Annotated in this window: 51 protein-coding genes, 1 tRNA gene and 1 pseudogene (1 of these 53 running past the window's edge); 27 read left to right on the top strand and 26 right to left on the bottom strand. The window is 63.1% G+C overall.

Translation table 11 applies throughout. The features are described from left to right. Positions 1-38: 38 nt before the first annotated feature. Positions 39-398 carry a hypothetical protein gene (locus NJ69_RS09665; RefSeq protein WP_029612323.1) on the bottom strand — a complete coding sequence of 120 codons (360 nt, stop codon included), beginning with the start codon at positions 396-398 and terminating at the stop codon, positions 39-41. Between the two features lie 162 nt (positions 399-560). Between NJ69_RS09665 and NJ69_RS09670 the strand changes: the two genes are divergently transcribed. The 8 genes from NJ69_RS09670 (at position 561) to csrA (ending at position 6,312) form a co-directional block, all read left to right on the top strand. Then, the gene (locus NJ69_RS09670; RefSeq protein WP_029612324.1) at positions 561-863 is read left to right on the top strand and encodes a DUF1883 domain-containing protein; all 303 of its coding nucleotides are present in this window, start codon (positions 561-563) and stop codon (positions 861-863) included. Between the two features lie 6 nt (positions 864-869). Beyond that, entirely contained in the window at positions 870-1,040 is a 171-nt protein-coding gene (locus NJ69_RS22760) for a hypothetical protein (protein WP_162889541.1), read from the top strand. Positions 1,041-1,064: 24 nt separating this feature from the next. Further along, entirely contained in the window at positions 1,065-2,135 is a 1,071-nt protein-coding gene (locus tag NJ69_RS09675; protein WP_039578491.1) for an NAD(P)H-dependent flavin oxidoreductase, read from the top strand. Positions 2,136-2,250: 115 nt separating this feature from the next. Further along, entirely contained in the window at positions 2,251-3,009 is a 759-nt protein-coding gene (gene modA / locus NJ69_RS09680) for a molybdate ABC transporter substrate-binding protein (RefSeq protein WP_039578494.1), read from the top strand. Further along, positions 3,009-3,689, top strand: coding sequence for a molybdate ABC transporter permease subunit (modB, locus tag NJ69_RS09685; protein WP_039578497.1), 681 nt, complete (start codon positions 3,009-3,011; stop codon positions 3,687-3,689). The genes modA and modB overlap by 1 nt, the downstream gene beginning before the upstream one ends. A 1-nt stretch (position 3,690) precedes the next feature. Next, positions 3,691-4,782 carry a molybdenum ABC transporter ATP-binding protein gene (gene modC / locus NJ69_RS09690; protein ID WP_039578500.1) on the top strand — a complete coding sequence of 364 codons (1,092 nt, stop codon included), beginning with the start codon at positions 3,691-3,693 and terminating at the stop codon, positions 4,780-4,782. A gap of 56 nt (positions 4,783-4,838) precedes the next feature. Continuing rightward, the gene (locus NJ69_RS09695; protein ID WP_039583221.1) at positions 4,839-5,852 is read left to right on the top strand and encodes a DNA topoisomerase IB; all 1,014 of its coding nucleotides are present in this window, start codon (positions 4,839-4,841) and stop codon (positions 5,850-5,852) included. Between the two features lie 262 nt (positions 5,853-6,114). Next, entirely contained in the window at positions 6,115-6,312 is a 198-nt protein-coding gene (gene csrA / locus NJ69_RS09700; RefSeq protein ID WP_029612328.1) for a carbon storage regulator CsrA, read from the top strand. Positions 6,313-6,389: 77 nt separating this feature from the next. Here the strand turns inward: csrA and NJ69_RS09705 are convergent, their stop codons facing one another. Genes NJ69_RS09705 through NJ69_RS09715 form a run of 3 tightly spaced genes read right to left on the bottom strand, consistent with a single transcriptional unit; the run spans position 6,390 to position 9,388 of the window. Next, positions 6,390-6,749, bottom strand: a complete 360-nt coding sequence (locus NJ69_RS09705; protein ID WP_029612329.1) for a response regulator — start codon at positions 6,747-6,749, stop codon at positions 6,390-6,392. Positions 6,750-6,757: 8 nt separating this feature from the next. Further along, positions 6,758-8,203, bottom strand: coding sequence for an ATPase domain-containing protein (locus NJ69_RS09710; RefSeq protein ID WP_039578503.1), 1,446 nt, complete (start codon positions 8,201-8,203; stop codon positions 6,758-6,760). 6 nt (positions 8,204-8,209) lie between these two features. After that, positions 8,210-9,388 (bottom strand): two-component system sensor histidine kinase NtrB, encoded by a 1,179-nt coding sequence (locus tag NJ69_RS09715; RefSeq protein ID WP_430736652.1) that lies wholly within the window; start codon positions 9,386-9,388, stop codon positions 8,210-8,212. 136 nt (positions 9,389-9,524) lie between these two features. On the opposite strand from NJ69_RS09715, the gene NJ69_RS09720 reads away from it, so the two are divergent. Both NJ69_RS09720 and NJ69_RS09725 read left to right on the top strand, forming a co-directional pair. Continuing rightward, entirely contained in the window at positions 9,525-9,737 is a 213-nt protein-coding gene (locus NJ69_RS09720) for a hypothetical protein (RefSeq protein WP_029612330.1), read from the top strand. Positions 9,738-9,841: 104 nt separating this feature from the next. Then, positions 9,842-9,926 (top strand) — tRNA-Leu (locus NJ69_RS09725). A 54-nt stretch (positions 9,927-9,980) separates the two neighbouring features. Here the strand turns inward: NJ69_RS09725 and NJ69_RS09730 are convergent. Further along, positions 9,981-10,172: a hypothetical protein gene (locus tag NJ69_RS09730; RefSeq protein ID WP_039578509.1), complete on the bottom strand. Its 192-nt coding sequence runs from the start codon at positions 10,170-10,172 to the stop codon at positions 9,981-9,983. A gap of 403 nt (positions 10,173-10,575) precedes the next feature. Here NJ69_RS09730 and NJ69_RS22630 point away from each other — a divergent pair, with 403 nt between their 5' ends. The 3 genes from NJ69_RS22630 (at position 10,576) to NJ69_RS09740 (ending at position 13,024) form a co-directional block, all read left to right on the top strand. Further along, positions 10,576-10,740 carry a hypothetical protein gene (locus tag NJ69_RS22630; protein ID WP_155290531.1) on the top strand — a complete coding sequence of 55 codons (165 nt, stop codon included), beginning with the start codon at positions 10,576-10,578 and terminating at the stop codon, positions 10,738-10,740. Positions 10,741-10,837: 97 nt separating this feature from the next. After that, positions 10,838-11,854, top strand: a complete 1,017-nt coding sequence (locus tag NJ69_RS09735; RefSeq protein WP_039578511.1) for an ABC transporter substrate-binding protein — start codon at positions 10,838-10,840, stop codon at positions 11,852-11,854. Between the two features lie 159 nt (positions 11,855-12,013). Continuing rightward, positions 12,014-13,024 carry a TerC family protein gene (locus NJ69_RS09740; RefSeq protein WP_039578513.1) on the top strand — a complete coding sequence of 337 codons (1,011 nt, stop codon included), beginning with the start codon at positions 12,014-12,016 and terminating at the stop codon, positions 13,022-13,024. 35 nt (positions 13,025-13,059) lie between these two features. Here NJ69_RS09740 and NJ69_RS09745 read toward each other — a convergent pair whose 3' ends face one another. Continuing rightward, complete coding sequence (locus NJ69_RS09745) at positions 13,060-14,289, bottom strand: acyl-CoA dehydrogenase (protein ID WP_039578515.1); 1,230 nt, start codon at positions 14,287-14,289, stop codon at positions 13,060-13,062. A 142-nt stretch (positions 14,290-14,431) separates the two neighbouring features. Between NJ69_RS09745 and NJ69_RS09750 the strand changes: the two genes are divergently transcribed. Beyond that, complete coding sequence (locus tag NJ69_RS09750) at positions 14,432-15,376, top strand: LysR family transcriptional regulator (RefSeq protein WP_039578518.1); 945 nt, start codon at positions 14,432-14,434, stop codon at positions 15,374-15,376. Between the two features lie 132 nt (positions 15,377-15,508). After that, positions 15,509-16,663: a cysteine desulfurase family protein gene (locus NJ69_RS09755; RefSeq protein ID WP_039578520.1), complete on the top strand. Its 1,155-nt coding sequence runs from the start codon at positions 15,509-15,511 to the stop codon at positions 16,661-16,663. Here the strand turns inward: NJ69_RS09755 and NJ69_RS22920 are convergent. From NJ69_RS22920 to NJ69_RS09820, 14 genes are all read right to left on the bottom strand, one after another. Continuing rightward, a complete protein-coding gene (locus NJ69_RS22920; RefSeq protein ID WP_052192082.1) occupies positions 16,635-16,889 on the bottom strand; it encodes a hypothetical protein in 255 nt (84 codons plus the stop codon). The genes NJ69_RS09755 and NJ69_RS22920 overlap by 29 nt on opposite strands. Further along, complete coding sequence (locus NJ69_RS09765; RefSeq protein ID WP_039578521.1) at positions 16,886-17,356, bottom strand: hypothetical protein; 471 nt, start codon at positions 17,354-17,356, stop codon at positions 16,886-16,888. Before NJ69_RS09765 ends, NJ69_RS22920 begins: the two co-directional genes overlap by 4 nt. A 607-nt stretch (positions 17,357-17,963) precedes the next feature. Next, positions 17,964-18,368, bottom strand: coding sequence for a TraR/DksA family transcriptional regulator (locus NJ69_RS09770; protein WP_029612337.1), 405 nt, complete (start codon positions 18,366-18,368; stop codon positions 17,964-17,966). 326 nt (positions 18,369-18,694) lie between these two features. Continuing rightward, positions 18,695-19,468: an enoyl-CoA hydratase gene (locus tag NJ69_RS09775; protein WP_039578524.1), complete on the bottom strand. Its 774-nt coding sequence runs from the start codon at positions 19,466-19,468 to the stop codon at positions 18,695-18,697. Positions 19,469-19,481: 13 nt separating this feature from the next. After that, positions 19,482-20,609, bottom strand: coding sequence for an acyl-CoA dehydrogenase (locus tag NJ69_RS09780; protein WP_039578526.1), 1,128 nt, complete (start codon positions 20,607-20,609; stop codon positions 19,482-19,484). An 8-nt stretch (positions 20,610-20,617) separates the two neighbouring features. Then, a complete protein-coding gene (locus tag NJ69_RS09785) occupies positions 20,618-21,811 on the bottom strand; it encodes an acetyl-CoA C-acyltransferase (protein ID WP_039578528.1) in 1,194 nt (397 codons plus the stop codon). Between the two features lie 12 nt (positions 21,812-21,823). Then, the gene (locus NJ69_RS09790; protein WP_039578530.1) at positions 21,824-22,591 is read right to left on the bottom strand and encodes an SDR family NAD(P)-dependent oxidoreductase; all 768 of its coding nucleotides are present in this window, start codon (positions 22,589-22,591) and stop codon (positions 21,824-21,826) included. Between the two features lie 12 nt (positions 22,592-22,603). Continuing rightward, positions 22,604-24,250, bottom strand: coding sequence for an AMP-binding protein (locus tag NJ69_RS09795; RefSeq protein ID WP_039578532.1), 1,647 nt, complete (start codon positions 24,248-24,250; stop codon positions 22,604-22,606). A 124-nt stretch (positions 24,251-24,374) separates the two neighbouring features. Next, positions 24,375-25,601 carry an NEL-type E3 ubiquitin ligase domain-containing protein gene (locus NJ69_RS22195; protein ID WP_052192084.1) on the bottom strand — a complete coding sequence of 409 codons (1,227 nt, stop codon included), beginning with the start codon at positions 25,599-25,601 and terminating at the stop codon, positions 24,375-24,377. Between the two features lie 9 nt (positions 25,602-25,610). Next, a complete protein-coding gene (locus NJ69_RS09800) occupies positions 25,611-28,886 on the bottom strand; it encodes a leucine-rich repeat domain-containing protein (protein WP_052192086.1) in 3,276 nt (1,091 codons plus the stop codon). Between the two features lie 93 nt (positions 28,887-28,979). After that, positions 28,980-33,491: an NEL-type E3 ubiquitin ligase domain-containing protein gene (locus NJ69_RS09805; RefSeq protein ID WP_039578534.1), complete on the bottom strand. Its 4,512-nt coding sequence runs from the start codon at positions 33,489-33,491 to the stop codon at positions 28,980-28,982. A gap of 56 nt (positions 33,492-33,547) precedes the next feature. Then, entirely contained in the window at positions 33,548-34,576 is a 1,029-nt protein-coding gene (locus NJ69_RS09810; protein ID WP_039578535.1) for an AraC family transcriptional regulator, read from the bottom strand. Positions 34,577-34,644: 68 nt separating this feature from the next. Beyond that, positions 34,645-39,117 carry an NEL-type E3 ubiquitin ligase domain-containing protein gene (locus tag NJ69_RS09815; protein WP_039578537.1) on the bottom strand — a complete coding sequence of 1,491 codons (4,473 nt, stop codon included), beginning with the start codon at positions 39,115-39,117 and terminating at the stop codon, positions 34,645-34,647. 84 nt (positions 39,118-39,201) lie between these two features. Beyond that, complete coding sequence (locus NJ69_RS09820; RefSeq protein ID WP_039578540.1) at positions 39,202-40,062, bottom strand: LysR substrate-binding domain-containing protein; 861 nt, start codon at positions 40,060-40,062, stop codon at positions 39,202-39,204. 111 nt (positions 40,063-40,173) lie between these two features. On the opposite strand from NJ69_RS09820, the gene NJ69_RS09825 reads away from it, so the two are divergent. Next, positions 40,174-41,280 carry a 2-aminoethylphosphonate--pyruvate transaminase gene (locus NJ69_RS09825; protein ID WP_039578543.1) on the top strand — a complete coding sequence of 369 codons (1,107 nt, stop codon included), beginning with the start codon at positions 40,174-40,176 and terminating at the stop codon, positions 41,278-41,280. Positions 41,281-41,312: 32 nt separating this feature from the next. Next, positions 41,313-42,140 (top strand): phosphonoacetaldehyde hydrolase, encoded by an 828-nt coding sequence (gene phnX, locus NJ69_RS09830; RefSeq protein WP_039578544.1) that lies wholly within the window; start codon positions 41,313-41,315, stop codon positions 42,138-42,140. A 67-nt stretch (positions 42,141-42,207) separates the two neighbouring features. Here the strand turns inward: phnX and NJ69_RS09835 are convergent, their stop codons facing one another. Continuing rightward, positions 42,208-42,768, bottom strand: coding sequence for an NADPH-dependent FMN reductase (locus tag NJ69_RS09835; RefSeq protein ID WP_039578546.1), 561 nt, complete (start codon positions 42,766-42,768; stop codon positions 42,208-42,210). 154 nt (positions 42,769-42,922) lie between these two features. Between NJ69_RS09835 and NJ69_RS09840 the strand changes: the two genes are divergently transcribed. After that, positions 42,923-43,141 (top strand): hypothetical protein, encoded by a 219-nt coding sequence (locus NJ69_RS09840; RefSeq protein ID WP_029614166.1) that lies wholly within the window; start codon positions 42,923-42,925, stop codon positions 43,139-43,141. Positions 43,142-43,173: 32 nt separating this feature from the next. Here NJ69_RS09840 and dnaQ read toward each other — a convergent pair whose 3' ends face one another. The 5 genes from dnaQ to NJ69_RS09865 all read right to left on the bottom strand — a co-directional run bounded on the left by dnaQ (position 43,174) and on the right by NJ69_RS09865 (position 46,938). Further along, entirely contained in the window at positions 43,174-43,866 is a 693-nt protein-coding gene (gene dnaQ, locus NJ69_RS09845) for a DNA polymerase III subunit epsilon (protein WP_052192219.1), read from the bottom strand. A 147-nt stretch (positions 43,867-44,013) separates the two neighbouring features. After that, a complete protein-coding gene (locus tag NJ69_RS09850) occupies positions 44,014-44,799 on the bottom strand; it encodes an SDR family NAD(P)-dependent oxidoreductase (RefSeq protein WP_240326850.1) in 786 nt (261 codons plus the stop codon). Positions 44,800-44,810: 11 nt separating this feature from the next. Continuing rightward, positions 44,811-45,587, bottom strand: a complete 777-nt coding sequence (locus tag NJ69_RS09855; protein WP_039578552.1) for an alpha/beta fold hydrolase — start codon at positions 45,585-45,587, stop codon at positions 44,811-44,813. A gap of 99 nt (positions 45,588-45,686) precedes the next feature. Then, entirely contained in the window at positions 45,687-46,133 is a 447-nt protein-coding gene (rnhA, locus tag NJ69_RS09860; RefSeq protein ID WP_039578555.1) for a ribonuclease HI, read from the bottom strand. Between the two features lie 46 nt (positions 46,134-46,179). Further along, positions 46,180-46,938, bottom strand: a complete 759-nt coding sequence (locus NJ69_RS09865; RefSeq protein WP_039578558.1) for a methyltransferase domain-containing protein — start codon at positions 46,936-46,938, stop codon at positions 46,180-46,182. 86 nt (positions 46,939-47,024) lie between these two features. Between NJ69_RS09865 and gloB the strand changes: the two genes are divergently transcribed. The 9 genes and pseudogenes from gloB to NJ69_RS09910 form a co-directional block, all read left to right on the top strand. Next, a complete protein-coding gene (gene gloB, locus NJ69_RS09870) occupies positions 47,025-47,804 on the top strand; it encodes a hydroxyacylglutathione hydrolase (RefSeq protein WP_039578561.1) in 780 nt (259 codons plus the stop codon). Between the two features lie 100 nt (positions 47,805-47,904). Further along, a pseudogene (locus NJ69_RS09875) lies at positions 47,905-49,337 on the top strand (transglycosylase SLT domain-containing protein). 133 nt (positions 49,338-49,470) lie between these two features. Then, on the top strand, positions 49,471-51,300 hold the full coding sequence (locus NJ69_RS09880) for an extracellular solute-binding protein (protein WP_052192088.1): 1,830 nt from the start codon (positions 49,471-49,473) through the stop codon (positions 51,298-51,300). Continuing rightward, positions 51,297-53,138: an extracellular solute-binding protein gene (locus tag NJ69_RS09885; RefSeq protein WP_039578564.1), complete on the top strand. Its 1,842-nt coding sequence runs from the start codon at positions 51,297-51,299 to the stop codon at positions 53,136-53,138. Before NJ69_RS09880 ends, NJ69_RS09885 begins: the two co-directional genes overlap by 4 nt. 1 nt (position 53,139) lies before the next feature. Further along, positions 53,140-54,213: a microcin C ABC transporter permease YejB gene (locus NJ69_RS09890; protein ID WP_039578567.1), complete on the top strand. Its 1,074-nt coding sequence runs from the start codon at positions 53,140-53,142 to the stop codon at positions 54,211-54,213. Position 54,214: 1 nt separating this feature from the next. Next, a complete protein-coding gene (locus tag NJ69_RS09895) occupies positions 54,215-55,234 on the top strand; it encodes an ABC transporter permease (protein WP_039578570.1) in 1,020 nt (339 codons plus the stop codon). A 1-nt stretch (position 55,235) separates the two neighbouring features. Beyond that, a complete protein-coding gene (locus NJ69_RS09900; protein WP_039578573.1) occupies positions 55,236-56,843 on the top strand; it encodes an ABC transporter ATP-binding protein in 1,608 nt (535 codons plus the stop codon). Between the two features lie 43 nt (positions 56,844-56,886). Then, the gene (locus tag NJ69_RS09905; protein ID WP_039583224.1) at positions 56,887-57,360 is read left to right on the top strand and encodes a GNAT family N-acetyltransferase; all 474 of its coding nucleotides are present in this window, start codon (positions 56,887-56,889) and stop codon (positions 57,358-57,360) included. A gap of 167 nt (positions 57,361-57,527) precedes the next feature. After that, positions 57,528-57,671 carry the 5' portion of a hybrid sensor histidine kinase/response regulator gene (locus NJ69_RS09910; RefSeq protein WP_039578576.1) on the top strand. 1,902 nt of this gene lie beyond the right edge of the window, so the window shows 144 of its 2,046 coding nt (coding positions 1-144); the start codon lies at positions 57,528-57,530; its stop codon lies off the right edge, out of view.

Raw genomic sequence — 57,671 nt, forward strand, 5'->3', positions numbered from 1 at the left:
TTTTTGCTGCAGGTTATGCGCGAAATTGTTGAGCTGGATCAAGAACCCGAGATGCAAGCCGTCGCTGCAGTGCGCACATCGCCCAGGCGCAGCGGGAAATTGTTCAACCGTTCATGCACCTTGATCGAGCTGCCACTGCCTCGTTTGTCGATATCGAACAGTGCCGCCGGACCGACACCGGCCGTGAGTTTCTGCGGCACGATCAGACGCAAGCCATCGCCGCGCACTTCCTCGACCAGTGGATCACGCGTCTCGCTCAACTTGTCCTTGATGCAGTCAGCGTACTCGCGCGGTGTCTTCCCAGAGATCACGTCCATCGTCTCGCGCGACTCCTCCAGTTCCGACACGCTCACGCAACCGCCCAGCACCAGTGCCGCAGCCAGCATCGTCCACTTCATCGACCACCTCTGTGCCATTCAAAGAACAGCTTCGACCGTATTGCGGCGGTTTTGCTCCCCGACCTGTCACTTTTATCCTGCAGGCGCATGTCGAGCCCGGCAGCCGGGTGGGACATCGTGGTATCTTGGCGGTTTTGCAGAAACGACCTTGCGGGGCCCTCCATGAAATTCATACACCAGCGCGAGCACCTGAATGAAGACGATATCGTCGTCATCGAATGCTCCCAGCGTTGCAACATTCGTCTGATGAACGACGCCAACTTCCGCAGCTTCAAGAACGGCGGTCGTCACACCTATCATGGCGGGCTGTTCGATCGTTTCCCGGCGAAGATCTCGGTGCCCAGCACCGGATTCTGGAACATCACGCTCGATGCGGTGACTACCCGGCCGATCTCGGTGACGCGCAAGCCGGCCTTTACCCACAAGATCAAGATCATCCGTCGTTCCTCGTCGAAACTTGGATAAGCCCTCATGACCCAGAACATCAAGTACGTCATCAAATACAAGCTCGACGGTGAGCGGCGCTGGGACTTCGCGGTGATGCCCGATGCCTCCGAAGAACAGGCGTTGCAAGCGCTGCGCAAGATTCACGGCGACGATACGCAGAAAATCAGCGATATCCAGGTCAGCAAAGCCCTGTAGAACCCTCGCAAGGAGCGCCGCCGCATGAGCACTTGGTCAGACCGCCGCATCCTCGACCTGCTGAACATCGAGCAGCCCATCCTTCAGGCACCCATGGCGGGGGCAGGCGGATCGGCGCTGGCCATTGCAGTGGGGAATGCCGGCGGCCTGGGCGCCCTGCCCTGCGCCATGCTCGGCGTCGAACAGATCCGTGACGAGGTGGCGGCTTTTCGAGCGTCCTGCCATGGACCACTGAACCTCAACTTCTTCTGCCATCGGCCGCCTGAGCCGGATACCGCTCGCCAAGCGCGCTGGAAGCAAGCCCTCAGGCCCTACTACGATGAAGTCGGCGCCGACTTCGAGGCACCCACGCCGGTGTCCAGCCGCGCACCCTTCGACGAGCAGGGATGCCAACTCATCGAGCAATTGCGTCCGCAGGTGGTGAGCTTTCATTTCGGTCTGCCCGAGCCTGCCTTGCTGCAGCGGATAAAGGCCAGCGGCGCGCGCGTGCTGTCCAGCGCGACCACGGTCGAGGAAGCGATCTGGCTAGAGCAGCGCGGCTGCGATGCGATCATTGCAATGGGCTATGAAGCCGGCGGTCATCGCGCGATGTTCCTGAGCGAGGACATCAGCAGTCAGATTGGCACACTCGCCCTGGTACCGCAGGTGGCCGACGCGGTGCAGGTGCCGGTGATCGCAGCCGGCGGCATCGCCGATGCGCGGGGTCTGGTCGCCGCACTGGCCTTGGGGGCTTCGGCCGTGCAGATCGGCACGGCCTATCTCTTCACGCCACAAGCCAAGGTCTCGCCCGCCCACCGCCAGGCGTTGAGCAGTGCCCAGGCCAGTGAAACCGCGCTGACCAACCTGTTCACCGGACGCCCAGCCCGTGGTATCGGCACGCGCCTGATGCGCGAACTGGGGCCGATGAGCGATCTGGCGCCGCGCTTCCCCCTCGCCGGCGGTGCCTTGATGCCGCTGCGCGCCATCACCGAGGCCCAAGGCCGCAGCGACTTCAGCAACTTGTGGGCTGGCCAGGCGTTGCGTCTGGGTAACCCCATGGATGCGGGCGACCTCACCCGTACGATTGCCCAAGGCGCACTCGCTCGCTTGCGCTGAGCGCATCGCCGCTTCCCATCGACACTGCGTAAAGGGCCCAACGGGGCCCTCTATCCGCCCGAGGCTAATTCGCTATATATTCCGCTATATAACGATAACCCAAGGAGCTTCACCCATGCGTAGACCTTTTTTCCCTCTGGCTGCCAGCGCACTGGCCAGCCTGTTGTGCCTGAACAGTGCCTGGGCCGACGAGGTCCAGGTCGCGGTGGCCGCCAACTTCACCGCGCCGATCCAAGCGATCGCCAAGGACTTCGAGAAGGATACCGGGCACACGCTCGTTGCAGCCTTTGGCGCCACCGGACAGTTCTACGCGCAGATCAAGAACGGCGCACCGTTCGAGGTATTCCTGGCCGCCGATGACAGCACTCCAGCCAAGCTCGAGCAGGAAAAAGCGATCGTCGAAGGCTCGCGCTTCACCTATGCCATCGGCACACTGGCGCTGTGGTCTGCCAAGCCCGGCTATGTGGACGGCAAGGGCGAGGTGCTGAAGCAGAATGCGTTCAAGCATCTGTCCATCGCCAACCCGAAAACCGCTCCCTACGGCCTGGCGGCGACCCAGGTGCTGGATAAGCTCGGTCTCACCGCGGCCACCAAAGACAAGCTGGTCGAGGGGCAGAACATCACCCAGGCCTTCCAGTTCGTCTCCACCGGCAACGCCGAACTGGGCTTCGTCGCGTTGTCGCAGATCTACAAGGATGGCAAGGTCGACAGCGGCTCGGCCTGGATCGTGCCGGCCACTCTGCACGACCCGATTCGCCAGGACGCCGTCATTCTGGAAAAAGGCAAAGACAATCCGGCAGCCAAAGCGCTGGTCGAGTACCTGAAAGGACCTAAGGCCGCTGCGGTGATCAAGTCTTACGGTTACGAAATCTGATGCCACTGGACGCCAGCGACCTCGGCGCGATCTGGTTGACGCTCAAGCTGGCCAGCCTCACCACGCTGATCCTGCTGCTGCTGGGTACGCCCATCGCCTGGTGGCTGGCGCGGACTCGATCCTGGTTACGCGGGCCGATTGGCGCGGTGGTGGCTCTGCCACTGGTGCTGCCGCCGACGGTGATCGGCTTCTACCTGCTGATCGCCCTCGGCCCACATGGCTGGCTGGGCCAGGCTACCCAGGCGCTGGGGCTGGGCACCGTGGTGTTCAGCTTCACCGGGCTGGTGATCGGCTCGGTGGTGTACTCCATGCCCTTTGTCGTGCAGCCCTTGCAGAACGCGTTCAGCGCCATCGGCCAGCGTCCATTGGAAGCGGCGGCAACCCTGCGCGCTGGCCCCTGGGACAGCTTCGTGCACGTGGTGCTGCCGCTGGCCAGACCAGGGTTCGTGACCGCCAGCATCCTGGGCTTTGCCCACACCGTGGGCGAGTTCGGCGTGGTGCTGATGATTGGTGGCAACATTCCCGACAAAACCCGCGTGGTCTCGGTGCAGATCTTCGATCACGTCGAGGCCATGGCCTATTCGCAAGCGCACTGGCTGGCCGGCGCCATGCTGGTGTTTTCCTTCCTGGTGTTGCTGATGCTCTACGCCGGCCGCCGTGGCAAAGCGACTTGGAGTTGAGATGAGCTCACGCTTGAAGGCGCGCCTGAAGCTCGCGCGCGACACATTCACGCTGGACGTCGACCTCGATCTGCCCGGCCGCGGCATCAGCGCCTTGTTCGGCCACTCCGGATCCGGGAAAACGTCTTGCCTTCGCTGCCTGGCCGGTCTGGAGCAAGCCGATGAGGCTTTCATCCAAATCAATGGCGAGGTCTGGCACGACACCGAGCGTAACCTGTTCGTCCCACCCCACCGCCGCCCGCTGGGCTATGTATTCCAGGAGCCCAGCCTGTTCCCGCACCTGTCGGTGCGCGGCAACCTGGCCTTCGGCTGGCGCCGAGTGGCGGCGAGTGAACGCAAGGTGGAGTTGGACCAGGCCTGCCAATTACTGGGTATCGGTCACCTGCTGGAGCGAAAACCGAGCACGCTGTCAGGCGGCGAGGCGCAGCGAGTCGGTATCGCCCGCGCACTGCTCAGCAGCCCACGCCTGCTATTGATGGATGAACCACTGGCCGCACTCGACGGGCCCCGCAAGCGGGAAATTCTGCCCTATCTGGAGCGCCTGCATGACGAGCTGGACATCCCTGTGGTGTATGTCAGCCATGCCCAGGACGAAGTGGCGCGCCTGGCCGACCACTTGGTGTTGCTGGAGCAGGGCAAGGTCATGGCCAGCGGCCCGATTGGGCCGACGCTGGCGCGCCTGGATCTGTCGCTGGCTCAGAGTGAAGACGCCGGCGTCGTGCTCGAGGGGGTCGTGGTCGGTCATCAACCGGATTACGGCCTGTTCGACCTGCGCTTGCCCGGCGCGGTGGGCCCTACCTTGCGCATCGCCCACCAGCACCTGCAAGTCGGCAGCACGCTGCGTCTCAAAGTCCAGGCACGCGATGTGAGCCTCACCCTTGCCCAGGACACGACCTCTAGCATTCTCAACCGCTTGTCGGTGACCGTGAGTGAGTGCCGCGCCGCTGACAACCCCGCGCATGTCCTGGTCAGCCTCGATGCCGCTGGTAATCCGCTGCTGGCACGCATCACCCGGTACTCCGCCGACCAACTTCAGGTGCAGCCCGGACAGAGGCTGTGGGCGCAGATCAAGTCGGTGGCGCTATTGACCTGAGCAACTAGGTCACGCCCGTTGTCCACCGATCAGACGATTGGTCGATGGACGACGCCATGCCCGAGATCACCCTGCCCCGCACCCTGCACTACGTCGACGACACTCAGCCCGGCTTGAGCCGCAAGCGTTGGCGCGATCGCTTCATCTACCTGGACCCGGACGGTAACCGAGTCCGCGACAAGGAGGTGCTGGCGCGCATCGCAGCCCTGGTGATTCCCCCGGCTTACACCGATGTGTGGATCTGCCTGGACCCACAGGGCCACCTACAGGCCACCGGCCGCGATGCCCGTGGACGCAAGCAGTACCGCTACCACGTGCAATGGCGAACCTTGCGCGACGAACACAAGTACTCACGCATGCTGGCTTTCGCCCAGGCCTTGCCGAAATTGCGCAGGCAACTGGACGTGCATCTGTCACGCCCTGGCATGGATCGGGAAAAAGTCATGGCGCTGGTGGTCAGTCTGCTCGACAACACACTGATCCGTATCGGCAATCGCCAGTATCTGCGTGACAACAAATCCTACGGACTGACTACCCTGCGCAACCGCCATGTCGAGGTCAAGGGCAGCACCATTCGCTTCCAGTTCCGCGGCAAACGCGGGGTCGAGCACAGCATCACGTTGCGCGACCGTCGCTTGGCTCAACTGGTCAAGCGCTGCATGGAGCTGCCGGGCCAGGAGCTGTTCCAGTACGTGGACGACAGCGGCGAACGCCACCGCATCGGCTCAGCCGATATCAACCTGTTCCTCCAGCAACTGACCGGCGCCGACTTCACGGCCAAGGACTATCGCACCTGGGGCGGCAGCACCCTGGCGCTGAATTTGTTGCAGCCCCTGGCGTGGCAGCCGGAGACCGAGGCCAAGCGCCAGGTCACGACGATAGTGCGGGAAGTCGCCAGCCGATTGGGCAATACGCCAGCGGTCTGCCGCCGCTGCTATATCCACCCTGCGGTGCTGGAGCATTTTCACTTGGGTCGCCTGGCCGACCTGCCGCGCGTGCGGGCACGCAAGGACATGGAGCGCGAGGAGGTCGCCTTGCTCGGTTTTCTTCGGGCACTGGAGGCGCTATGAAGTGCCATTGATTGCGACTATATCCAACATAAATCAGAGAAATTTCCCATAGACGCGCTGGCACCCTATTCTTGCCATCGAGCACCTTCGCCGGACTGATCTCATCAGGTCAAAACGGCACCTGCACCGAAGAACGCCTGGAGATTTCGCCTGAGCAGGAATTTATAGCGTACCAAAGCGTCTTTACTGAGAAGGAAGAGGGACTCGCTCCCACCGCCCTGGCAAATGCCTGGCGGATTTCTACATCACCAAGGAGAAGTACATGCTGATACTCACCCGCAAGGTTGGCGAGAGCATCGTCATCAACGATGACATCAAGGTCACGATTTTGGGCGTCAAGGGCATGCAAGTGAGAATCGGCATCGATGCACCGAAAGATGTCCAGGTGCACCGTGAAGAGATCTTCAAACGCATTCAAGCCGGCAGCCCTGCGCCAGAAAAAAACGACGACTCACACTGATCGCTCACCCAAGTCGCACGGATGCGCTTGCCGCTGCCCATGACCGCAGGACTCGACCTGCGGCTCAGGCAGAGGGATCAAGCCTGCAACAGCGCGCGAACCTTGGCGATCATCTTGTCCATGTCGAAGGGTTTGTCGAACACAGCCTCGAACAGCTCTGGCCGTACGCGTCCCTGGCTGGCCTGAGCACCACTCATCAGAATCACCGGTAGCCCGGTGAGGTGCAGCTCGTCGCGAATCGCTTGGGCCAGCTCCTCGCCATTGAGTACCGGCATCATGTAGTCGGTAATCACCAGGTCCACTGGACAGGCTCTGAGCGCATCGAGTGCCTTGCGTCCGTTGCTGGCCTTTTCCACCACGAACCCTTCGTCCTCCAGGGCAAAGCCTAGGATTTCAGCGATCAGGTATTCGTCATCGACGATCAGAATGGTGTTCATCGCCCGCCTCAGCGGTCCCCCGAGGCTGTTGCGGTACCCGACAGCACGCCCTGAGTGCCAACGAAGGCATTGCGCAAGGTTATGCCCGTGGGCCCGATGGTCAGCTCGTGCAGTGACGGGTCGTAGTGACTGTCACGCACCTTGAGAATCGAAAGCACCCGGCGCAGTTGCGAATCCAGTTCGACGAAACGCATGAGCAGCAGGTTGTCGACGATACTCGACAGATCCGGTGCCGGCGCAGTGATTTCCGAACCGAACAGGTCGCGCATTTCCCAGGTCAGCAGCACACTGACGCCCTGCGCACGCAGCTCTGCGGTCAATGCGCGGAAAAAACCATTGAGACGATTGGGGTCCGAGGCCAAACGACCGAAGGCGCCGAGGCTGTCGATCACCACGCGCCGGGCGCCGGATGCGCGTACCTGAGCCAGCAGGCGTGCGCCGACCTCGTCCAGCAAGCCTTCGGTAGTCGGCTGCCAGCTCAATAGCAGGGCCCCACAACGCTCCATCTCGACGAAGTCGTAGCCCAGCGAGCCCGCTTTCAAGCGCAGGCGGGCAGGCGTTTCGTAGAAGCCAAAGTGCAGCGCAGGCGCCTCTGGCGTGGCGGCGGCGAGAAACGCCAGCCCCAAGGACGACTTGCCCACCCCGGACGGGCCCATGACCAGGCTCACCGACCCTTCGGCCAAGCCGCCGCCGAGCATCTCGTCCAGCGTGCTCACGCCGGTGGTCACGAGCTTGAGCGTGGCCGAGCCCAAGTCGCTCGGATGGCTGTACAGCGCCTCCAGTCGCGGATAGACCTGCAGCCCGGCCTGGCTGATGCGGCATTCGTGGCGGCCGGACAATGCGCCGCTGCCGCGGGTCTTTCGCAGTTGCACATGGCGCACCGCACGGCTGCCGTCGAGTTGTTCGCCCAGTTCGATGACACCATCGACCATGGTGTGTTCTGGGCTGCCTTCCTCCAATCGAGCACTGGTCAGCAGCAGCACCGTGCAGCCGGCGAACGCTGCATGCCCCTGCAACTGCGCGACGAATTTCTTGGTATCCAGGCTGGTCTCGGCGCGCGAGCGCGCATTGAGCAGGCCATCGACAATCAGCAGGCTGGCGCGTTGACGTACGATCTCCTGACGCAGCAGTCGCACCACGGCCTCCAGCCCCTCTTCCTGCAGCGTGTCGAAAGCGCTGAGGAACAGGATCTGATCGCCCACCAACGACGCGTCGAAGAACTCCAGCGTCGACAGGTACTGGAACAGGCGCTCGTGGGACTCGCTCAGCAACGTCGCCACCAGGACGCGGCCGCCCTGCGCCACATGACCGGTGGCGACCTGGTTGGCGAGGATGGTCTTGCCCGCGCCCGGCGGGCCCTGAACGATGTAGGAGGCACCGGCTACCAGGCCGCCCATGAGCAAGGCATCCAACCCGTCGATACCTGTGACCAGCCGCTTGAGTGTTTCTACCATGACTCGCTAGCACCTCTGCTCTGAGGAGGGGATCGGGCTCGATGAAATCGGCAGGTACAGACTCATGCACGTACCCTGACCGACCGTGCTGGTCACGCTCACTGCACCACCGCTCTGCTTGGCAAAGCCATAGACCTGACTCAAGCCAAGTCCGGTGCCCTTGCCGAAGGCCTTGGTGGTGAAAAAAGGTTCGAAGATTCGCGGCAACACCTCAGGATCGATGCCCTGCCCGTCGTCTTCTACGTCGAAGCGCAGAAACGCGCCATGCAGACCTTCCACCTCGCCACCCAGCACGACCTGCGACACGCCGAGCCGGACGCACCCCTGCTCGGCAATCGCATCGCGGGCGTTGAACACTAGGTTGAGCAATACCATTTGCAACTGCCCAACATCCACGTCCATCTGCGGCAGGGCCTCGGCCACGCACGCACGCAGCGCGATACTCTCGGGCAACGCGTGCTCGATCAGGTTGCAGGTGGAGGCGATCAGCTCGGCAGGTGCGATCAAGGCAGTGTTCAACTGGCGATGGCGGGCGAAACCAAGCAGCACCTGGGTCAACTGCGCGCCGCGCTGGCCTGCCTCGACGATATGCCCCAGCAAGCTGTCCACGCGCGCGGGATCCGCGCTGGCGCGTGCCAACCGGGCCGAACCCAGGATGATGGTCAGCAGGTTATTGAAGTCGTGGGCCAGGCCTCCAGTGAGCTGGCCCAGCGCTTCTAGTTTCTGCGCATGGAACAGCTGGGCGCGCATGGCGTCGAGTTGCAGTGAGGATTCGCGCCGGTCGGAAATGTCACGTGTGACCTTTGCCAGGCCGATGACCTGACCCTGATCGTCGCGCACAACGTCCAGCGCCGTCAGCGCCCAGAACGGCGTGCCGTCCTTGCGCAGCCGCCAGCCCTCATCTTGGGCCACCCCATGCTCCAGAGCCTGGTTCAGCAGCATGGCCGGCCGACCTTCGGCGCAGTCCTGGGCTGTGAAGAACAGCGAGAAATGCCGCCCGATCACCTCATCGGCGCGGTAGCCCTTTATGCGCTGCGCCCCCGGATTCCAAGACACCACGTAGCCTTCGGGATCGAGCATGTAGATGGCGTAATCGACCACTGCGTGTACCAGACGCTCGTAGTGCTCGGCGGGCATGGTTGGCGAAGCGGGACGATCATTCGAAACCCTGTCATTGAAAACCATGCGAGCTCCATGAGCACGACCAGCAGCAGTGGAATTGAGCCTAGTTGATTGATCCAGTGTCCAATACATACAGCAATGACAGCAAGTCGGGATTTACCCTATAGTGCCCATGCCCTCATGCGCTTGTGGAGCCTGAATGACAACCAATTATCGGCTACTGAGTCTTCAGCGCGATCTGATGAACACTGCACAGCAGATCGACCAGTTGTGTCGAGGCTTGGAAGGCCATGCGCGCTTTCTGCGTCACTCGGTGCATCCCGAAGACGCCAACACCATGGGTGAACAGGTTCAGGAACTGCGCGACAGCGCGCAAGACATGCGCGGCATCGCTCATACCATCCATCCGTGAAACGGCCTGCGGTTGACTGATCTATAACGATGGGTTATAAAGCGCCCCTGATTGCATGGCCCTTCAGCATTGAAGCGTGCCGGTCGAATGACCCGATCACCTGTGCGAGTGTGGTGGAATTGGTATACACAGCAGACTTAAAATCTGTCGGCGCAAGCCTTGTGGGTTCGAGTCCCACCACTCGCACCATCTCCCTCGTCCAAGGCGCCTGATCAGGCGCCTTTTTCGTGTCAGTGCTTGCCCTCAGTCATTCGGATCATCGTGCCAGGCAGGATGATCCTCTTCGTCGTCCAGGTCTTCGTCCGAGTAGTCGTCGTCCTCAATATCGTCTTCCATGCCTTGGGCGTCGGCCTCCAATGGCTGAGACTCGTAGAGGAATTCGTGATCGAGCAAGTGATCGTGCTCGGGCTCGAGGAGATCGTCTTCGTCGTGCATCGCTGGCTCCAGGTTCGAGGATGCTTGTATAGGCGTCTTGACCCCGCAGGTCAACCGTAGCCAGGGTTAACGTTGCCTTAACCGCCACGGGCTTATGTTGGTGCGGCTCCCTTCAGAACGTCTTGCCCGCCGCCACGGCGGGCTTTTTTGCTGTCTGCGTTCGTTGATTCACACACATGCTGAAACAGTCTATGGACGCGGCTTTCACAAAATGCCGACATTCCCAGAGGCATAGTCACTTGGCTTCGATACGTTCTTCTGACCCGCCCACATGGCGGGTTTTCTTTTGGGCTCGACAGCCCTCACGCCCCGTCTCCATTCATAGCCCTCAGCCATCAGTTCCGGTGCATTTACTCAGCACGTTCGCTACGATCGGCCCTCGCCCGCCCATGATACTGAGTCGATGACCATGAAACTGCTTGCCGTGCTGATCCAGGTGCTACTCGTGCAGACGGATTGGCCGACACTGGAACGTCCCCGCCGCGTCTTCACCCGCGGATTCGTCGCCACCTGCCTGATGGTCGCTGTTATCGAATGGATGGTCTTGAGCGCACTGTTCAAGGGTTGAGCCCTACCTGCCATCACTGAGCAAGCGCGCGTCGCCGGGCTGCCTGGAGGCTCGTCTACACTGAGCCCTGTCATCCACCGCAACCCAAGAGACGCTCATGAAACGACTCCACGCCCTGCTCACCGGGCTGCTGCTCGCGTTGGGCCTGGTCAGCACCGATGCCGTGGCCGCTGGCGAGCCAAACGCACCCATCCAGTTTGGCGCCATTGGCTGGGAAAGTGGCGCATTGACTACCGAGATCCTGCGCCTGATCGTCGAGAAGGGCTATGGCTACCCAACCGACACGCTGCCCGGCAGCACCGTGAGCATGGAAGTGGCGCTGGCGCGCAACGACCTTCAGGTGATTGCCGAAGAGTGGGCTGGGCGCAGTCCGGCCTGGGTCGGGGCCGAGAAAAAAGGCGAAGTGTTCGCGCTGGGTGATACGGTCAAGAATGCCGTCGAAGGCTGGTATGTCCCGGCTTACGTGATCAAGGGCGATCCGGCCCGCTCCATCGAAGCGACGGCGCCGGATTTGAAAACCGTAGCCGACCTGCAGCGCTACGCGCACGTGTTCAAGGACCCGGAAGCGCCCAAGCAAGGGCGTTTTCTCAACAGCCCCAGCGGCTGGACTTCGGAAATCGTCAACAGTCAAAAACTCAAGGCGTACAAGCTCGACGACCTCTACGTCAACTTCCGCACAGGCTCGGGCGCGGCGCTGGACGCAGAAATCAACTCGGCCATTCGTCGCGGGCGCCCCGTGCTGTTCTACTACTGGAGCCCCACCCCGCTGATGGGCCGCTACGATCTGGTGCGCCTCGAAGAGCCTCCCTTTGATCCCAAGGCGTGGGCCACATTGACCGATCCGAGCAACCTACATCCCCAAGGCAGTGCTTCGCTCCCCACCAAACTGTCGATAGGCGTATCGAAAGCCTTCAAGAACCAGTACCCGGATTTGGTCGCGCTGTTCGAGCAGGTAGACTTGCCCATCGACATCCTCAACCAGGCGTTGGCCAAAATGAGCGAGAAGCGCCAGGACCCGCGCAAGGCGGCTGAAGCGTTTTTGAGCCAGCACCCCGAAATATGGCGCGCCTGGATGCCATCGCCAGTAGCGGACAAGGTCGCGGCAGCCCTGTAGCGCCGTGTAGGCAGGCAAAGAAATGTAACACCCTCCTCCTTGGAGCCGGCAGCGCCTGGACTACGCTTGAGCCCATGTGATGCCGGGCCCCTCTGACGGTGCAAACCGCCATGTCGGAATCACTGTTGCCATGCAACGTCGACAATCAAGGAGGGGCTCATGACAGCTCTGCAGACATTCCTCACTTCTCCCCTGCTCGGCACCAGCACCTGGTTGTGGCTGGTGTTCGTCACCATCGTCATTGCCTTGCTGGTGCTGGACCTGGGCGTACTGCATCGGCAGGAACGTGAGATCGAGATGCGCGAAAGCCTGCTGCTGTACTCAGGCTACTTCAGCGTGGGCGTGCTGTTCGGTGTGTGGGTCTGGTTCGAGTTGGGCGCACAGTCGGCGCTGGAGTTCTATACCGGCTTTCTCGTCGAGCAATCGCTGTCGATGGACAATGTGTTCGTTATGGCGATGATCTTCAGCTTTTTCGCCATTCCCCGGCGCTACCAGCACCGAGTGCTGTTTTGGGGCATCATCGGCGTGGTCGTGCTCAGGGCGATCATGATCGGGGTGGGCGCAGCGCTGGTCCAGAACTTTGCCTGGGTGCTCTATCTGTTCGGCGCATTTCTGCTGTTTACAGGGATCAAGATGGCCTTGTCCAAGGAAGACAGCGAGCCTGACCTGGCCAACAATCCCATTCTGCGCTTCGTACGCAAGCATTTGCGGGTGACCGACCAGTTACACGGCAAGCGTTTCTTCGTCCGCCTGACGCCCCCGGGCCAGAGCAAAGCGCTGCGCTATGCGACACCGCTGTTCATGGCCTTGGTCCTGATCGAACTGGCCGACCTGGTGTTCGCGGTAGACAGCGTACCGGCGATTTTCGCCATCACCCAGGACCCATTCATCGTCTACACCTCGAACATCTTCGCCATCCTCGGCCTGCGCTCGTTGTATTTCGCCCTGTCAGCGCTGATGCACCGCTTCATCTACCTCAAATATGCCTTGGCATTGGTGCTGATCTTCATCGGCTGCAAGATTTTCTACCATGGCCTGATCGGTGAAGTGCCCGCGCTGCTCTCGCTGGGGGTCACGCTCGGGCTGCTGCTGGGCGGGGTACTCCTGTCACTGTTCAAGACCCGGCATGATCGAGGCGACAGAGCCGCCGGCAACGGCAAGCCCTCGTGAATCCGGACGGGCCTCAATGCGCACTGGAGACCTGTTCACTGGCTGCTGCGCAGCATCTCTCTGGGCACGTATTTGCCAACCTCGAACTTGCCGATGGCAGCCCGATGCACTTCATCCGGCCCATCGGCCAGGCGCAGGGTACGCTGCATGGCGTACATGTAGGCCAGCGGGAAGTCACCACTGACCCCCGCGCCGCCATGGATCTGTATGGCGCGATCGATCACGCGCAACGCCACGTTCGGCGCCACCACCTTGATCTGGGCGATCTCGCTGCGCGCGACCTTGTTACCCACCGTGTCCATCATGTAGGCAGCCTTGAGGGTCAGCAGCCGCGCCATGTCGATCTCCATGCGTGAATCGGCGATCTTGTCGATATTGCCGCCCAGGCGTGCCAGCGGCTTACCGAACGCCGTACGCGCCACCGCACGTTTGCACATCAGCTCCAACGCTCGCTCGGCCATGCCCAGCGAGCGCATGCAGTGGTGTATGCGCCCCGGCCCCAGACGCCCCTGAGCAATCTCGAAGCCTCGGCCCTCACCGAGGATGACGTTTTCATAAGGCACGCGCACGTTGTCGAACAACACCTCGGCGTGGCCGTGCGGTGCATCGTCATAGCCGAACACCGGCAGCGGCCTGACGATCTTCACGCCTGGCGCATCGGTAGGCACCAGAACCATCGAGTGTTGCTGGTGCCGCGGGCCGTCCGGGTTGGACAGACCCATGAAGATCATCACCTTGCAGCGCGGATCACACGCGCCGGACGTCCACCACTTGCGCCCGTTGATCACCCACTGATCACCCTCGCGCACAACGGTGGCCGCCATGTTGGTGGCGTCCGAGGAGGCCACGTCAGGCTCGGTCATGGCGAAAGCCGAACGGATCTCGCCACGCAGCAACGGCTCCAGCCAGCGCTGCTGCTGGGCCGCAGTGCCATAGCGCACCAGGACTTCCATGTTGCCGGTATCGGGCGCCGAACAGTTGAACGGCTCCGGCCCCAACAGCGAGCGCCCCATGATCTCGGCCAGGGGGGCGTATTCCAGATTGGTCAGGCCTGCGCCGTAATGCGATTCCGGCAGGAACAGGTTCCACAACCCTTGCGCTTTGGCCTCGGCCTTCAGCGTTTCCATGATCGCAGTGGGTTGCCAGCGATCGCCCTCGGCCACCTGACGCTCAAACTCCGCCTCAGCGGGGTAGACATGGGTGTCCATGAACGCGATAACGCGCTCGCGCAGAGCCTGGACCTTGGGCGTGTAGGCGAAATCCATAAAGAGGTTCCTGTGCGCAATGGAGTGACTGGATTGCAGACTAGAGCAGCAGGCATCAATCCATCCAGTCTATTTTCACTGTGTATTAACATTCATAACCGATATATGATCCCGCCATAACATCAATCAAGAGCGGCGCACCATGAACCTCAGCAAGGTCGATCTCAACCTGTTCATCGTCTTCGACGCCATCTACACCGAGACCAACCTGACGCGCGCCGGGCAGATCGTCGGCATTACCCAGCCAGCCGTGTCCAACGCTCTGTCACGCTTGCGTGAAACCTTCAACGATCCACTGTTCGTGCGCACCGCCCAAGGCATGGTGCCCACCCCCATGGCGCAGAACATCATCGGCCCGGTGCGCAATGCCCTGGCGCTGCTGCGCACGTCGGTGCAGGAGAGCCGGATCTTCAACCCGCAGCAAGCGAACAAGACCTTTCGCATCAGCATGACCGACCTCACCGAGGCCGTGATCCTGCCTCTGCTCTTTCAGCGCTTGCGCCGCCTGGCCCCCGCCGTGGTGATCGAAAGTTTCCTGGGTAAACGCCGGGAAACCACCAAGGAACTGGCAGCAGGACGTCTGGATTTCGCCGTGGATGCACCGCTGAATACCGACCCACAAGTGCGTCACGTCAAGTTGATGGAGGACCGTTACGTCTGCGCCATGCGCCAGGGCCATCCCCAGTCGGGTAGCACATTGACCCTTGAGCACTATCTAGGCATGACCCACATCCACATTTCCAGCCGCCGCAATGGCTTGGGTTACGTCGACCTGGCATTGGGCAAGATGGGGGTGCAACGCAAGGTGGCACTGCGCTCGCAGCACTACCTGATGGCGTCCCAAGTACTGCAGCAAACCGATATGGTCATGACCGTACCGGAACGTTTCGCCCGACGGCACCAATTACGCTACCTGTCTTTGCCCGTCGAGATTCCGCCGCTGGAAACGCACCTGTACTGGCACGAGAGCACAGATCAAGATCCCGCCAACCGCTGGATGCGCGAACAAATCATCGAGTTGTGTCAGCACGTGGTGGCGCAGGATGAACGAGCGCTTTCAGCAGGCCAGCCCGGAGATAACGATTAAATTTATTCTATGTAAATCCATATATTTAGGAAATATTTCTATTTGAAAGCGGAAAACATAGAAAATATGAAAGATCGTTTTTAGGTCAGGGCCTAATATGACCGGTATCCCAGTAACCGCCTCGGATTCACTATGCCCGTCAGCCCACTCTATTTCGACTATGCCGCCACTACCCCGATCGATGATCAGGTCCTGGAAAGTATGCTGGCCTGCATGAGCCGTCATACGCACTTCGGCAACCCTGCTTCACGCGGTCACGCCTATGGACAAGCCGCCCGCGAACTGGTCGAGCAGGCGCGAGGACAAGTCGCCGGGCAACTCGGCGCGGTGCCCGAGTCGATCGTATGGACCTCCGGGGCAACCGAGTCCAACAACCTCGCACTCAAGGGCATCTGTCATGGTATGGATAAGCCAGGACACCTCGTCACCAGTCAGTTGGAGCACAAGGCGGTACTCGACACAGCCGCCTACCTTGAGCGCCAAGGTTGGACCGTCACACGCCTGGCACCGGATGACCGTGGGCTGATTCAACCTGAGGCCGTACGCGCGGCGCTGCGCCCCGACACTCGGCTCGTGTCACTGATGGCGGTGAACAACGAACTGGGCACTGTCACCGATTTCGCCCGCACCGGCCACTACGTAAGAGCGCACGGGGCGCTGCTGCATGTCGACGCCGCGCAGGCGGTGGGCAAGGTCGTGCTCGACGTCGAGCGCCAGGCCGTTGATCTGATGTCGGTGTCTGCGCACAAGGTCTACGGCCCCAAAGGTATTGGCGCCCTCTACGTCGGCGAGCGTGCGCGCCCGCTGCTGCACGCGCAGATGCACGGCGGCGGTCACGAAGGTGGAATGCGCTCTGGCACCTTGGCCACTCACCAGATCGTTGGCATGGGCAGCGCATTCGCCTTGGCGGGGCTGCTGGCCGAGGACGAACAACGTCGCATCCAGGCATTGTCACAGCGCTTGCGCAATGGGCTGCTGGGCCTGCCGGGCGTGGGTCTCAACGGCTGTGCCGAGCAGCGCATTGCGCACACACTGAACCTGTGTATTCAGGCCAAGGGTTTCAACGTCGAGGCGCTGGCCTCGGAACTGGCGATCTCATCGACTTCGGCCTGCAACTCGGCCAGCAATGCAGCTTCGCATGTGCTGCTGGCGCTGGGCATGGGCGAGCAGCAGGCGCGCAGCAGCGTACGCATCAGCCTCGGGCGTTACAGCAGCGAGACGGACGTGGACAAAGCGATCGAGGTGTTCCGCCGCGTCATCATGGCTGGAGCGAGCGCACTGTGGTAACCGCCTGATCGTGTGCAGACTGGACCAGACGCTGCAACTCACGCCGAACCATGGCCACGAAAGGCGGCGAGTCCATCTGATAGAGCTGAGCCGCCACCCAGTCGAACCACGCACCCTGCATCGCCGCACGACAGGCCAGCATCCGCTGCGCCTCTCTCACGGCCTCGGCCTGATGCCGCTGATGAAACGCAGCACGATCCAAGGGCCGGGATCGCGCTTCGCTCATTCGCTGGCCTTGAACGTGGTCAGCTCACCCTTGCGCCACTTGGCGACCTTGCCGGTCACGGCCTTGAGCAACTTGCCCAGGCCCTCGGTGATTGGCTGATGCGCGGCGAACACCAGCATCACGCTGTGGCCGTCGCGAAAGACGATCCCTTCGCCTTCGGCAACCGAGACGAAGGCATAGTCGCCTACGCCATAGACATTGAACTTGATTTCGCGAAAGCGCAGTTCGAGCTTACCGCCTTCGCGACTGGGCAACACAGCAGCCCTGAAGTGGTCGCCCACCTTAAGTTCCAAGTGCTGCTTGTCGTCCACCACCAACGCGCTGTCGGTGTCGATCTCAGCCATGTACAGGCCGTCAGGATTCTGCTCGGTGACATAGACGAAACGGTTCTGAAAGAGTTTGACCAGCTTGCCGCGCAAGTCGCCCAAGGCGAACAGGGCGTGGGTATCCAGTGTACTGACTGCCAATGAAGTGATCCTCGAACCTAATGTTACCCGCCGTCATGCACGGCCGTGCAGGCATGACGCGGCGGCCATTTCAACGTGAAGTCTGAAAGGTTAGTGACATGATGTGCCCGACGTCTGTGAAGCTAGGCGATACGAAGAGCAGGATTCTTTACCCTGAATCGCCAGCAGACTCCCCATAAAACGCTTCATGCCGGTCCCACAGCGGAACCAGCACCGTCTGACAACAACGCCGCTGGAAAAGATGCAATAGATAGCGTCAGGCCCTCGGCAGATCGGGCCCTGCAACGTATCCGCGCATTTACAGGGGAAGGAATATGCACGAAAACACCGAAATCCGTCGAGAGGTCTCGAGTATTTCTTACATGCAGCAACTAACGAATACCCTGCGGTTCGTCGTTGTCCCGGCCGGAATACAGTTCTTTCACGTCACAGACCGTACTACCGGCAGGGTCAAAGGTTTCCGCCGCAGCCACCTGGAAGCCTGTGCATTGGCACGTCTGTTGGACGACTGTGCAGCGTGAAGCCTGCACCGCGCGCGACGGCAAACGGCTGAAAATGCAAAAGGCCCTGCGCGTAAGCTGCAGGGCCTTGTTGCCGAACGCCTCGATCAGATCTGCCGCTGGTGGCGATCCAACTGCTCGTGGCGTTCCTGGGCTTCGATGCAGTACTTGGTGGTTGGACTGATCAACAGGCGCTGCAGACCAATCGGCTCGCCACTGTCATCGCACCAACCGAAGCTTTCGTCGGCGATGCGACCCAGGGCCATCTCCAACTGCGGCAGCAGGCGCTGATCGCGCTCGATGGCATTGACCAACCAGTGACGCTCTTCCTCGACCGAGGCCACGTCGGCGGGATCGGATGGCGTATCCAGGCTTTCGATGGTCGCGCGGCTCAGCTCGATACGCTCGTGGGTCTCGACTTTCATCGCTTGCAACATCGCGGTGAAGTACGCGAGCTGATCGGCATTCATGTAGTCATCGGCCGACATGGCCAGCAACTGTTCCTTGGTCATCGAATTCTCTATGAAAAAATGTGCATTTGGGCGATTCGGGTACCACCGGCGATGGCACGCCGATGACGGAATTCTTCAAGCGCCAACCGGCACTCTTTTGCAGGGGGCGGCAGTCTAAGGTGCCAAGCCCCGGGGGGCAACAGCCAACGTTGGGAATTTGCCTGAAACGGCAAGGATTCCGCTGGCCGGGCTGTCGATCGGCCATTGCCGGACAGGGCAAGGCGCGCTGGCCACGGGCGTACTATGCAGCAACTCGAGAGCCCCGACCAGTCGGCGATGCGACGCGGGCGAGCGCACCGCCGTCGCCCGCCACGCGCCCAATGTGTTCAGCGGTCCTTGAACTGCGCCCCGCGCTTGGCGATGAACGCGGCCATGCCCTCCTTCTGATCTTCGGTGGCAAAGGCCGCGTGGAACACCCGACGCTCGAAGCGCACGCCCTCGCTCAAGGTGACCTCGAAGGCGCGGTTGACGCTTTCCTTGACCATCATGCTCATCGGGACCGACTTGCTGGCGATGCTTGCGGCGACCTTGAGCGCTTCTTCCAACAGCTCGGCCTGGGGCACCACACGTGCCACCAGCCCCGCCCGTTCGGCCTCCTCGGCGCCCATCAGGCGACCGGTCAGGCACAGCTCCATGGCCTTGGCCTTGCCCACCGCGCGGGTCAGACGCTGGGTACCGCCCATGCCGGGCAGCACACCCAGGTTGACTTCCGGCTGACCGAACTTGGCATTGTCCGCTGCCAGGATGAAGTCGCACATCATGGCCAACTCGCAACCGCCGCCCAGGGCGAAGCCAGAGACTGCCGCGATGATCGGCTTGCGTCGGTTGGCAATGCGGTCGGCATCGCTGAACAGGTCGTCGACGTAGATCTGCGGGTAGCTCAGCTCGGCCATCTCCTTGATGTCGGCGCCGGCAGCGAACGCCTTGGCCGAGCCGGTGATCACCACACAGCCGATGTTCGGATCGTGCTCGAGCTGGTCCAGGGCCTGGTTGACCTCGGCGACGATCTGCGCGTTCAGGGCATTGAGCGCCTGGGGACGATTGAGCGTGATCAGCCCGACTTTGCCGTGGATGTCCAGCAGGATTGTTTCGAATGCCATGCAAGCTGCTCCTTCAAAGGTTGCGCGCAATGACCATGCGCTGAATGTCACTGGTGCCTTCGTAGATCTGGCACACCCGCACGTCGCGGTAGATACGCTCCAGCGGGAAGTCCTTCAGATAGCCATATCCACCGAGCGTCTGCAAGGCGTCGGAGCAGACCTTCTCAGCCATTTCCGAAGCGAACAGCTTGGCCATCGACGCCTCGACCAATGCGGGGCGCCCGGCATCGCGCATGGCGGCGGCATGCAGCACCATCTGCCGGGCCACGGCGATGCGCGTGGCCATGTCGGCCAGGCGGAAAGCCACGGCCTGGTGTTCGAGCAGCGGCTTACCGAAACTGTGCCGTTCGCGTGCATAGTCACGGGCGACCTCGAACGCGGCGCGGGCCATGCCTACGGCCTGTGCGGCGATGCCGATGCGTCCGCCCTCCAGGTTGGCCAACGCGATGCGATAGCCCTCACCCTCCTCGCCCAAGCGATTGGCCACTGGCACCTTCACATTATCGAAAACGATCTGACAGGTGTCCGAGGCATGCTGGCCGAGCTTGTCCTCGACCCGCGCCACCTGATAACCCGGCGCGTCAGTGGGCACGATGAAGGCGCTGATACCGCGCTTACCGGCCTCGGGGTCGGTGACGGCGAACACTATCACCACCCCGGCGTTCTGGCCTGAGGTGATGAACTGCTTGCTGCCGCTCAATACATAATGATCGCCGTCGCGGCGGGCACGGGTTTTCAGGCTGCTGGCGTCGGAGCCCGCCTGCGGCTCGGTCAGGGCGAAAGCGCCAAGCATGCTGCCGCTGGCCAGCGGGACAAGGAATTGCGCTCTCTGCTCATCGGTGCCGAAGCGCAGGATCGGTACGCATCCCACCGAGTTGTGCACGCTCATGATGGTCGAACAGGCGCCGTCGCCGGCGGCGATCTCCTCCAGCGCCAGGGCGTAGGCGACATAACCGGTGTCGCTCCCCCCCCACTGCTCCGGCACCAGCATGCCGAACAGGCCCAGCCCGGCCATTTCCTCGATGGCCTCGCGCGGGAAGCGATGCGCCTTGTCCCATTGTTCAGCGAACGGCTTGAGCCGCTCCTGAGCGAAGTCCTTCACCGCGTCGACGATCTGTTGTTGCTCGTCAGTTACCAGCATGGTTCACCTCAGTACAGGCATTCGACCGCCATCGCCGTGGCTTCGCCGCCGCCGATGCAGATGGCCGCGATGCCGCGGCGCAGGTTGTTCTGGCGCAACGCCCAGAGCAGGGTCACCAGAATGCGCGCGCCCGACGCGCCGATGGGGTGACCCAGGGCACAGGCGCCGCCATGGATATTGACCTTGTCGCGGGGCAGGTCCAGATGCTTCATGGCCGCGAGCGTCACCACGGCAAAGGCTTCGTTGATCTCGAACAGGTCCACCTCGGCCAGGCGCCAGCCGGTGCGTTCGACCAGCCGCTCGATGGCCCCGATCGGCGCGGTGGGAAACAGCGCCGGACTGTCGGCAAACGCCGCATGCCCGTGGATCACTGCCAGCGGTCGCAGGCCCCGTTTCTCGGCCTCGCTGCGACGCATCATCACCAGCGCCGCTGCGCCGTCGGAAATGGAACTGGCGTTCGCCGCCGTGACCGTACCGCCGTCGCGAAAGGCTGGCTTGAGCTGAGCGATCTTGTCCAGACGCGCCTTGGGCGGCTGCTCGTCGTGCTCCACCAGACGTTTCTGTTTGCCGTCGGTCACCTCCACCGCAACGATCTCATCAGCGAAACGGCCGTGATCGATCGCCGCTTGTGCACGGGTCAGCGAGTCGATGGCGAAGGCATCCTGCGCCTGGCGATCGAAGCCGTTGGCCTGGGCGCAGTCCTCGGCGAAGGTGCCCATCAAACGGCCCTTGTCGTAGGCGTCCTCCAGACCGTCGAGGAACATGTGGTCGAGGATCCGGCCATGCCCCATGCGGTAACCGGCCCGCGCCTTGTCCAGCAAATACGGCGCGTTGCTCATGCTTTCCATGCCACCGGCCACCACCACCTCGGCACTGCCGGCCGACACCAGGTCGTGGGCCAAAATGGCCGCCTGCATGCCAGAGCCACACATCTTGTTCAAGGTGGTGCAGGTGGTGCGCTTGTCCAGACCGGCGCCCAGGGCAGCCTGTCGCGCCGGGGCCTGGCCGAGCCCGGCCGGCAGTACGCAGCCGAACAGCACCTGCTCGACACTGTCGGGTTGCAGGCCGGCGCGCTCCACGGCGGCGCGGATCGCGGCACTGCCCAACTGCGGCGCCGTGAGGCTCTTCAGATCGCCCTGCAGCCCGCCCATGGGCGTGCGCACGGCACTGACGATGACGATGGGATCGTTGGCGAGGGCCATGAAGCTTTCTCCTTATCTGGCAGCCATGCGCAGCGCGCCGTCGAGGCGAATCACCTCGCCGTTGAGCATGCTGTTCTCAATGATGTGTCGGACCAGCGCAGCGTACTCCTCTGGCCGGCCCAGGCGTGGCGGGAATGGCACGCCAGCGGCGAGCGAGTCGCGGACCGGCTGGGTCATGCCGGCCATCATCGGTGTTTCGAAGATGCCCGGGGCAATGGTCATCACGCGGATGCCGAAGCGCGCCAGCTCGCGCGCGGCGGGCAAGGTCAGGCTGGCCACCGCTCCCTTCGAGGCGGCATAGGCGGCCTGGCCGATCTGTCCATCGTAGGCGGCCACGGACGCCGTGTTGATGATGACGCCACGCTCGCCGCCGTCATCGGCAGGGCTTTCACTGATGGCCGCAGCGGCCAGGCGCAGCATGTTGAAGCTGCCGATGAGGTTGACGCTGACCACCTTGGCGAAGCTGGCCAGGGCATGCGGCCCCTCCTTGCCCAGGACTTTCTCGGCGCCGACGATACCGGCGCAGTTGACCAGCCCTTGCAGGCTGCCGAACGCGTTCACTGCTGCCGCTACGGCGGCCTGTGCCGCCTGCTCGTCACTGATGTCGGCCACCGCGAAACGGGCATTGTCACCCAGTTCGCGCGCCTTGGCCTCGACCGCCTGGGCATTGAGATCGACCAGCATCACGCGGGCGCCCGCCTCCACCAGCGATTGCGCGGTGGCCGCACCCAGGCCCGAAGCGGCGCCGGTGACGATGAAATGGGAGTTCTTTAGGTTCATGGATAGCTTCCTTCAGGCGCTGGCAGCGGGGGTCTGCGCAGCCTGTTGCTTGGCGATTTCCTGGTTGCGCAGGATGAAGCGTTGCAGCTTGCCGCTGGGGGTCTTGGGCAGCTCTGCGACGAATTCGATTTCGCGTGGGTAGGCGTGGGCGTAAAGCCGCTGACGCACATGCTGACGCAGGGTTTCCTCGAGTTCCGGGCCCGGGCCATGGCCCGCGCTCAACACCACGAATGCCTTGATCAGCTCGGTGCGCTCAGGATCGGGCTTACCGATCACGGCGGCCTCGACCACCGCCGGATGCTCGATCAGCGCGCTTTCCACATCGAACGGACCGACGCGATAGCCGGAGGTGGTGATCACATCGTCATTGCGTCCGACGAAGCTGATGCTGCCGTCGGGGTTGAGCTCGACGGTGTCGCCGGACAAGTAGTACTTGCCGACGAAGGCTTTGGTCGGCACCCCGTGATAGCCGTCGAACCAGCACAGCGGCGATTGCTCGCGGTCCACCGCCAGCACGCCGGGTTGGCCCGCCGCCAACTCGTTGCAGGCCTCGTCCAGCACCACGATGCGATGCCCCGGCACGGCGTAGCCGGCCGAACCCATGTGGACCGGGTGGGCCAGACCGTGGTGGTTGCACAACACCATGCCCAGTTCGGTCTGCCCGTAGTGGTCATGGATGGTCACGCCCAGTTCGTCGGCGAACCAGCGGATCACCTCGGGATTGAGTGGCTCGCCAGCACTGCTGACCACGCGCAAACGCCCTTTGATCGGCGCCGAAAAGGCGCTGCCAGCGGCGATCAGCAGGCGATAAGCCGTGGGCGACCCAGCCAGGTTGCTGATGCCCAGCTTGTCGATCACCCGCGCGCAGCTCTCGACGCTGAATGGACCATCGTAGAACGTGGTGGCATGCCCCAGGGCCAGCGGGCCGGTGACCGCGTAGTAGAGTCCATAGGCCCAGCCAGGATCGGCCAGGTTCCAGAAGTTGTCCTCCGGGCGCAGGTCGATGGCCTCGCGCATGTAGCCCTGAAACGCCACGATGGCGCGCAGCGGCACTTCCAGCGGCTTGGCAGGGCCGGTAGTACCGGAGGTGAACATCAGCAGGAAGGGGTCATTGCCGCTGCGCATCACCGCCTCGCGCAGGGGCTCGGCGGCGTCGCGCAATTGGGCGAAGTCGGGCTCGCCCGCCGCAGCGCCCACGGTGATGATTGCCGGCTCGCACGACAGTCCGTCGAGCTTGGGGCGGTTGTGCCGATCGGTCACCACCACACGGGCATGAGACTGCTCCAGGCGGTGCTCGATGGCCTTGGGCCCGAAGGCCGTGAACAGCGGTTGATAGACCGCCCCCAGGCGCCAGGTGGCCAGGATGGTCACCAGCAACTCGACCGTGCGCGGCATCAGCCCGGCGACCCGGTCGCCGGCGCCGACCCCGCGATCCTTGAGCACCGTGGCAAAACGCTGCGACTGCGCCTGCAACTGTTCGAAACTGTAGCGACGGGTAGTGCCGTCGCGGTCCTCGCAAATCAGCGCGATCCGGTCGGCACCGACGTGTCGATCACAGCATTCGAGACAGGCATTGAGACGCTGGAGGGTGCCGTGCAAGGCCTCCTCGGCCGTTCGGGCATAGTCGAAGGCGCGCACGGCTTCGGCATGGTCACGCATCGTCGGACTCCTGTTGTTGTTATGGGAGCAAGAGACATGGGGTCCGACGATGTTGGCGCTGCCAGCCAGGGCCGACAATGGCCAAAGCTGTCAATGTGGTTGAGCGTTATGGCCGTGCTCGCGTTCAACTCCCGCTGTGCCTGGGCGCAAGACCGGCCAGGGCTTCAAGGGTCAACTCCATGACCAGCGCATCGAGGGTGGCCTCCCGCTCGCTCTTCAGCGCATCCCAACGCGCGGTGTATTCCTGGCTGGACAGTTGCTCGCTCGCTTCATCGATGGCCTCGCCCCGGGCAGCGAAGTCCTGGGTGACCGAAGCGAATACCCGGTCATGTCGCTCCTGCAGGTACGTTCGCCAGAATTCTTGCTGCACCAGATACTCGACGAGCGCTTGCTCAGTCTCGGCAGCGAGCACGGTCTTCAACGCCTCATCCAGTTGCGACGGGCTGACGTCAGCCACGCTGTCGTAACGCATCGAACGCGGCTGCAATGGCAAATCCAGGGACTCGGCAAGCTGTATCCGATAGAACAGGATCACTTCGAGGTCATCGACATCGCGGCCGGTCTGGCGCCGGCCGGCGATCACCTGGCGGGCGATACGGTCCACTTGCCCCAAGCGGTACAACTGCCGCCCCAGGTGGATCAGCCGAGCACCTCGTTCCTGTACCGCACCGTAGCGGTTAGCCCTGGCCACCTCCACTTGTAGCAACAGCTCGCTGAACCGCTCGGCCAGGCCGTCCGCGCAAGTCGGGCTGTCCGATACCCGCTCGAAGACCGTGTCACGTAACGGCGCATCCTCCGCCAGCACGCCCACCATCCACGTCACCCTACCGGTGAGGTAGGCGTGGTGTGCGACGAAGTCGGCCGTGGAGTACAACTCGTCCAGCAGCGCGAAGAAACTGTCACTGCCCGGCAGCGCTTGCAGCATGTCCCATTGCGTCTGCAGCGTGAGGCGCTGCTCGGGCTCAAGATACGCCAGCCAATGGCCTGCCCCCTCCTGGCGCTCAGGCTCTGAATCCCCCTCACCGATGTCATGCAGCCGGTCGTAGTCCTGCACACTGTAAAGCCTGACGAGTTCGCGGCTAGGCATGGGGTTACGCTCGAGCAAAAACGCTCTGCGATAGGACAACGGCATTATCATGATGTCGTCGGGCAGCGACACCAGTTGGTTATCGCGCAAATCGACCCGCTGCAACGCCCCGCATAACTGCAAGCCGAAAGGCCAAGTGGACATCCTGCAATGGCGTAGGTAAAGCTCGCGCAGGTGGGAAAGCTGGTTGAAGCGCAACTGGACGAATCCCACAGGGTTGTAACTCAGGTCCAGCACTTCAAGGTTTGCCAGGCTGCTGAGCACCGCCAGACCCTAGGCATTCATGCGCACCTGGTTGTGCGCCAGGCGCAACGTCCGCAGTTCCACGAGATAGCCTACCGCAGGGGGTATCGCCAGCAGTTGGTTGCGGTTGAGGGTCAGGCGCTGCAGGCGCGGGAAGGCTTGCAGGAACTGAGGCGTGACAGCGCTGATCTGGATGTCCGTCAAGACCAGCTCGGTTATCGGCTCGAACGACACGGTGCTAGGAAACGCGGGCAAGGTTCGCAGCGCCAGGCCACTGAAATCCAGACGCACGCTGGCTGGCGTATCGGAGGTCGATGAAATGGAATTATCCTCCATGCGCCAGATACGGCGCAGCCGATCAGCCAATCGGCCACGCAGCACGCTTCTCGATTCGTTGAGTTCAGCGTCTCGCCAGCCATTGAGGGCCGTATCGAGATCCTGATAGGCCTCCTGTGCCTGCAACAATGCGCTCATCGGCGAAGATGACGATAACAGCAGGCGGCGCAGATAGCGGGTCACCTGGGCGTCGTCGAAACTGGGATAGAGTGCGCGGATCGCGTTGCTGAGCGCCGGTACCGCGCCGCGCGAACCGCCAGGGCGGCGGCCGCTGAGCAGGTAGCCGACTCGACCGTCGGGTAACCGCTGTCCTGGATTGATCCAACGCGCCTGGGTCGGCCAGCCCAACAGGCGGATCAGTTGCGTATCGGAAGCGGGCAGTTGACCGATCAACACCTGACGCAAGCGTTCGGTAGCTGTACCAGGCGCAGTGACCAACGATTCCAGTTGCGCAGGCGACAACAGCGCGCTGATCGCCTCGCAGAAGCCTGCGGGCTCTTCCACCTCCACCTCGAGCGTACGTCCCTGAGCATCGTGCAGCGATACGCGTCCCTCCCGTACCATGAGCTCCGTATACGCCTGGGCTCTGCCCGCCGGATTCATAATCGCCAATTGCCGACCATTGCCATCGCGCAGCAGCAGGTTGATCGAGGAAGGCCAATTAGGCACTCGGCGCAACAGCGCCAGGACCAACTCGCCCGTCTCCGCGCACGTGGCATTGGCCAGGAATAAACCTTGTACAGCACGACTAAGCCTGGCCAGACGCAACAGGGATCGGGCGCCCTGGGCAATAGCCAACGGCACCCGCTGCTCGCTACTTGCCAGCAGCCGTTGGGTGGCGCTGGCCTGCGCCACTGCCTGCGCAGCATAGGCTGGCGGCAAGCCCGGAAAATCACGGCGCACCTGTGCAAGGAGCGCGTCGTCAGCAGGCAGCACAACCTCACTGAGGTGATCGAACAGCGCCTTGCGCAGCGCAGTCTGCTGCTGCACCAGCGCCTGGCGCAATCCGTCGGCGTTCAGACCCACCAGTGACGGCTGGGCCAGACACCAGCGCTGAATCACCTCATCACCTTCCACAGCGTCGCTGCCTTCCTGCAGGCTGGCGAAAAATCGCTGCGTACGCGCATCGGCGTCGAAGCGGCACAGGGTATCGCGCAGATTGACCGGCAGCCTACGGTTACCGACCAACAGTCCACGCAGTTCGTCGGCATCAACCCTGGCGGCCTGGATGATCGCTCTGGCGTCCTCGGCACTGCGGGCCATGGCCGCTGGCCACAGCGTCGCGAGCATGCGAGGCTCGTCGTCCCACTCCACCGGGCGTGCTCGACGCAGTCGCCAGCAACGCTCGCCATTGAAATCGACCACCGGTCCGAACGCGTCAGGCCGCTGCGGATGACGCAAACGCCATGGACCCTGCGGGTCGGGACGGTGGATCTCGAAGCAGTTGGTATCGTCGTAGATCCAGCGCCGTCCCTCCCGTCCATAGGAGCCGTCAGCGAGCAATTCGGCGCCATCGGCGCGGGATCGATAAGGAGACAGGTCGGTATGCCATAGACGGTGCCGGTCGCTGCCCAAGCTGACCGGCTCCAGACGGTCGACGAAGTCGCTGCGCTGGAAGCCGCGTGCGACCACGGTCGCCCCGGTGGTGACCACGGCCGCGACCGCCAGTGTTTCGGCAACACCCAGCATATGTTCCAAGGCTTCATGCTGGTGATCCTGCAGCCAATCCCGAGCCCCCTCGTAAACCTGCGACAGGGTCTGAACCGCGAGCAGTCCCAGCAACAACTCGCCGACACCGGGAATGAACAGACCGGCCAGATTGACCAACCCCAGCCCGGCCGATGTCCAGGCTTGCAAGCGCTGGATTCGGGCAGCACGGTCTGCATCGGCGGTCGGTACCAGCAGCAGGCGTGCATCATCGTGGATGCACTGCACTTGTCGTTGCACCCACTGCACGAACACATCCCCCTCGGGCGTTACGCCTTCCAGCGCCAGGTCCGGACGCGGGTCACTCAGGCGAGTCGCCAACAACCGAAGAAACGCCGGCCGTTCGCGCAGGGCGATCAGGCGGCTGAAACGTTCGCGGTAGGCCGGATCGCGCAGGCGCTCCACCAAGGTCAAGGCCAGTGTGTGCCAATCGGCAAAGCGCTCGATGGCCCGATCCGGATCACTGGGCAGATACAGCACCAGCCCTTGCGCTTGACCTTTGCTGTCGCGCAGCAGAATGGCCATGGCGCCGTTGGTGGTGTAGCCGAGCAGGCTCAACAATCCAGGATAGCCCCGCAGCCCCTGCTCGTTGGCGTCGCGGTGTCCACGCGCGACCTCGTCCAGCGCGATCTGTTCGTACGCGCTCAATTGACCTTTGAGCGCTGCAATCTCTGCCGCCAGGCTCAATCCGGCACGCTTGTCGTCAGCCAGGCTGGCACAGGTAGCAGCATCGAAAACCTGCTGCAATTGACGCTGGTACTGTGAACCGACGTCCAGCGCTCGACAGGCCTCGGCCAGCGCACTGGGTGTATCGGACAACAGCGTGTCGCTGCCGGCCGCCACCAACCCGCTACCGGCCAACAGCTCATCGCCCTCACTGAAATTCTGCATCAGGCGCAGCAACCCCGGCTCACGAACTGTCACAGGCCGGTAGAACGGCCAATGCACGCCGGGCAGTAGACCAAACTCGCGGCGGACCTCCAGCCATTGCAGGTCTTCGAGCTTCACCTGCGACGACGCCCCATCGCGCAGCAGCGCACTCAGCCGCTGCTGCGCGAAGGCTTGCAGGGGAATCAGGTCCAGCGTGGCGGCGCGCACGCGCCGTTGGCTGGCCTGATGCTGCGCGAAACGGTCTCGCAGCCGGTTGATCTGGGCCGCAGACGCCCGACGCAACCAGGCAGGCAGGACATCACCGATGAACGCATCGGTGGACGCCTGCAGGCGGGCAGCGTCGTCTAGACTTGCAGCGCGTGATTGTGACATGGCACGTTCCTCGAGCGATAAACGCCCAGAGTGCCGGGAGACGAGCGTCACCCGCAGCGGGAAACCTGTCACACATTGGTGCTCGAATGGGGCTTACCCTGCTCCGGCATCCACCTCGCCCAAGGCTTCCCGGGTCAGACGCAAGCGCAACGCGGCGATGGCTTCGCGCTGCTCGTGCGCCACCGTCTCGACCTGACTCAAATAGACTGCATCACGCGTCGAATGGGTGACGTGCAGCTTCTCCAGGCGTTCCCAGAATGGCGCCCGCACCGCATTGAACTCGGCGGCATGCTCGGACTCCAGATTGTCGATCCAGAAGTCTTGCTTACTGATGGACTGAGCCAGTTCCTCGCCAGCCTCGGCTGCGTGCACTGCGGCGGCCACTTGACGCAACTGGTCTGCGCTGACCTCGGCCAAGGCCGAGAACTGCATGGTGCGTGGTTGACCCGGCAACTCGAGTTGCGCCGCGAGCCCCACGCGATACGCCAGCATCACCTCCACCTCGTCGACCGTCTGGCCACGTGTCCGGCGTTGGGCGATATCGGCCAGCGCTGCTTTCTGTACCTGCTCCAGACGAAACAGCCGACGCGCCAGACGCAGCAAAGCCGCGCGTGCCAAGACCGGGTCACGTACGCTGCCCACCTCCTGAGCGATGAACAAGCGCACTTCCAGAGCACTGAAACAGGACGCGATGCTGTCCACGCACGTGCGCTCATCGGCCACCAGGGAAAACAGCTCGTTGCGCAAGGTGGTGTTCTCGCTCGCCGCTTCGACCAGCGTCCAGACCCGTTGCCTCAGGTCCGCTGGGATCCTGCGAAAATCACTGGTCACGGTCATTTCGGCAAGCAACCTGAAAAACTCTTCGCTCTGCGGCTCTTGCCGCAGGGCTTGCCACTGCTCCCAGCGGACGGTGCGTTGCGGCTCCTCGAGCGACTCCAGCCACAGGTCGCGGGCACCGTCCACCAGTAGCGCTTGCTCCCCAGCCTGCGCGGGTAGCGGTTCTACGATACCGACACGGCGCCTGATCGCAGCAGGCAGGGGGTTGCCCTCCAGACGCAAAGCCTGGATGAAGGATTGGGAGGACTCGAGAATTGACTGGGGCAACGAATGAATGTGGTTATCGCGCAGGTCGGCGTTTTCCAATAGCCCGCACCAGTCCAGATCGACTGGCACGGCGGGTAGATTGGTACTGCGCAGGTTCAGTTGACGCAAACGCACCAACGGTCGCAACTGCAGGCTGACAGCACCCAAGGGATTGAAACTCAGATCCAGCGCACGTAGGTTGGTCAGCGTACGCAGGGTGCTCACACCGGCATTGTTGAGGATGATCTGATTGGCCCCCATGCGCAGATTTCGCAGCTTGGGCAGGCGCGCCAAGGCTTCGGGAATCTGGCGCAGGGCATTGTTGCTGACATTCAACCAACGCAGTTCGCAGAAGCAGTTCAAGAAGTCGGGCGGTAGGCTCTCCAGCCCCAGGTCCGTCAGGACCAACTCTCCCACGTGGCTGAAATCGATGTCTGCCCCCAGGTCCGGCAGGCTGCGCAGCGGCAGACCGCTCAGGTTCAAGCGCACGCCATAGGACCTGCCGTTCACATCGAAAATCACATCACCGTTCAATCGCCAGGCCCTGCGCAACTGGCTGGCGACCTGTCGGCGCGCCTGGGCGTTGAGTAAGGTTCTGGCACGGTCCACCCACAGCGCCAGTCGCTGTTTGAGCTGGCTGTACTGCTCTTCCTGGGCCAGCATGGCGCCGTAGGCCGTTTCCGGATGCGCCATCATCGCATTCAGATGCGACTCGACCTGACGCTCGTCGAATTCGCTGTACAAAGCGCCGATACGCCGGCGCAGGAGATCGCGAGAAACCCCGGTGCCGGCTTGGCGACCGCTGAGCAGATACCCCACGCGGCCATCGGGCAGGCGCCGCAAGGGGCTGACTGGCTCACCGGCATCACGCATGTTCATCAGCGCCAGTAGCGCTGAGCGTGAGGTGGGCAGCCAACTGCGCAGCCGCTGGCGTAGCGCTTGAGCACCCGCCGTCACAGGCAGCGCCAGGCGCGTGCGATCCGCCTGCGGCAGGCAGGCATACAGTGCTTCGAACAGTCCAAACGGCTGCGCAACCACCAGGCTCGATACGCCCCCCTGACTGTCGTACAGGCGCATCCGTCCCTGATCGGCGACCATTACCAGTGTCGTGGCACTCGATTCGAAGGCCGCCAGACGTCCGAGCAAGCGCCCTGCGAAGGTGCCCTGACGCAGCTCCAAGGTGACCGAAGCGGGCCAGTCGGCATACCGGTTCAACAACGCGAACACCACATCCACCGCACCCTGGCCATGACTGTCGCGCAGGTACAAACCTTCGCGCATGCGCGTCAGCCTTGCCAGTTGGAGCATCTCGCGAGCGTGCTGTGCCACGCTCAGGGGAAGACGTTGCTTGCTGCGTAGGGTGACGCGGTCTTTGATCGTCACGCGATCGAGTACCGCCAAGGCATACGCATCCGGCAGACCTGGAAAATCACGCTGCAGGAGTTGCAGGGCGGAATCGGTGCGCAAGTAGCGCCGCGAGAAATGCTCCAGTAGGCGCGGACGCAGGCTGTACGTCGCCTCGGCCAGGCTGTCGGCCTGAGCAGTCTGAGATAAATCCTGAATGCCCAACTGTTCTACGCAGAACTGCCATAGCGCAGGATCGGCATCTCCTTGGCCTAACTGCGCAAAGAAGGCATCGATCCGGTTCTGCACAGCGAACCGCTCAAGCGTGTCCCGCAGTTGCACCGGCACTGGGCGAGCTTCGACCATCAAGCCACGCAAGTGCACCTCGTCGATCCCTGCCACGCCTAGCACTTGGTCCTGTTGCTCGTCGCTCAAGCCCTCCGCCGCTGGCCACAGGCGCTCCAACAAGGTCGTCTGCGACCATTGCTGCGCACGCTCGAACTGCAAGCGCCAGGCACGCTCGCCGTTATACTCCAGCGCCGGGCCGAAGCCTTGCGCATCGGAGCCATCGAGCAGGCGCCAAGGCCCATTGTTGCCTGCGGCCCAGACCCTGTAGCTCACATCCCGTGTGCGCCACCACAGGTGTGTGCCGTCTGCGTGCAAACCGTTTTCCAGTTCGATCGATACCGCCGGCGGTGGCGGCGCCTGATAGGGTGTCAAGTCATTGCGCCACAGGCGACGCTCACCGCGCGAGTTGGTGACAGGCTCCAAGCTCTCGACAAACTCACTGCGCACGAACTGTCGCGCCACCAGCGTCGCACCTGCCGCCAGGGCGGCGTTGACCGCCACGGTCTCGGCCACGCCCAGCAGGTGCTCCACCGCCTCGTAGCGATGACCAAGGGTCCAGTGCACGACGCCCTCGCACAACTGGCTCAAGGTCTGGCGAAGCAGATTGGCCAACAGCAAGGTGCCTATGACCGGCACGAACAGTCCGGCCAGTCCCATCACGCTCCAGCCTGCCGAGACCAGGGCCTGCTGCAGCCCAGCGCGGTGGGCGCTATCGGCCTGGGCAGTGGGGACGGCCAGCGCTCGCGCATCGTCGCGGATGCGCGACACCCGCACTCGCGCCAAGGATTCGAACAAGGCCCCTTGGCGATCAGCCACGGTCGGCTCCAGGTCGGGCTCCGGATCGAGCAGGCGCTTTTCCAGCCTGGCCAGCCAGTCGACCCGTGCCGATACCGAAACACGCGTGCACAGCCCCTGCAAGGTCTCAGGCTGCCTGGCCAGGCTGAGCAGAAAGTCGTTGACTGCACGCCAGCCGATGAACTGCCGCACCGGTTGCAAGGCATCGTCGGGCATCAGCAGCAGAACGCCGATGATCGGGGGCAGCATGGGCGGGGCATATAGCCCGCCCATGAACCCGCGCATCTCCACCGCCAGCACACCCGTCAGCGAGGCGCCGAGCACTTGCAACTCGGCGCATTGAACGAACCTGACATAGCGATGCCGAGTACGCCTGCCCGCTGCAAGGTCGAGCAAGAGTTGCTTCTCATCCTGCGGCAATTGCCGGCGAGCATCGGCAATCCGTGTGGCCAACACGAAAGAAGCGCGCAGGTCGTTCGCCAGGTCTTGCATGAACTGCGCATTGAAGACCGTCGACAGATGATCCTGGTAAGCGGCCCCCACATCGGTCTCGCGGCACACACTCACCACGCCAGCGCTGTCCTGGGTCAGCACGACTTCGGCCAATGCGGCCTGCGCGCTGGCCGGGTAGATCAGCGCAGTGCCCTCATAGAAAGACTCGTCACTGGAAAAATTCTGCATGAGCCTGGGCAAGGCCGGCTCCGAGACGAAATAGGGCTCATCCGACGGGAGCTGGTCCGGCTTGGCGGTGAATCGGCGGCGTTGTTCGCGCCACCACACCTTGTCCAGGTCGACGGTCAACAGCAATCGATGGTGCAGCGCATCTGCCAATCGCTGCCTGGCGAAGCGATCCAGCGGTTCGAGCGCAGAGAGCTGATGGGTCAATGCACGCCGATGCTTGCCATGCTCGGCGAAGGCATCGCGCAGGTCCATCAGTTGCTGCGCGCTGGCCTTGGCCAGCCACTCAGGCAAGATCTGCTGGATGAAGGGGTCAGTGGCATGGGAAATGTTGTCGTGGACCGAATCGTGCTGCATGGCGGGCAATCCAGGTGTGGGAAGCTCGCCACCTTCGCCCCCGTCTCTTGCGCAAATCAGACGGAATCGCTTGCCTGGCGGGTCTGCACCAGCGTGCGATAGTGCCCGGGGTTGCAGCCGAACCACTTGCGAAAGGCTTTGTAAAAAGAACTGGCATCGGCAAACCCAAGGCGCTCGGCAATCTCGGCCATCGCCACCTGCGACTCGCTCAGCCAGGCAATCGCCAACTCCCGTCGTGCGCTGTCCTTGAGCCCTTGGTAGGTCTGTCCCTCCTCGGCGAGACGGCGGCGTAACGTCGAGACCGACAGGCACAGTTGGGACGCCAGGCCGTCGGCGTCTGGCCAGGCGTCAGGGGGCAGGCGCAGCAGATCGCTGCGTATACGCCGCGCCAGGCTGTCGGGATCGCGGTACTTGACCAGGATGTTGGCCGGCGCCTGGGCCAGGAAACGCTGCAACTCCTGGGGTGTGCGGCGGATCGGCAGGGCCAGACAGTCCGCGGCGATGATCATGCGCGTACAGGGCCGGTCGAACTGCAGGTTCTCCGAGAACATCACGCGATAGTCGTCGCAGAAAGGCGGCTCAGCGCAGCGCAGCTCAATAGCCAGGATGGGGATGCGCCGCCCGGCCAGCCAGCACGCCACGCCGTGGACGATCATCCAGAAGGTGAAATAGGTGAACGCCCGGCGCGGCTCCTCGTGTGGCTCGCCCAAGACAATTTCAGCCAGGCTGTGCTGGCGCACCAGGGTGGGCTGCAGGTCGTCGAGCATCAACGTCAGAAATTCGAGCAGTGTCTCCAGCCCTTCACCGACACTCGGCTGCACCCTGCTCGCCCGACACATGAAGGCCAGACTGCCGCTGCGTAGACCCCTTCTGTCCATGGCGAAGAACTCGTCATTGCAGCGGCGCGCCAGTAGACGCCAGAGCCGCGCATAGGCCCGGGCAGATACCCGCGCGCTGGCCACTTGCAGCAGTTGCGGATCGATTCCGGCCCGGGTCAGCAACGCGGCCACGGGAGCGTCCTGTGGGCAGGACTGGACCAGCGCCTCGCGCACCAGTTGCATGGAAATGCTGTCTTTCTCGCTCATCGCCTGCCCAGATCGCCCTGTGCGAGCCATCTTAGAGGCAACGAAGAAAAACACCAGCCTCCCTGCGCTCAATCGCCCCGCTCGCCCGCCTCCCTGGCCAGTGCCTGCTGCGTCAAGGCCAAGGCCTTGGCCTGGACCGCGTTGTCACAGGCCTTGGCAATGGCTTTGGCCTGGGCATCGTACTGCGCGTCGGTCATGCTCTGGCGCTCGGCGTAGAGCGCCTCCATCTGCTCGGCGAACGGTTCGCGGATCAGGTCGAATGCACTCCTGTGGCGCCGTTGCAGATGATCGAACCAGAAGCTCCGTTGGCTGATGTCCAGCGCCAGGCCGTCGCTGGCTTCGGCCTCACGGACTGCGGCCTGGGCAGCGCTCAGGTCCTGCTGGCTGACATCGGCGATGGTCTCGAACTGCAACGTACGCGCCTGGCCGGGCAGGTCCAGTTCGCGCGCCAGCCCCACACGGTAGGCCAGGCTGACCTCGACCTGATCGACATCGATCCCGCGGGCCTCGCGTTGGCGCATGTCCTGCAGCGCATAGGCTTCCACTTGATCCAGGCGGAAGAACCGACGCGCCAGGCTCAACAACTGCGCTTCGGTATCGGCGCCTGCGGCATCCTCCACCGAGGCACTGAGCATATTCACCTCGAGCAAACCGAAATTGGAGATGACGCTGTCGACACAGGTACGCGGCTCACTGGCCAGGGCGAAGGTGCGCTCGCGCAAGGTGGTATTTTGCTCGAGCCTGTCGAACATCGACCACAACCGCGCCTCCAGATCAGCGCGGGCCAGGCGGAAGTCGCTGGTTTCGGTCAGTTCCGAGACGAGCGTGAAGAAGTCGCCACTGCCCGCTTCAGCCAGCAGGCGATTCCACTGCGCCGTGCGCAGGGCACGCTGGGTCGTATCCAGATGCTCCATCCAGCGGCTGATCTGGAAGGCATCGCCTTCGCTGCTCACTTCACTGTCGGAGGTCCTGCTGGGCTCGACCCACAACTCTCGGTAGACCTCCGGCAGCGGATTACCGGCCAGGAACAGCCTGCGCCGCCAATCCAGACGCTGGGTTCGCAGAGCGAGCGGTAAGTCGCTGATCTGGTTGTCGCGCAAATCCACGGACTCCAGAGATACGGCATGCTCCAGCGAACGTGGCACCTCGGTCAGACCGACGTCGCGCAAGCCCAATTGGCGCAGGCGCGGCAAACGGTCGAGCGCAAGGGTGAAATTGCCAAAGTGGTTGTCGCTCATATCCAGCACCTGCAGTCGCGGCAGGCCGGTCAGCAGCGCAAAGCTGGCGTCGTTCATTTGCAACTCATTGCTTGACAAGGTCAGTTCCCGCAAATGCCGGGTGTAGCTGAGCGCTTGCGGGAGCGCAGTGAGCGCGTTGTTGTCCAGATTCAGCGTCAACAGGCTGCGAAACGCCTGCAGGAAGCCGCTGGGGACATCACGAAGCTGCATGTTCGCCAAACTGACTTCGCTGACATGACTGAAACCGTCCTGCCCGCTCAAGTCTGGCAGGGCACCGGCAGCGATACCGGAGAGGTCCATGAACATGCCCGGATCGCCATTGGCCTGCGGCCGGCCCGCCTGCCCCTGGAAGCGCCAGCAGCGCTTGAGCTCGTCCGCCACCCTGCGCCGCTGCGGGCGGCGGGCCACGCTTTCGGTGCGTTCTACCCAGCGATCCAAGGTCTGCTCCAAGCGGGAGAACTCCCGCTCCAGATCCAGCAAAATCGTGAACGACGAGCCGGGCTGTTCGTCCAGCACTCGCAGGAACAGCTCCAATTGTCGCTCGCTGAAACCTGGATAGAGGCTGCGTACGCGGTCCTGCAACGTGCGCTCGGCAAGATGGTTGCTGGTCCCGCGTCCACTTAGCAGGTAGCCGAAGCGCCGATCCGGCAACGGTTTCGGCGCACGGAAGGTGGGCTTTGAAGCCATGATGCCCATCATTTCGTGGAGCGTGGCGCGGTCGCTGGGTAGACGCTGCTGCAGTCCTGCGCGAAGGGCTGCAACTCCGTGCTCGCCAGAGCACGCCAGGCGCGTGCGCTCGCCCTCCGGCAGGAAATGCCACAGCGTTTCGACGAGCCCCCTGGGCTGCGGGGGCATGGGGTACACCGGTACGCCGTTTTCATGAACCCACATCTGCCCGTCACGCCAGACCAGCACCTTGGGCATCACGCCCTCCTGTTGGGGATAAAGCTCGGCGACAAGCCTGCCTTGTGCCGAACCCTCGCGCACCTGGAAATTGATCTCCGGCGGCCAGGCAGGCGCTTGGCGCAACAGCGCGAACACCAACGTTGGCAGGTCCGGATGATAGGCATTGTTGAGGTAGAGGCCCTGCAAGGTGCGGCATACCCTTGCCTGCTGCAAGGCCAGCCTGGCCCGCTCGGCCAGGGCCAGGTCCAGGCTACCCTTGACCCTCAGCCGCTGCTGCTGCTGGGTGCTGGCCTGCTCGAGGAGCGCCGCAGCATAGGTATCGGGCAATCCGGGAAAGTCCCGCTGGATGATCGCCATCGCACCGTCTTTCGAGGCGCTTTCGCTCAAGTGCGCCATAAGTTTCTGTCGAAGCGCAGGCGCCTGGTCCAGAATGGCTTGCGTGCGCAGTGGTGCAGCGCGCTGCTCAACGGGCAATTGCTCCAGGCAGTACTCGAACAACTGAATGTCATGAAGTTGCGGCTTTTGCCCAGTGGCCAGGAAGAACTTGTCGATGCGGGTATCGGCCGCGAAACGCTGTAGCGTATCGCGCAACTGCATCGGCAACGGCCGCTGCTCACTTACCAACCGACGTAGTTCGGCATGCTCGATATCGGCGATCTTCAAGATCAAGTCGATGCGCGCGGCGTCCAGCTCCGAGGACACTGGCCACAGACGCTCCAACAGGCCAAAGCCGCCGTGCCACTCCTGCGGCCGCTGCCAGGCCAGACGCCAACCGTACTCACCGTTCCATTGCAGCGCCGGTGCGAACCCTGGCTGGCCATCCGTGCGCTCGAGGCGCCATTGACGGGTCAGCGGATCACGACGCACGGGATGAAAATGCCCCTCGTACAGCCACCAGCGCTGGTCGCCGTGATGATACAAACCGTCTGCACCAAGTGATGCGTGCGGCGGCTTGCGTGCCACGCGAAACGGTGCAAGATCTTGCGACCACAAGCTAGCCGTCTCCGAGGCCGGCTCCACCGGAACCAATTCATCGACGAATGCGCTGCGCTTGAAAGCACGCGCCACTGCCACCCCCCCTGCAGCGCCCAGGGCGTTCACGGCGACGACCTCCGCCACCCCTAGCATGTGTTCAAGGGCTTCATGCTGATGTCCCCGCGACCAGTCGTGCACCGACTCGTACAGTTCCTCGAGCACCTGAACCACGGTCGCAGCCAGCATGAGCTGTCCCAACTGGGGCACGAACACCGCAGCCAGTTGCAGCAGGTTCAACCCGACCTCCTGCAAGGTCTGCAGACGGTGCAATCTGACGTGGCTGTCAACGTCAGCCACCGGCACCAGCAAATAGCGAGCGTCCTCCTTGATCCGCGCCACCTGCAGCCTGGCGAGTTCATCGAACAGCTCAGCACCGGCCGCCTGCCCGGTCACCTCCAAGTCTGGGACCGGATCGCTCAGGCGTTTGCGCAGGAGCAGTTGCCACTGGCTTTTCGCCTCAAGCGCAATCAAGGCAAACAGAGCCTGAGCCTGCCGAGGATCCCTCAACAGGGTCACCAGATGGGCGTTGAGGTCCTCCAGATTGGCGAAGCGCTGCAGGGGATGGTGGGGCAGGTAGAGCAGCAAACCGGCGCTGGGGCGGGCCATGTGCTGCGATCCGGCATCGGACAGTTCGATGATCAGCGCGCCCAAGAGCGCGTGCCCCAGCACGGACAAGTGCTTGATGACCACCGCCGGCTGCCTGGGATTCGGCGCTGCCTGCTCGCCCAAGGTGTGCTTGAGGTTGACGACATCGGCTTCGGTGATGCCCTGCTGCAGGCCTGCGAGCTCGACCGCCAGGGCCAGACGCTTGCGCTGATCCTGCGCCAGCAACTGGCTAACCGATGCATTGAAGAAGGTCTGCAGGTAGGTTTGGTACTGCGCGCCGACATCGGCGGTACGGCACGCCTGCGCCAGTCGAGCACTGTCCACCACCACGGCCGCGGCGGCGGCCGAAGCGCCGCGGCGCGGTTCAATCAGCCCGCTCTTGGCATCGAAGCTCGACCCTGAAGGGAAGTTCTGCATCAGGTGGCTCATGGCCGTGTCGTAGGTGTAGTGGTCGCGTAGCGCTTCAGCGCCCATCATGCTGTAGCTGTCCCAGCGCTCCCGCCAGATCGCATGACGCAGGTCGACCTTGACCTTGAACGTGTGCTCCAGAACCGCGCTCAGCCGTTCGCGCGCGAAGGGTTCGGGGGCTGCCAGACTCTTGAACAGGGCCTGCAATCGATGCTCGATCACACGGTGGTCGTCGAAGCGGGTGCGCAACGCGGCAATCTGCTCGACAGACGCGGCATGCAGCCAGTCGAGCATGTGTTCGGAAATGAAGCGGTCGATGTGATCGGGTGAGGCGACGGCGCTAGCCATGTGAGGCTCCTGGTGAGGGATCGCTCACCACCTTGTCCGATCTCGGCCAGGGCGCTCAGCAGGAACTCTGCCCCGCCACCGCCTTCACGTACCGGCCAATGCCATGAACGCCTGGATCAGGCGCAGCTCGCGTCGGCGCTCCAGGCAGCCCACCCAGTGCTGATTGACCAGCCCCTCGCCCGTCAGACACAACGCTACCAACCTGGGGTCATGGGACAACTCGGTGGACGACACCACGCCGATCCCCAATTCAGCGGCCACGGCTTCGTTGACCGCCTCGCGACTGCCCAGCTCCAGCAACACCTGGGGTTGGATTCCGGCCACGGCGCAGGCCTTGTCGAAGGTGCGGCGAGTGACCGAACTCGGCTCGCGCAGCACCATGACCTGTTGCTCCAACGCGGACAGCGGCAGCGCCTGCTGCGAAACAGCCCAGCGGTGGCCGACCGGCAGCAGCACGCAGAGTCGCGACTGACACAGCGGCTGCAGGTACAGCCCCTTGCGCGGCTCGGTTTCAGTCAGTACAGCGACATCGACATGCTCGCCCAGTAGCGCCGCGAGGGTGTCCTGGGCATTGCCCAGGCGCAGGTTGACGCTGATACCCGGATAGCGCTCACGCAATTTAGCCAATATGGGCATCACCCGATGCGGTCCATCGGCGGCCACCTCCAGGCGCCCACTCAACAACTGGCGATTGGCCTCGAGCATGACCTGGGCTTCCTCGGCCAAGCCGAACATCGCTCGCGTGATAGCTGCCAGCCGCGTGCCCTCCTCGGTCAGTTCCACGCGCCGGGCAGTGCGTCGTAACAACGTGATCTGGTAATGCTCTTCGAGCGCCTTGACGTGTCCGGTCACCGCGGGCTGGCTGATGAACAGACGCTCTGCTGCGCGAGTGAAGCTGCCCTCACGCGCAACGGCGTCAAACGCACGAAGCTGAAACAAATTCATAACTATCGGCCTTACTTATAGCTGGGATACCTACAAACAATTTGATTGATAGGGCTCACCATTGCAACCTGACCACGTCGATTTTTGGCCCCTGCCTCCCGAGGTTGCACAATGCGCGATGCCCCGATTCTTCTCACCCCAGGCCCATTGACCACCACTGCGCGCACGCGCCAGGCCATGTTGATGGACTGGGGCTCTTGGGACGCAGACTTCAACACCAGGACAGCCAGCGTGTGCGAACAGTTGCTGGGCATTGTTCAAGCTAGCGCCAGTCACTGCTGCGTTCCCCTGCAAGGCAGCGGCACCTTCGCCGTCGAAGCGGCCATCGCCACCTTGGTGCCCCGCGACGGCAAGGTGCTGGTACTGATCAACGGGGCCTATGGTGAGCGCTTGGCGAAGATCTGCCAGGTGCTGGGTCGTCGCTTCACGCCAGTGCGCAGCGACGAGGTTCGACCGACCTGCGCTGCCGAGGTTGATCGTCTACTGGCCGACGACCCCACGCTGACCCATGTGGCGCTGATTCACTGTGAAACCAGCACCGGCATCCTCAACCCGCTGGTCGACATCGCCGAGGTGGTCGCCGCACATGGCAGTGGCCTGATCATCGACGCCATGAGCTCGTTCGGCGCACTACCCATCGATGCCCGTCAGGTCCGCTTCGAGGCGCTGATCGCCGCCTCGGGCAAATGCCTGGAGGGGGTGCCGGGAATGGGCTTCGTCCTCGCCGAGAAACACGCACTGAGTGCTGCGGCGGGCAACGCCCAATCCCTGGTTCTGGACCTGCACGACCAGTACCAGTACCTCGCGCGCACGGGCCAATGGCGCTTCACACCACCGACGCACGTGGTGGCCGCATTGCATGCGGCGCTTGAGCAGTACCAGCAAGAAGGAGGATTGGCTGCGCGCCATGCTCGCTATCAGGAGAACTGCAGGATCCTGATCGAGGGCATGGCCACGCTGGGCCTGCGCAGCTTCCTCCCAAGCGCCTGCCAGGCACCGATCATCGTCACCTTCCACGCACCCCGAGATGCCCGCTTTCAGTTCAAGGATTTCTACGAGCGGGTCAAAGCCAAAGGTTTCATCCTCTACCCCGGCAAGCTGACCGAGGTCGAGACGTTCCGCGTTGGCTGCATCGGCGCAGTCGGCCCCACGCAGATGCACGCCGCGGTCGATGCTGTCGCCCAGGCGTTGCGCGACATGCATGTCGTGGATATCTGAACCCTGCCCCCGAACCCCAGGACACCCCCTCAATGAACTACCGCAACCCGACACACCTGCAAGCGGCGATCCTCGACTGGGCCGGTACCGTCGTCGACTTCGGCTCATTCGCGCCCACCCAGATCTTCGTGGAGGCATTCGCCGAATTCGGTGTTCACCTGTCCATCGAAGAGGCCCGCGGCCCCATGGGCATGGGCAAATGGGACCATATCCGCGCCCTGTGCGATCTTCCACAGATCGCCGAGCGCTATCGCCGAGCCTTCGGCCGCACGCCGACGGACAATGACGTCACAGCCCTCTACGAGCGCTTCATGCCTTTGCAGATCGAGAAGATCGCCGAGCATTCGGCGTTGATACCGGGTGCACTGGATACCATTGGCGAACTGCGGCGCGCCGGGCTGAAGATCGGCTCCTGCTCCGGTTACCCGAAGGTGGTGATGGACAAAGTGGTGGAACTGGCGGCGCGCAACGGCTACATCGCCGACCACGTCGTGGCCACCGACGAAACGCCCCAGGGCCGCCCATGGCCAGCCCAAGCCCTGGCCAATGTGATCGCCTTGGGTATCGAGGATGTAGCGGCCTGCGTGAAAGTCGATGATACGCTGCCGGGCATTCTCGAGGGACGTCGCGCCGGTATGTGGACCGTGGCGCTGGTCTGCTCCGGCAACGCGCTGGGGCTGACCTGGGAGCAGTACCAGGCCCTTGAGCCGCAACAACTGGATGAGGCGCGACAGCGCATTCACGCCCAATTCGAAAGCGCACGACCGCACTATTTGATCGATACCCTCAACCAGTTGCCAGAGGTGGTGGCCGATATCAACGGGCGCCTGGCCGAAGGGGAGATGCCACAGGCGTGCTGAAGGCGTCCGAAGGTAAAGCGGCAGGCGGATCGAACCGCTGCCGCTTCACCTGCCGCAACCCGAACCCTCAGACCGCGCGGTTGAGCTTCACCCACGAGGCGAATTTGTCGATGAAGCCCTGCAGGAACGGCCGGGTCTTGTCATTGAGCTTGCCGGCCTCGTCGAACAGGGTCGCCGCCCCACCAATGTAGGCCTCGGGCATCTGCATGCAAGGCATGTCGAGGAACACCAACGCCTGACGCACAGCGTGGTTGGCGCCAAAGCCACCGATCGCACCCGGCGACACACTCACCACCGCCGCAGGCTTGCCACTCCAGGCACTCTGACCATAGGGCCGTGAGCCCACGTCGATGGCATTCTTGAGCGCACCCGGCACGGAGCGGTTGTATTCCGGGGTCACGAACAAGACCGCATCACAGCGGCGGATCTCATCGCGAAAGCGCTGCCAGGGTTGTGGCGCACCCGCTGCCTCGACGTCCTCGTTGTACAGCGCCAGATCGCCGATTTCGACGATTTTCAAGGAAAGGCTGGACGGTGCCAGCTCAGATAGAGCACGTGCAACCTTGCGGTTGTAGGAGTCCTTGCGCAGGCTCCCGACAACGACCGCGACCGAATAGACCTGACTCATGGCAATGCATCCTCTGCGGGGTAAGGGGGACTGTGTAGTTATAGATGACCGTGTTTCCCGGCCAAGGTTTTTTTCCGCCGCAGGAAAACTTCCCACCCTCCTCGTTTGTCTATGGCTACAGATATTTCTCCATATTTCAGAGGTTTCAATCCACATGGCAGCAGTAATGGTCGGCCAATTCCATGCCCGCGACGCCGAAGGCCGCATCTACCCGGTGCACGAGTTCCAGGAATCGACCTTGCAGCCGGACGGCAGCACGTTGGGCTCGCCGATCACCACCTACCGCCTGGCCATCGGCGATCGCGTCAACTACTTGGGCGAGGATCGCTTCGAGCTAGCTCAGAGCGGCGTGGAGATCGTGCGCATTCCGTGAACAGCGGTGCCCAAGCCTGGACAAAGTGACGTTCAGGCTTCGCTCAGTGTTTCCCACAGGGCCGGCCCACCGGCCGACTTGGCAATGGCCGCCAGGCGCTCGGCATGGGCCTGTAACTCCCCATCGCTGGCCATGACCACCCTACCCGGCTGGCGCCCGACGATACGTCGGATTTCGCTACCCGAGCGGCCTTGACCATCGTCCTCCTCACCGCCCTGCCCAGCCAGCGACAGGCTGGTCTGGCCACCGGTCATCGCCAGATAGACGTCCGCCAGCAATTCCGAGTCGAGCAACGCGCCGTGCAGGTCGCGGCCGGAGTTGTCGATGCCATAGCGCTTGCACAGGGCATCGAGGCTGTTGCGCTGGCCCGGATGACGGGCCCGCGCCATCATCAGGGTGTCGAGAATGGAGCAATGCTGAGCGATGTCGGCACGGTCGTCCTGGCCCAGCAGCGCGAATTCGTTGTTGATGAAACCAACGTCGAACGCTGCGTTGTGGATGACCAACTGCGCGCCCTTGATGTAGTCGAAGAATTCTTCGGCCACATCGGCAAAACGCGGTTTGTCGAGCAGGAAGGTATCGGTGATGCCGTGCACGCCAATGGCGCCCTCGTCGCTTTCGCGATCAGGCTGCAGGTAGACGTGGAAGTTGCGGCCGGTCAGGCGCCGGCCGATGACCTCGACGCAACCGATCTCGATGATCCGATGGCCTTCGCTGACCGGCATACCGGTGGTTTCGGTATCGAGGACGATCAGGCGGGTGTTCTGCTGATCCACGCGGGGCTCCAAGCGACATCTGGGAAAGCCGGCGAGTATACAACAAAGCGACCACGGGCTCGGCACCCGTGGTCGCCTGTTCCCACCACCCTGGCGTCAGTTCTGCACGCTCTGCACGGAGCCGCCATCGACGCGCAGGTTGCTGCCGTTGATGAACGATGCGCGATCGGACACCAGCAAGGCGATGGCCGCTGCCACCTCTTCGGGTTTGCCACGGCGCTTCTGAACGATGCCGGGGCGCTCTTCGTCGAGGAAGCTCTTGATCGCCTCCTCGAAGCTTTCGCCGCGCTCCTGCGCACGCTGCTCCATCATGCCATCGGTCATGCCGGTTTCGATGAACGCCGGTGAGACCGTATTGCACAGCACCCCGTGGGCCGCTTCCTTGTAAGAGAGGTTCTTGATGAACGCGGCCAGGGCTGCTTTGGCGACGTTGTACACCGCCTCTTCCCAGTAAGGCTGCACTGCGTTTTCCGACGTGATGCACACCAGACGTCCCCAGCCGCGCTGACGCATCGGTGGGATGGCGGCGCGGGCGATGCGCACGGCGCTGAAGAAATCAGTGGACCAAGCCTCTTCGTAGTCCTCGTCGGACAACGCCAGCGGATCGCCCTTGGCACCAGTGACACCGGCGGTGTGCACCACGATGTCCACCTGCCCAAAGTGCGCTTCGGCCTGACGAATCAGGCCGTCGACCTCGGCTTGGTCGGTCATGTCCGCAGCAATGAGCAGCGGCTCACCACCGATGCCTGCGGTTTCTTTTTCCAGGTGATCCTGGTCCTTGTCCGTCAACACCAATCGCACACCCTCTTCGGCCAGCAGGCGCGCGGTCGCCAGACCAATGCCTCCTGCCGCGCCGCTGATCAGGGCTACACGCTTAGTCAAACCTAGATCCATCACATCTCTCCTCGGGCACTGTCATCAGCGATACGGCGAACGAATTCAAGCATGCGTTCGGCCAATTCACGGGGTGTCTGCAGCGGCATCAGATGACCGGCTTCAGGCAAGGTCAGCAGCGTGCTGTCTGGGAAATGGGCCAGCGTGGTGCGCTGTTGCGCTGGGGCATCCGGCACCTGCGCATCGTCGGCGCCGCAGACCAGCAACGTCGGATACGGCAGTTCGCCGATCCGATCGCTCCAGTCCTCGCGACTGCCGTGGTCGACCCAGGCACGCCAAGCGTCGAGGTTCACCGATTGGGCGTCGGCGATGGCTACCTCACGCAGGGCATCGGGCAAGCGGTGAAAGCTGGACTCATCGACGAACTGTTCGGCTTCGACCCGCGAGGCTTGATAGCGTCGCTGGCGGTCGCGATCGGCCTCGCTCATCGGCTGCGGACCAGGCGGTGACGGCGCTACCAGCACCAAGCCTTGCAGATAGTCGGGACGGCGGGAGGCCAGGGCCACCGCGACCTTGCCGGTCATCGAATGACCGACAAGAACGCAGCGCTCGATGCCCAGCGCACGTACGCTGGCATCTACCTGATCGGCCATCTCGGCCACCGAATAGCCGCTGACTCCATGGGCATCGCCAAAGCCTGGCGTGTTGAGAGCCACACAGGCGTGCTCACGGTCGAGGAACGGCAGCGTGGGACCCCAGGTGCGATGGGAGCCGCCTAGAAAATGCATCAACACCAAAGTGATCGGGCCTGAGCCCTGTTGGCTGTAGGGGAGCATCGAACGCCGCCTCATGGGATTTCTCAGTGGAGAGCGAGGCGGCTTGGAGAGTTCATTTCTTTGACAGTCAAGGGCGGGCACGCCCGCCCGTGGGGTGGTTCAGTGCTGTGCACGGACCTCATCGACGCCACGGTTGGCCAACTGGTCGGCGCGTTCGTTGCCCGGATGGCCGATATGGCCGCGGACCCATTTCCAGGTCACCTTGTGCCGATTGACCTGTTCGTCGAGCAACTTCCACAGGTCGGCATTCTTCACCGGTTCCTTGGTGGCGGTCTTCCAGCCGCGCTTCTTCCAATTGGGCATCCACTCGGTGATGCCTTTCATCACGTATTGCGAATCGGTGGTCAGGACCACCTCGCACTCGCGTTTGAGCGCCATCAGCGCGCAGATCGCGGCCATCAGTTCCATGCGGTTGTTGGTGGTGTCGCGCTCGCCGCCCCACAGCTCCTTCTCGACACCCTTGTAGACGATCAGGGCGCCCCAGCCGCCCAGGCCGGGATTGCCCTTGCAGGCACCATCGGTGTAGATCTCGACGCTATCGCTCATGTACCGCCTTCGTTCGCTTGCAGGTTAAATAGCGCGGACACTCCGCTCAGGGCTCGCTGTGACGGCGATTGACCTTGGCCAGCGGCAGCGGCAACAGCTTGCCCATCGGTTCGCGACGCTCCAGCGGCAAGGGCCGCAACCCCACCACCACCTTGCGCGCCACCAGCAGATAAACGCCGCCGCCGGCCACCTGCCAGCGCCCGGCCGTCCGCTCCCAACCCGCCAGGCGCTGCTGCCAGGCCGGTGAGGAAAGCGGCGGACGATAACACCCGAAGCGGCGTTTCTCCAGCGCGAAGCCCAGCAGGTTCAGCCAGTCGCCCAGGCGCGAAGGCGAGATGCAGCGCGCCTTGCGCAGTACCCCGCGACCGAGCAGATGGCGGGCGCCCCAGGCACTCCAGGGATTGATGCCGACGATCAGCAGATGTCCGCCCGGACGCACCGCGCTGGCGGCCTGGCGCAGCAGACCATGGGGCGAGAGGCTGAAATCCAGACCATGCTGCAACACCACCACGTCGGCGGCATGCTCGGACAGCGGCCAGGCCTGCTCCTCGCAAACGATCTCGACACCGGGCAGTGGCGCGCCCAAGCGGACGTTGCGCTGCACTTTCAGCGCCTGGGGGGGCGCATCGGCACAGGGGCCGTAGTGCACCAGAAAGCCGCCGAAGAAGCGCTCCAATTCGTCCTCGAGCAGTTTCCCCTCCTCCTTGAGCATCAGCTGACCCAAAGGCCCGGCGAACCAGTCGCGGGCCAGGCTGATCAGTTCGACCCACTCGGGGTTGGCCTGGGCAAAGGCTTGATCGGTCATCGCATTCTCCCTCGAAGGTTTCGTCGGCCGCGCCATCGCGGCTAAGATGCCCTCATCTCCCACGCCAGATGATTCGGAACCGCACAATGATACAGATCGAAGCCCTTCGCGCTTTCTCCGACAACTACATCTGGTTGTTACAGGATACTGCCAAACGCCACTGCGCGGTGGTCGACCCCGGCGACGCCGCACCGGTGCTGGCGTGGCTGCAGGCGCATGGCGACTGGACGCTCACCGACATTCTCATTACCCACCACCACAACGACCACGTCGGTGGCGTGCAACAACTCAAGCAGGTCACCGGCGCCAGCGTCCATGGCCCGGCCCACGAAACCATTCCTGGGCGCGATGTGGCGCTGGACGACGGCGACACGGCGACGGTGCTCGGCATCACGTTCGAGGTGCTCGCCGTGCCGGGGCATACCCTCGGCCACATCGCCTTCTACAGTGACCGCACGCCAACGCCGCTGCTGTTCAGCGGCGACACGCTGTTTGCCGCCGGCTGCGGACGGATGTTCGAGGGCACGCCCGAGCAGATGCAGCCCGCCTTGCAACGCCTGGCCAGCCTGCCAGAGAGCACCGAGGTGTACTGCGCCCACGAATACACTTTGAGCAACCTGCGTTTCGCCAGGGCCGTGGAGCCGAGCAACGCCGATATCCAACGACGCTTCGAAGAGGTCATGCAGTTGCGTGCGCAGCAGCGCATCACCCTGCCCTCGTCCATTGCGCTGGAGCGCCTGACCAATCCTTTTCTTCGCACCGCTGTAACATCCGTTAAACAAAAAGCGGACGAATGGAAAGGCAGCCCCAACAATAGCCAGATAGCGGTCTTCGCTGCGCTCAGGGCCTGGAAAGACAGCTTCTGATCGCCCGTCCTAAGGTCGCAGAAAGACATCCAAGGTTGACCCATCCGGGTGCGGTTTCTAGAATCGCCGAAATTTTTTGCCCGGAAAAATGTGTACGCCGATGTCTTCACGTAGCCGCCGCACCGCTCATTCCGCCGCCCTGACGCGTCTGGCACAAGTCAGCGCCCTGGCCCTGGCCGCCACCTTGGTGGGCTGTCAGAGCACCCGTCAGGTGGAGGAAACCGACAGCGTTCGCGCGCATAACTACCAGGCGCGGCTCAAGCACAGGCCAGCCCCGCTGGTGATCAAACCGGTCGAGCAGAAGGCCCCGACGACGTCTGGGAGCGTATGCGCCAGGGCTTCGTGCTGCAGGACAGCATCGACGTCAACCCGCGTATCGAACAGCAGCGGTTGTGGTTCGCCAGCAACCCGAGCTTCCTGGAAACGGCCGGCGAACGCGGCAGCCTGTACCTGCATTACATCGTCGAGCGTCTGGAAGAGCGTGGCATGCCGCTGGAGCTGGCACTGCTGCCGGCCATCGAGAGCGCCTACAACCCGATGGCCTACTCGCGCGCCCATGCCGTGGGCCTGTGGCAGTTCATCCCCTCCACCGGCCGTCACTTCAACCTGCGCCAGACCAACTTCTACGATGGCCGTCGCGACATCACCGCCTCGACCAACGCGGCGCTGGATTACCTGACGCGCCTGCACGACATGTTCAACGGCGACTGGCTGCTCGCCCTGGCCGCCTACAATGCCGGCGAAGGCACGGTCAGCCGGGCGATCGAACGCAACGAACGGCTCGGCCTGCCCACCGATTACTGGAACCTGCCGCTGCCCCAGGAAACCCGTGACTACGTGCCCAAGCTGCTGGCACTGTCGCAGGTGGTGCTGACCCCGCAGGCCTATGGCGTAAACCTCAGCCCCATCGCCAACGAGCCCTATTTCGAAGCGGTGGTCATCAACGACCGCCTCGACCTGACCCGCGTCGCCGCCTTTGCCAACATCGACGAAGACGAGTTGATCCAGCTCAACCCCGCCTTCAAGAAACGCATGACCGTCGATGGTCCGCAGCAATTGCTGGTGCCCACCGCCAAGGCTCGGTTGCTGACCAGCAGCCTGTCCAACCTCAAGCCTGAACAGCTCCTGAGCCTGCAACCGAACAAAGCGGTGTTCCAGGCCGCCCTGGCCGAGGCCAAGGCCCCCGCCGCCACCAGCAGCTACCGGGTCAAGCGGGGCGACAACCTGGGCGCCATCGCCAAGGCCAACCGCGTGTCGGTCAAGGACATCCAACGCTGGAACCGCCTGTCCGGCACCAGCCTCAAGGCTGGGCAGGTGCTCGCCCTGCGTGGCGCCAGCGCCCCCAGCGCTGCCGCCAGCCGCGTAGCCGCAGCTCAGCAGCGCTCGACCCAGTACAAGGTGCGCAAGGGCGACTCCTACTACCTTGTAGCCAAGCGTTTCAACGTCGAGATGAAGCACCTCAAGCGCTGGAATCCGCGTACCGGCCAGGCGCTCAAGCCCGGCCAGACCCTCACCGTCTACCTCGGACGCTGAACCGCGCCAGCCCAGGGCGGGTGCGCGGCGATGAGCCGCCGCAGCCGCCCCGGGCCCTACCCTTTTTCCATTGCAGACAAGCTGTTACTGTACGCCGGACCAAGCCCAACGCCGCCTCGACCGGATCCCAGACTTGATAAGAACTTTCCTCCTGTCATTGAGCCTGGCCTTGAGCTTTCCCGCAGTCGCGACAGTGAGCGAAAGCCACGGTTATGCGCAGTTCGGCACGCTCAAGTATCCGGCCAGCTTCACCCATTTCGACTGGGTCAACCCGCAGGCGCCCAAGGGCGGCACCTTGCGAGCCATGGCATTCGGCACCTTCGATACCCTCAACCCCTACACCTTCAAGGGCACCAGCCCGGTCTCAACGCCCAATTTCCAGCAGTACGGCGTCAGCGAGCTTAACGAGACGCTGATGATCGGCACTGGCCAGTACGACCCTTCCGGCGACGAGCCCACCTCCAGCTACGGACTGATCGCCCGCTCGGTCGAATACAGCGAGGATCGCAGCTGGGTGGTGTTCAACCTGCGACCTGAAGCACGCTTCCACGACGGCCACCCGATCACTTCGGCCGACGTCGCCTTCTCGTACCGCACCTTGCTCAAGCAAGGCCATCCGCTGTACCGCACCAACCTGCAGGAGGTGCAGCGCGTCGATATCCTCGGCCCGCTGCGGATCCGCTTCGTCTTCAAGCGTGCCGGCAATCCGTTGCTGATCCTGCGCCTGGGTGAAATGCCGGTGCTGCCCAAGCACTACTGGCAAGGCCGCGACTTCGAGGCCACCACGTTCGAGCCGCCGCTGGGCAGCGGGCCGTATCGGATCAGCGAAGTGCAGCCCGGCAGGCGCCTGGTGTTCACTCGGGTCAAGGACTACTGGGGCAAGGACTTGGCGGTCAACCGTGGCAAGTACAATTTCGACCGCGTCGAATTCGAGTTCTACCGCGACGCCACCGTCGCCTTCGAGGCATTCAAGGCCGGCGAATTCGACATCTACATCGAACACCAGGCCAAGAATTGGGCCAACGGCTACAACTTCCCGGCCATCCGTCGCGGCGAAGTGATCCAGGCGCAAATTCCACACCGGATCCCGACCCAGACCCAAGGCCTGTTCATGAACACCCGCCGCGAAGCCTTCGCCGAGCCCAAGGTGCGCCAGGCCCTGGGGCTGATGCTCGATTTCGAATGGACCAACCGTGCCCTGTTCAGCAGTGCCTACCGACGTGCCACCAGCTACTACCCCAACAGCGAATTCGCGGCCACAGGCCTGCCCACCGGCAAAGAGTGGTTGCTGCTTTCGCCCCTGCGCGATCAGCTACCGGCCAAGCTGTTCACCGAGCCCTACCAGGTCAGCCAGACCGACGGCCGCGGTATCGACCGCCAGACCTTGCGCAAGGCGCTAAGCCTGCTCGCTGAGGCGGGCTGGAAGCTCGACGGCCAGCGCCTGGTGGATGCCAAGGGCCGCCAGATGCGCCTGGAGCTGCTGCTGGTGAATCCCAACCTGGAACGCATCCTGCAGCCCTATGTCGAAAACCTCTCGAGCATCGGCATCGATGCGCGCCTGCGCACCGTGGACCGTGCCCAGTACAAACAACGGCTGGACCAGTTCGACTTCGACATGATTCTGATGACCTTGAACCAGACGCTCAGTCCAGGCCTGGAACAGTGGCAGTACTTCCACTCCAGCCAGGCCTCGGTCAAGGGCAGCAAGAACTACGCCGGCATCGACGATCCCGTGGTCGACCTGCTGCTCGATACGCTGATGGCCGCGCGCACCCGCGACGACCAGGTCGCCGCTGCCCGCGCTCTGGACCGGGTGCTGTCCTGGCACTACTACATGATCCCGAACTGGTACCTGGACAACCATCGCCTGGCCTACCGCAACCGGTTCGCCTTCGTCACCACGCCGCCCTACACCCTCGGGCTGAACAGCTGGTGGCTCAAGACTTCGGAGAAAGCCAAATGATGCCAATGCCTCGCCTGCGCCTGGCCAGCGGCTTGCTGCTCGCCTGCCTGAGCCTCGCGGCAGCCGCCGCACCGCAGCATGCCCTCACCCTGTACGACGAACCGCCCAAGTATTCCGCCGACTTCAAGCACTTCGACTACGTCAATCCCGATGCGCCCAAGGGCGGTACCTTCCGCCAGTCCAGCTTCGGCAGCTTCGACAGCCTCAACCCCTTCATCAACAAAGGCGTGGCGGCAGACAACATCAGCAGCATCTACGACACCCTGATGCGCGCCAGCCTCGATGAGCCCTTCACCGAGTATGGCCTGGTCGCCGAACGCATCGAGAAAGCGCCGGACAACAGCTGGGTGCGTTTCTATCTGCGGCCCCAGGCGCGCTTCCACGACGGCCACCCCATGCGCGCCGACGACGTGGTGTTCAGCTTCGAGGCGCTGACCAAACAAGGCGCGCCGCTGTACCGCCAGTACTACAGCGACGTGGCCGAGGTGATCGCCGAAGACCCGCTGCGCGTGCTGTTCAGGTTCAAGCACACCAACAACCGCGAGTTGCCGCTGATCCTCGGGCAATTGCCGGTGCTGCCCAAGCACTGGTACGCCGAGCGCGACTTCACCCGCGGCAACCTGGAAATTCCACTGGGCAGCGGGCCGTACAAGGTGGCCGAGGTCAAGGCCGGACGCTCGATCCGTTACGAGCGGGTCAAGGACTACTGGGCCAAGGACCTGCCGATCAACCGCGGTCAGTTCAACTTCGACGCCATGACCTTCGATGCCTATCGCGACACCGCCGTGGCCCTGCAAGCGCTCAAGGCCGGCCAGTTCGACTACGGCCTGGAAGTCAGCGCCAAGAACTGGGCCACCGCCTACAACGTCCCAGCCGTGCGCGACGGTCGACTGATCAAGGAAGAGCTGCCCAACGGCAACCCCGTGGGCATGCAGGGCTTCATCTTCAACCTGCGCAAGCCGGTGTTCCAGGATATCCGCGTGCGCCAGGCACTGAGCCTGCTGCTGGATTTCGAATGGACCAACAAACAGTTGTTCAATGGTGCCTACACCCGCACCGGCAGCTATTTCGAGAACTCGGAAATGGCCGCCAAAGGCCTGCCTTCGGCCGATGAGTTGAAGGTTCTCGAACCGCTGCGCGGCAAGGTGCCCGAGCAGGTCTTCGATCAGGCTTTCCACAACCCGGTCAGCGACGCCAGCGGCATGATTCGCGAACAACAGCGCAAGGCGTACCAACTGCTGACTGAAGCCGGCTGGAAGATCGAGAACGACAAGATGGTCGATGCCCAGGGCAAGCCGGTGTCCATCGAGTTTCTCCTGGCCCAGACCGAATTCGAGCGTGTTCTACTGCCGTTCAAACGCAACCTGGCAGACCTGGGCATCGACCTGAGCATCCGCCGTGTAGACGTCTCGCAATACGTCACCCGCCTGCGCTCGCGCGACTTCGATATGATTGTCGGCGGCTTCCCCCAATCCAACTCGCCGGGCAATGAGCAGCGCGAATTCTGGACCAGCGCCGCCGCCGACAACCCAGGCAGCCGCAACTTCATCGGCCTGCGCGATCCGGCCATCGACCAACTGGTCGAGGAACTGATCAACGCCGAATCGCGCCAGAGCCTGATCGCCCACACCCGGGCGCTGGACCGCGTGCTGCTGTGGGGCTACTACGTGATCCCCAACTGGCACATCAAGACCTGGCGCGTGGCGTACTGGAACCACCTCGGCCATCCGAAGGTGTCGCCCAAGTACGACATCGGCCTGGACACCTGGTGGATCAAGCCCGACGTCACGCCAGCGGTGAGCGAAGCACCCGCCACCCCTGCCGCAGAGGCGAACTGACATGCTCGCCTACATCCTGCGGCGCCTGCTGCTGATCGTCCCGACGCTGTTCGGCATCCTCATCATCAACTTCATCATCGTCCAGGCGGCCCCCGGTGGTCCGGTCGAACAGATGATCGCCAAGCTCGAAGGCTTCGACGGCGCCACCAGCCGCATCGCTGGTGGCGGCGCCGAAGTGTCGGTGGCCGGTTCCAACTACCGCGGCGCGCAAGGCCTGGACCCGGCGCTGGTCGCCGAGATCGAGCGCATGTACGGCTTCGACAAGTCCGCGCCCGAACGGCTGTGGATCATGGTCAAGAACTACGCCCAACTCGACTTCGGCGACAGCTTCTTTCGCGATGCCCGGGTCATCGACCTGATCGCCGAGAAGATGCCGGTGTCGATTTCGCTGGGGCTGTGGAGCACGCTGATCATGTACCTGGTGTCGATCCCGCTGGGCATCGCCAAGGCGGTGCGCCACGGCAGCCACTTCGACGTCTGGACCAGCTCGGCGATCATCGTCGGCTATGCCATCCCCGCGTTTCTGTTCGCCATCCTGCTGATCGTACTGTTCGCCGGCGGCAGCTACTTCGACTGGTTCCCGCTCAGGGGCCTGACCTCGAACAACTTCGAGCAGTTGTCTGCCACCGGCAAGGTGCTGGACTACTTCTGGCACCTGGTGCTGCCGATCACCGCGCTGGTGATCGGCAACTTCGCCACCATGACCCTGCTGACCAAGAACAGCTTCCTCGACGAGATCAACAAGCAGTATGTGGTCACCGCCAAGGCCAAGGGCCTGAGCCGTACCCGCGTGCTCTACGGTCACGTGTTCCGCAATGCCATGTTGCTGGTGATCGCCGGTTTCCCCTCGGCGTTCATCGGCATCTTCTTCACAGGTTCCCTGCTGATCGAGGTGATCTTCTCCCTCGACGGTCTGGGCCTGATGAGCTTCGAGGCCGCGATCAATCGCGACTACCCGGTGGTGTTCGGCACCCTGTTCATCTTCACCCTGCTGGGGCTGGTGGTGAAACTGATCGGCGACCTCACCTACACCTTGGTCGATCCGCGCATCGACTTCGCCAGCCGGGAGCACTGACATGGCCCTCTCTCCCCTCAATCGCCGGCGCTTCGAGCGCTTCAAGGCCAACCGTCGCGGCTGGTGGTCGCTGTGGCTGTTCCTGATCCTGTTCGGCCTGAGCCTGGGTGCCGAGCTGATCGCCAACGACAAACCGATCGCCGTGCACTACGACGGCCAGTGGTACTTCCCGGCCTTCAAGCGCTACCCGGAAACCACCTTCGGTGGCGAGTTCCCGCTCGAAGCCAACTACAAAAGCCCGTACGTGCGCGAACTGCTGAGCAAGAAGGACAGCTTCGTGCTCTGGGCACCCATTCCCTTCAGCTACCAGAGCATCAACTACGACCTGAAAGTGCCGGCACCGGCGCCACCGTCGGCCGATAACCTGCTGGGCACCGACGACCAGGGTCGCGACGTGCTGGCACGGGTCATCTACGGCTTCCGCGTGTCGGTGCTGTTCGCCCTGACCCTGACCCTGGCCAGTTCCATCGTCGGCGTGATCGCCGGCGCCCTGCAAGGCTTCTACGGCGGCTGGGTGGACCTGGCGGGCCAACGCTTCCTGGAAATCTGGTCGGGCTTGCCGGTGCTGTACCTGCTGATCATCCTCGCCAGCTTCGTGCAACCGAACTTCTGGTGGCTGCTAGGCATCATGCTGCTGTTTTCCTGGATGAGCCTGGTGGACGTAGTGCGTGCCGAGTTCCTGCGCGGCCGCAACCTGGAGTACGTGCGCGCCGCCCGAGCCCTGGGCATGCGCAATGGCCCGATCATGTTCCGCCACATCCTGCCCAACGCCATGATCTCGACCATGACCTTCATGCCGTTCATCCTCACCGGCGCCATCGGCACGCTCACTGCGCTGGACTTCCTCGGCTTCGGCCTGCCCGCCGGCTCGCCATCGCTGGGCGAACTGGTGGCTCAGGGCAAGTCCAACCTGCAGGCGCCCTGGCTGGGCATCAGCGCCTTCGCCGTGCTGGCCGTGATGTTGAGCCTGCTGGTGTTCATCGGCGAATCCGCCCGCGACGCCTTCGACCCGAGGAAATGACATGAGCCAAGACACCCTGATCGAAGTCCGCGACCTGGCGGTGGAGTTCGTCAACGGCGAACAGGTCAACCGCGTGGTCGATGGCATCAGCTTCGACATCCGCAAAGGCGAAACCCTGGCCCTGGTCGGTGAGAGCGGCTCGGGCAAGTCCGTCACCGCCCACTCGATCCTGCGCCTGCTGCCCTACCCACTGGCGCGCCATCCCAGCGGCACCATTCAGTACGCTGGCAAAGACCTGCTGCACCTGGGCGAAAAGCCCATGCAGCGCATTCGCGGCAATCGCATCGCGATGATCTTCCAAGAGCCGATGACCTCGCTGAATCCGCTGCACTGCATCGAAAAGCAGATCAACGAGATCCTCCTGCTGCACAAGGGTCTGACCGGCAAGCAGGCCACCGCTCGCACGCTCGAGCTGCTGGAACTGGTCGGCATTCCCGAGCCACGCAAGCGCCTGAAAGCCCTGCCCCACGAACTGTCCGGCGGCCAGCGCCAGCGGGTGATGATCGCCATGGCCCTGGCCAACGAACCGGAACTGCTGATCGCCGACGAGCCGACCACGGCGCTCGACGTGACCGTGCAGTTGAAGATCCTCGACCTGCTCAAGGAACTGCAGGCACGCCTGGGCATGGCGTTGCTGCTGATCAGTCACGACCTCAACCTGGTGCGCCGCATCGCCCATCGCGTGTGCGTGATGCAAAGCGGCAAGATCGTCGAACAGACCGACTGCGCCACGTTGTTCGAGCAGCCGCAGCACCCCTACACGCAGATGCTGATCAATGCCGAACCCAGCGGCGCTCCGGCCCTCACGCCGGTGGGCACGCCGTTGCTGCAGGTGGATGATCTGAAGGTCTGGTTCCCGATCAAGAAGGGGCTGTTGCGCCGCACCGTCGACCATGTGAAGGCCGTCAACGGCGTGAACTTCAGCCTGCCGCAGGGCCAGACGCTGGGCATCGTCGGCGAGAGCGGCTCGGGCAAGTCCACCCTGGGCCTGGCGATTCTGCGCCTGATCGCCAGCCAGGGCGGTATCCGCTTTCACGGTCAGTCGCTGGACAGCATGAACCAGCAGCAGGTACGACCGCTGCGCCGGGAAATGCAGGTGGTGTTCCAGGACCCCTTCGGCAGCCTCAGCCCGCGGATGTGCGTGGCCGACATCGTCGGCGAAGGCCTGCGCATCCACAAGATCGGCACGCCGGCCGAGCAGGAGGCGGCGATCATCGCAGCCTTGCAGGAGGTGGGCCTGGACCCGCAGACCCGGCATCGCTACCCCCATGAGTTCTCCGGCGGCCAGCGCCAACGCATCGCCATCGCCCGGGCGCTGGTGCTCAAGCCGGCGCTGATCCTGCTGGACGAACCCACCTCGGCGCTGGACCGCACCGTGCAGCGTCAGGTCGTGGAGCTGCTGCGCACCCTCCAGGTGAAGTACAACCTCACCTACCTGTTCATCAGCCATGACTTGGCGGTGGTCAAGGCGCTGAGCCACCAGTTGATGGTGATCAAGCAAGGGCAGGTGGTGGAACAGGGCGATGCGCAAGGGATCTTCAACGCACCGCAGCATCCGTATACCCGGCAACTGCTGGAGGCCGCGTTTTTGCAGGCGCCCGTGCGATGAGGCCAGTGATTGAGGAAGGTGAATGGCGAGTGCAGGGGGCCGCATGACCTATCGGATACGTGACACCACCCAGGATGATGCGCAGGCCATCAGCAGCGTCGTAGTTGCGGCACTGCGTATCAGCAATTCGCAGGACTACCCACCTGAGGTCATCGCCAACGTAGAGCAGCATTTTTCCGCGTCGGCGATCAAGAAGCTGATCGTCGCGCGCAGGGTCTTCGTGGCGCAAGATGATGGGCAACTCGTGGGTACGGCCAGCCTTGATGGATCGGTAGTCAGGACGGTGTTCGTAGCGCCGCACGTACAAGGGTGTGGCGTCGGCCATCGGCTGATGACGCATGTTCATAACACCGCAGTGCAAAACGGGATCAGTCGCCTGCAGGTTCCATCGTCCATCACCGCAGAGGGTTTCTACGCTCGGTTGGGCTACCACAAGCTTCGTGAAGTCATGCACGGCGCAGAACGAACCATCGTTATGGAAATCCGGTTGGATGACACCTTGCCTGATCAACCGTGATGCGCAGCCTGCACACTGCCGTACCAGAAAGATCCTCCACGACCCTGCCGAAAAAGATGGCTTAAAGCCACACCCCCACGGATCGAATACGCCCCGCTGCGGTCTGTGTCAGTATCCGTAGTGCCCACGGCACCACCGTCCCACCCGCAGCACTCTCGAGGCTCCACATGGATTCCAACGTCCCTCCGTCGCCCAGTACCAGCGACGAACCTGCCAGCGTGCTCGAACGCCTGCAATTGGCTTTGGATTCCGGTGCGGTCTCAGGCACCTGGGTATGGGACATTGCCAACAACAGTGTCACCGCCGACCTG

It is taken from the genome of Pseudomonas parafulva (assembly GCF_000800255.1).
Classification (GTDB): domain Bacteria; phylum Pseudomonadota; class Gammaproteobacteria; order Pseudomonadales; family Pseudomonadaceae; genus Aquipseudomonas; species Aquipseudomonas boreofloridensis.

What these genes read in the sequence shown, in the direction of transcription:
- NJ69_RS09670 (WP_029612324.1), top strand. Translation starts at nt 561, where the DNA reads ATGAAATTCATACACCAGCGCGAGCACCTGAATGAAGACGATATCGTC.
- NJ69_RS09755 (WP_039578520.1), top strand. Translation starts at nt 15,509, where the DNA reads ATGCCCGTCAGCCCACTCTATTTCGACTATGCCGCCACTACCCCGATC.
- NJ69_RS09785 (WP_039578528.1), bottom strand. Translation starts at nt 21,811, where the DNA reads ATGGCCCTCGCCAACGATCCCATCGTCATCGTCAGTGCCGTGCGCACG.
- NJ69_RS22760 (WP_162889541.1), top strand. Translation starts at nt 870, where the DNA reads ATGACCCAGAACATCAAGTACGTCATCAAATACAAGCTCGACGGTGAG.
- NJ69_RS09770 (WP_029612337.1), bottom strand. Translation starts at nt 18,368, where the DNA reads ATGACCAAGGAACAGTTGCTGGCCATGTCGGCCGATGACTACATGAAT.
- modB (WP_039578497.1), top strand. Translation starts at nt 3,009, where the DNA reads ATGCCACTGGACGCCAGCGACCTCGGCGCGATCTGGTTGACGCTCAAG.
- NJ69_RS09820 (WP_039578540.1), bottom strand. Translation starts at nt 40,062, where the DNA reads ATGAATTTGTTTCAGCTTCGTGCGTTTGACGCCGTTGCGCGTGAGGGC.
- NJ69_RS09735 (WP_039578511.1), top strand. Translation starts at nt 10,838, where the DNA reads ATGAAACGACTCCACGCCCTGCTCACCGGGCTGCTGCTCGCGTTGGGC.
- NJ69_RS09815 (WP_039578537.1), bottom strand. Translation starts at nt 39,117, where the DNA reads ATGGCTAGCGCCGTCGCCTCACCCGATCACATCGACCGCTTCATTTCC.
- NJ69_RS09800 (WP_052192086.1), bottom strand. Translation starts at nt 28,886, where the DNA reads ATGTCACAATCACGCGCTGCAAGTCTAGACGACGCTGCCCGCCTGCAG.
- NJ69_RS09745 (WP_039578515.1), bottom strand. Translation starts at nt 14,289, where the DNA reads ATGGATTTCGCCTACACGCCCAAGGTCCAGGCTCTGCGCGAGCGCGTT.
- NJ69_RS09710 (WP_039578503.1), bottom strand. Translation starts at nt 8,203, where the DNA reads ATGGTAGAAACACTCAAGCGGCTGGTCACAGGTATCGACGGGTTGGAT.
- NJ69_RS09865 (WP_039578558.1), bottom strand. Translation starts at nt 46,938, where the DNA reads ATGACCGATCAAGCCTTTGCCCAGGCCAACCCCGAGTGGGTCGAACTG.
- NJ69_RS09790 (WP_039578530.1), bottom strand. Translation starts at nt 22,591, where the DNA reads ATGAACCTAAAGAACTCCCATTTCATCGTCACCGGCGCCGCTTCGGGC.
- dnaQ (WP_052192219.1), bottom strand. Translation starts at nt 43,866, where the DNA reads ATGCCGGTCAGCGAAGGCCATCGGATCATCGAGATCGGTTGCGTCGAG.
- NJ69_RS09895 (WP_039578570.1), top strand. Translation starts at nt 54,215, where the DNA reads ATGGCCCTCTCTCCCCTCAATCGCCGGCGCTTCGAGCGCTTCAAGGCC.
- csrA (WP_029612328.1), top strand. Translation starts at nt 6,115, where the DNA reads ATGCTGATACTCACCCGCAAGGTTGGCGAGAGCATCGTCATCAACGAT.
- NJ69_RS09740 (WP_039578513.1), top strand. Translation starts at nt 12,014, where the DNA reads ATGACAGCTCTGCAGACATTCCTCACTTCTCCCCTGCTCGGCACCAGC.
- NJ69_RS09675 (WP_039578491.1), top strand. Translation starts at nt 1,065, where the DNA reads ATGAGCACTTGGTCAGACCGCCGCATCCTCGACCTGCTGAACATCGAG.
- NJ69_RS09780 (WP_039578526.1), bottom strand. Translation starts at nt 20,609, where the DNA reads ATGCTGGTAACTGACGAGCAACAACAGATCGTCGACGCGGTGAAGGAC.
- NJ69_RS09695 (WP_039583221.1), top strand. Translation starts at nt 4,839, where the DNA reads ATGCCCGAGATCACCCTGCCCCGCACCCTGCACTACGTCGACGACACT.
- NJ69_RS09825 (WP_039578543.1), top strand. Translation starts at nt 40,174, where the DNA reads ATGCGCGATGCCCCGATTCTTCTCACCCCAGGCCCATTGACCACCACT.
- NJ69_RS09665 (WP_029612323.1), bottom strand. Translation starts at nt 398, where the DNA reads ATGAAGTGGACGATGCTGGCTGCGGCACTGGTGCTGGGCGGTTGCGTG.
- NJ69_RS09750 (WP_039578518.1), top strand. Translation starts at nt 14,432, where the DNA reads ATGAACCTCAGCAAGGTCGATCTCAACCTGTTCATCGTCTTCGACGCC.
- modC (WP_039578500.1), top strand. Translation starts at nt 3,691, where the DNA reads ATGAGCTCACGCTTGAAGGCGCGCCTGAAGCTCGCGCGCGACACATTC.
- NJ69_RS09730 (WP_039578509.1), bottom strand. Translation starts at nt 10,172, where the DNA reads ATGCACGACGAAGACGATCTCCTCGAGCCCGAGCACGATCACTTGCTC.
- modA (WP_039578494.1), top strand. Translation starts at nt 2,251, where the DNA reads ATGCGTAGACCTTTTTTCCCTCTGGCTGCCAGCGCACTGGCCAGCCTG.
- phnX (WP_039578544.1), top strand. Translation starts at nt 41,313, where the DNA reads ATGAACTACCGCAACCCGACACACCTGCAAGCGGCGATCCTCGACTGG.
- NJ69_RS09900 (WP_039578573.1), top strand. Translation starts at nt 55,236, where the DNA reads ATGAGCCAAGACACCCTGATCGAAGTCCGCGACCTGGCGGTGGAGTTC.
- NJ69_RS09775 (WP_039578524.1), bottom strand. Translation starts at nt 19,468, where the DNA reads ATGGCATTCGAAACAATCCTGCTGGACATCCACGGCAAAGTCGGGCTG.
- NJ69_RS09885 (WP_039578564.1), top strand. Translation starts at nt 51,297, where the DNA reads ATGATGCCAATGCCTCGCCTGCGCCTGGCCAGCGGCTTGCTGCTCGCC.
- NJ69_RS09810 (WP_039578535.1), bottom strand. Translation starts at nt 34,576, where the DNA reads ATGAGCGAGAAAGACAGCATTTCCATGCAACTGGTGCGCGAGGCGCTG.
- NJ69_RS09890 (WP_039578567.1), top strand. Translation starts at nt 53,140, where the DNA reads ATGCTCGCCTACATCCTGCGGCGCCTGCTGCTGATCGTCCCGACGCTG.
- NJ69_RS09720 (WP_029612330.1), top strand. Translation starts at nt 9,525, where the DNA reads ATGACAACCAATTATCGGCTACTGAGTCTTCAGCGCGATCTGATGAAC.
- NJ69_RS09905 (WP_039583224.1), top strand. Translation starts at nt 56,887, where the DNA reads ATGACCTATCGGATACGTGACACCACCCAGGATGATGCGCAGGCCATC.
- NJ69_RS09705 (WP_029612329.1), bottom strand. Translation starts at nt 6,749, where the DNA reads ATGAACACCATTCTGATCGTCGATGACGAATACCTGATCGCTGAAATC.
- NJ69_RS09835 (WP_039578546.1), bottom strand. Translation starts at nt 42,768, where the DNA reads ATGAGTCAGGTCTATTCGGTCGCGGTCGTTGTCGGGAGCCTGCGCAAG.
- NJ69_RS09840 (WP_029614166.1), top strand. Translation starts at nt 42,923, where the DNA reads ATGGCAGCAGTAATGGTCGGCCAATTCCATGCCCGCGACGCCGAAGGC.
- NJ69_RS22920 (WP_052192082.1), bottom strand. Translation starts at nt 16,889, where the DNA reads ATGAGCGAAGCGCGATCCCGGCCCTTGGATCGTGCTGCGTTTCATCAG.
- rnhA (WP_039578555.1), bottom strand. Translation starts at nt 46,133, where the DNA reads ATGAGCGATAGCGTCGAGATCTACACCGATGGTGCCTGCAAGGGCAAT.
- gloB (WP_039578561.1), top strand. Translation starts at nt 47,025, where the DNA reads ATGATACAGATCGAAGCCCTTCGCGCTTTCTCCGACAACTACATCTGG.
- NJ69_RS09795 (WP_039578532.1), bottom strand. Translation starts at nt 24,250, where the DNA reads ATGCGTGACCATGCCGAAGCCGTGCGCGCCTTCGACTATGCCCGAACG.
- NJ69_RS09715 (WP_430736652.1), bottom strand. Translation starts at nt 9,388, where the DNA reads ATGGTTTTCAATGACAGGGTTTCGAATGATCGTCCCGCTTCGCCAACC.
- NJ69_RS09805 (WP_039578534.1), bottom strand. Translation starts at nt 33,491, where the DNA reads ATGCAGCACGATTCGGTCCACGACAACATTTCCCATGCCACTGACCCC.
- NJ69_RS22630 (WP_155290531.1), top strand. Translation starts at nt 10,576, where the DNA reads ATGACCATGAAACTGCTTGCCGTGCTGATCCAGGTGCTACTCGTGCAG.
- NJ69_RS09855 (WP_039578552.1), bottom strand. Translation starts at nt 45,587, where the DNA reads ATGCTCCCCTACAGCCAACAGGGCTCAGGCCCGATCACTTTGGTGTTG.